This is a genomic window from Caldisericia bacterium (assembly GCA_030018355.1).
Lineage (GTDB): Bacteria > Caldisericota > Caldisericia > B22-G15 > B22-G15 > JAAYUH01.
Genome location: JASEFN010000005.1, coordinates 2,501 through 60,171, shown reverse-complemented (window position 1 = coordinate 60,171; position 57,671 = coordinate 2,501). Strand labels below are relative to the sequence as shown.

At 26.2% G+C, this 57,671-nt stretch carries 52 protein-coding genes and 9 tRNA genes (1 of these 61 cut by a window edge); 50 read left to right on the top strand and 11 right to left on the bottom strand.

Annotated elements, in window-relative coordinates:
- The 11 genes from fusA to QMD25_06220 all read left to right on the top strand — a co-directional run.
- Positions 1-113 carry the 3' end of an elongation factor G gene (gene fusA, locus QMD25_06270; protein MDI6861591.1) on the top strand. 1,963 nt of this gene lie to the left of the window's left edge, so only the last 113 of its 2,076 coding nucleotides appear in the window; its start codon lies off the left edge, out of view; it ends in the stop codon at positions 111-113.
- A 13-nt stretch (positions 114-126) separates the two neighbouring features.
- Positions 127-4,176: a DNA-directed RNA polymerase subunit beta' gene (gene rpoC, locus QMD25_06265; protein MDI6861590.1), complete on the top strand. Its 4,050-nt coding sequence runs from the start codon at positions 127-129 to the stop codon at positions 4,174-4,176.
- A 24-nt stretch (positions 4,177-4,200) separates the two neighbouring features.
- Complete coding sequence (locus QMD25_06260) at positions 4,201-4,875, top strand: DUF554 domain-containing protein (GenBank protein MDI6861589.1); 675 nt, start codon at positions 4,201-4,203, stop codon at positions 4,873-4,875.
- 46 nt (positions 4,876-4,921) lie between these two features.
- Positions 4,922-4,999, top strand: a tRNA-Pro gene (locus QMD25_06255).
- Positions 5,000-5,004: 5 nt separating this feature from the next.
- Positions 5,005-5,081 (top strand) — tRNA-Arg (locus QMD25_06250).
- A gap of 2 nt (positions 5,082-5,083) precedes the next feature.
- Positions 5,084-5,160: transfer RNA gene (locus QMD25_06245), tRNA-His, on the top strand.
- A gap of 4 nt (positions 5,161-5,164) precedes the next feature.
- Positions 5,165-5,241, top strand: a tRNA-Arg gene (locus tag QMD25_06240).
- Between the two features lie 28 nt (positions 5,242-5,269).
- Positions 5,270-5,345, top strand: a tRNA-Lys gene (locus QMD25_06235).
- Positions 5,346-5,352: 7 nt separating this feature from the next.
- Positions 5,353-5,439: transfer RNA gene (locus tag QMD25_06230), tRNA-Leu, on the top strand.
- Positions 5,440-5,445: 6 nt separating this feature from the next.
- Positions 5,446-6,408: a peptidylprolyl isomerase gene (locus tag QMD25_06225; GenBank protein MDI6861588.1), complete on the top strand. Its 963-nt coding sequence runs from the start codon at positions 5,446-5,448 to the stop codon at positions 6,406-6,408.
- Position 6,409: 1 nt separating this feature from the next.
- Positions 6,410-7,594 carry a trigger factor gene (locus QMD25_06220; GenBank protein MDI6861587.1) on the top strand — a complete coding sequence of 395 codons (1,185 nt, stop codon included), beginning with the start codon at positions 6,410-6,412 and terminating at the stop codon, positions 7,592-7,594.
- Here the strand turns inward: QMD25_06220 and QMD25_06215 are convergent.
- The 3 genes from QMD25_06215 to QMD25_06205 all read right to left on the bottom strand — a co-directional run bounded on the left by QMD25_06215 (position 7,573) and on the right by QMD25_06205 (position 8,361).
- A tRNA-Ala gene (locus QMD25_06215) sits at positions 7,573-7,647 on the bottom strand. The two genes, QMD25_06220 and QMD25_06215, sit on opposite strands and share 22 nt — an antisense overlap.
- Positions 7,648-7,691: 44 nt before the next feature.
- Positions 7,692-7,785: transfer RNA gene (locus tag QMD25_06210), tRNA-Ser, on the bottom strand.
- Positions 7,786-7,824: 39 nt separating this feature from the next.
- Positions 7,825-8,361, bottom strand: coding sequence for a CDP-alcohol phosphatidyltransferase family protein (locus QMD25_06205; protein ID MDI6861586.1), 537 nt, complete (start codon positions 8,359-8,361; stop codon positions 7,825-7,827).
- Positions 8,362-8,415: 54 nt separating this feature from the next.
- Here QMD25_06205 and gltX (QMD25_06200) point away from each other — a divergent pair, with 54 nt between their 5' ends.
- From gltX (QMD25_06200) to rlmB, 3 genes are read left to right on the top strand one after another with little or no spacing between them, the layout of a single operon-like run.
- On the top strand, positions 8,416-9,846 hold the full coding sequence (gene gltX, locus QMD25_06200) for a glutamate--tRNA ligase (GenBank protein MDI6861585.1): 1,431 nt from the start codon (positions 8,416-8,418) through the stop codon (positions 9,844-9,846).
- Positions 9,843-11,294, top strand: coding sequence for a cysteine--tRNA ligase (gene cysS, locus QMD25_06195; protein ID MDI6861584.1), 1,452 nt, complete (start codon positions 9,843-9,845; stop codon positions 11,292-11,294). The genes gltX (QMD25_06200) and cysS overlap by 4 nt, the downstream gene beginning before the upstream one ends.
- Positions 11,278-11,985 carry a 23S rRNA (guanosine(2251)-2'-O)-methyltransferase RlmB gene (rlmB, locus tag QMD25_06190; protein MDI6861583.1) on the top strand — a complete coding sequence of 236 codons (708 nt, stop codon included), beginning with the start codon at positions 11,278-11,280 and terminating at the stop codon, positions 11,983-11,985. Before cysS ends, rlmB begins: the two co-directional genes overlap by 17 nt.
- Here the strand turns inward: rlmB and QMD25_06185 are convergent.
- Together QMD25_06185 and QMD25_06180 are read right to left on the bottom strand one after the other, a co-directional pair.
- Positions 11,975-12,331, bottom strand: coding sequence for a YraN family protein (locus tag QMD25_06185; protein MDI6861582.1), 357 nt, complete (start codon positions 12,329-12,331; stop codon positions 11,975-11,977). The genes rlmB and QMD25_06185 overlap by 11 nt on opposite strands.
- A 49-nt stretch (positions 12,332-12,380) precedes the next feature.
- Positions 12,381-15,623, bottom strand: coding sequence for a stalk domain-containing protein (locus tag QMD25_06180; GenBank protein ID MDI6861581.1), 3,243 nt, complete (start codon positions 15,621-15,623; stop codon positions 12,381-12,383).
- Between the two features lie 96 nt (positions 15,624-15,719).
- Here QMD25_06180 and QMD25_06175 point away from each other — a divergent pair.
- From QMD25_06175 to QMD25_06145, 7 genes are all read left to right on the top strand, one after another.
- Positions 15,720-15,795: transfer RNA gene (locus QMD25_06175), tRNA-Ala, on the top strand.
- A gap of 20 nt (positions 15,796-15,815) precedes the next feature.
- Positions 15,816-18,305, top strand: coding sequence for a leucine--tRNA ligase (gene leuS / locus QMD25_06170; protein MDI6861580.1), 2,490 nt, complete (start codon positions 15,816-15,818; stop codon positions 18,303-18,305).
- Positions 18,302-19,435: a stalk domain-containing protein gene (locus QMD25_06165; GenBank protein ID MDI6861579.1), complete on the top strand. Its 1,134-nt coding sequence runs from the start codon at positions 18,302-18,304 to the stop codon at positions 19,433-19,435. The genes leuS and QMD25_06165 overlap by 4 nt, the downstream gene beginning before the upstream one ends.
- A gap of 24 nt (positions 19,436-19,459) precedes the next feature.
- Positions 19,460-19,648 (top strand): 50S ribosomal protein L32, encoded by a 189-nt coding sequence (gene rpmF / locus QMD25_06160; protein ID MDI6861578.1) that lies wholly within the window; start codon positions 19,460-19,462, stop codon positions 19,646-19,648.
- On the top strand, positions 19,645-20,625 hold the full coding sequence (gene plsX / locus QMD25_06155; GenBank protein ID MDI6861577.1) for a phosphate acyltransferase PlsX: 981 nt from the start codon (positions 19,645-19,647) through the stop codon (positions 20,623-20,625). Before rpmF ends, plsX begins: the two co-directional genes overlap by 4 nt.
- Positions 20,612-21,304: a ribonuclease III gene (rnc, locus tag QMD25_06150; protein MDI6861576.1), complete on the top strand. Its 693-nt coding sequence runs from the start codon at positions 20,612-20,614 to the stop codon at positions 21,302-21,304. Before plsX ends, rnc begins: the two co-directional genes overlap by 14 nt.
- Positions 21,288-23,462 carry a stalk domain-containing protein gene (locus tag QMD25_06145; GenBank protein ID MDI6861575.1) on the top strand — a complete coding sequence of 725 codons (2,175 nt, stop codon included), beginning with the start codon at positions 21,288-21,290 and terminating at the stop codon, positions 23,460-23,462. The genes rnc and QMD25_06145 overlap by 17 nt, the downstream gene beginning before the upstream one ends.
- Here QMD25_06145 and QMD25_06140 read toward each other — a convergent pair.
- Positions 23,440-23,811, bottom strand: coding sequence for a metal-dependent hydrolase (locus QMD25_06140; protein ID MDI6861574.1), 372 nt, complete (start codon positions 23,809-23,811; stop codon positions 23,440-23,442). The genes QMD25_06145 and QMD25_06140 overlap by 23 nt on opposite strands.
- 41 nt (positions 23,812-23,852) lie before the next feature.
- Between QMD25_06140 and lepA the strand changes: the two genes are divergently transcribed.
- From lepA to ispF, 28 genes are all read left to right on the top strand, one after another.
- A complete protein-coding gene (gene lepA / locus QMD25_06135; protein ID MDI6861573.1) occupies positions 23,853-25,631 on the top strand; it encodes a translation elongation factor 4 in 1,779 nt (592 codons plus the stop codon).
- The gene (gene hemW, locus QMD25_06130) at positions 25,628-26,755 is read left to right on the top strand and encodes a radical SAM family heme chaperone HemW (protein ID MDI6861572.1); all 1,128 of its coding nucleotides are present in this window, start codon (positions 25,628-25,630) and stop codon (positions 26,753-26,755) included. The genes lepA and hemW overlap by 4 nt, the downstream gene beginning before the upstream one ends.
- An 8-nt stretch (positions 26,756-26,763) precedes the next feature.
- Positions 26,764-27,780: a hypothetical protein gene (locus QMD25_06125; GenBank protein ID MDI6861571.1), complete on the top strand. Its 1,017-nt coding sequence runs from the start codon at positions 26,764-26,766 to the stop codon at positions 27,778-27,780.
- The gene (locus tag QMD25_06120) at positions 27,780-28,505 is read left to right on the top strand and encodes an RsmE family RNA methyltransferase (protein MDI6861570.1); all 726 of its coding nucleotides are present in this window, start codon (positions 27,780-27,782) and stop codon (positions 28,503-28,505) included. Before QMD25_06125 ends, QMD25_06120 begins: the two co-directional genes overlap by 1 nt.
- Complete coding sequence (mtaB, locus tag QMD25_06115) at positions 28,502-29,803, top strand: tRNA (N(6)-L-threonylcarbamoyladenosine(37)-C(2))-methylthiotransferase MtaB (GenBank protein MDI6861569.1); 1,302 nt, start codon at positions 28,502-28,504, stop codon at positions 29,801-29,803. Before QMD25_06120 ends, mtaB begins: the two co-directional genes overlap by 4 nt.
- The gene (rpsU, locus tag QMD25_06110) at positions 29,787-29,948 is read left to right on the top strand and encodes a 30S ribosomal protein S21 (protein MDI6861568.1); all 162 of its coding nucleotides are present in this window, start codon (positions 29,787-29,789) and stop codon (positions 29,946-29,948) included. The genes mtaB and rpsU overlap by 17 nt, the downstream gene beginning before the upstream one ends.
- A gap of 310 nt (positions 29,949-30,258) precedes the next feature.
- On the top strand, positions 30,259-30,960 hold the full coding sequence (locus tag QMD25_06105; protein MDI6861567.1) for a PhoH family protein: 702 nt from the start codon (positions 30,259-30,261) through the stop codon (positions 30,958-30,960).
- Entirely contained in the window at positions 30,920-32,956 is a 2,037-nt protein-coding gene (locus QMD25_06100; protein MDI6861566.1) for an HDIG domain-containing protein, read from the top strand. The genes QMD25_06105 and QMD25_06100 overlap by 41 nt, the downstream gene beginning before the upstream one ends.
- On the top strand, positions 32,919-33,332 hold the full coding sequence (ybeY, locus tag QMD25_06095) for an rRNA maturation RNase YbeY (GenBank protein ID MDI6861565.1): 414 nt from the start codon (positions 32,919-32,921) through the stop codon (positions 33,330-33,332). The genes QMD25_06100 and ybeY overlap by 38 nt, the downstream gene beginning before the upstream one ends.
- Positions 33,307-33,762 carry a diacylglycerol kinase family protein gene (locus QMD25_06090; protein ID MDI6861564.1) on the top strand — a complete coding sequence of 152 codons (456 nt, stop codon included), beginning with the start codon at positions 33,307-33,309 and terminating at the stop codon, positions 33,760-33,762. Before ybeY ends, QMD25_06090 begins: the two co-directional genes overlap by 26 nt.
- Positions 33,763-35,046 carry a hemolysin family protein gene (locus QMD25_06085; protein MDI6861563.1) on the top strand — a complete coding sequence of 428 codons (1,284 nt, stop codon included), beginning with the start codon at positions 33,763-33,765 and terminating at the stop codon, positions 35,044-35,046.
- The gene (gene cdd / locus QMD25_06080; protein ID MDI6861562.1) at positions 35,009-35,413 is read left to right on the top strand and encodes a cytidine deaminase; all 405 of its coding nucleotides are present in this window, start codon (positions 35,009-35,011) and stop codon (positions 35,411-35,413) included. Before QMD25_06085 ends, cdd begins: the two co-directional genes overlap by 38 nt.
- Positions 35,414-35,432: 19 nt before the next feature.
- Positions 35,433-36,203 carry a triose-phosphate isomerase gene (gene tpiA, locus QMD25_06075; protein ID MDI6861561.1) on the top strand — a complete coding sequence of 257 codons (771 nt, stop codon included), beginning with the start codon at positions 35,433-35,435 and terminating at the stop codon, positions 36,201-36,203.
- Positions 36,204-36,866 (top strand): deoxyribose-phosphate aldolase, encoded by a 663-nt coding sequence (gene deoC / locus QMD25_06070; protein ID MDI6861560.1) that lies wholly within the window; start codon positions 36,204-36,206, stop codon positions 36,864-36,866.
- A complete protein-coding gene (recO, locus tag QMD25_06065) occupies positions 36,853-37,575 on the top strand; it encodes a DNA repair protein RecO (GenBank protein ID MDI6861559.1) in 723 nt (240 codons plus the stop codon). The genes deoC and recO overlap by 14 nt, the downstream gene beginning before the upstream one ends.
- A gap of 35 nt (positions 37,576-37,610) precedes the next feature.
- Entirely contained in the window at positions 37,611-38,276 is a 666-nt protein-coding gene (locus QMD25_06060; GenBank protein ID MDI6861558.1) for a rhomboid family intramembrane serine protease, read from the top strand.
- Positions 38,266-39,672, top strand: a complete 1,407-nt coding sequence (pyk, locus tag QMD25_06055) for a pyruvate kinase (GenBank protein ID MDI6861557.1) — start codon at positions 38,266-38,268, stop codon at positions 39,670-39,672. The genes QMD25_06060 and pyk overlap by 11 nt, the downstream gene beginning before the upstream one ends.
- A gap of 2 nt (positions 39,673-39,674) precedes the next feature.
- Positions 39,675-39,971, top strand: coding sequence for a septum formation initiator family protein (locus QMD25_06050; protein ID MDI6861556.1), 297 nt, complete (start codon positions 39,675-39,677; stop codon positions 39,969-39,971).
- A gap of 34 nt (positions 39,972-40,005) precedes the next feature.
- A complete protein-coding gene (locus QMD25_06045; protein MDI6861555.1) occupies positions 40,006-42,471 on the top strand; it encodes a DNA polymerase I in 2,466 nt (821 codons plus the stop codon).
- Entirely contained in the window at positions 42,468-43,067 is a 600-nt protein-coding gene (coaE, locus tag QMD25_06040) for a dephospho-CoA kinase (GenBank protein ID MDI6861554.1), read from the top strand. The genes QMD25_06045 and coaE overlap by 4 nt, the downstream gene beginning before the upstream one ends.
- Positions 43,057-43,785 carry a PD-(D/E)XK nuclease family protein gene (locus tag QMD25_06035; protein MDI6861553.1) on the top strand — a complete coding sequence of 243 codons (729 nt, stop codon included), beginning with the start codon at positions 43,057-43,059 and terminating at the stop codon, positions 43,783-43,785. Before coaE ends, QMD25_06035 begins: the two co-directional genes overlap by 11 nt.
- Positions 43,773-45,173, top strand: a complete 1,401-nt coding sequence (gene gltX / locus QMD25_06030; protein ID MDI6861552.1) for a glutamate--tRNA ligase — start codon at positions 43,773-43,775, stop codon at positions 45,171-45,173. Before QMD25_06035 ends, gltX (QMD25_06030) begins: the two co-directional genes overlap by 13 nt.
- 23 nt (positions 45,174-45,196) lie before the next feature.
- Positions 45,197-45,715 carry a UvrB/UvrC motif-containing protein gene (locus QMD25_06025; protein MDI6861551.1) on the top strand — a complete coding sequence of 173 codons (519 nt, stop codon included), beginning with the start codon at positions 45,197-45,199 and terminating at the stop codon, positions 45,713-45,715.
- Complete coding sequence (locus QMD25_06020; protein MDI6861550.1) at positions 45,696-46,748, top strand: hypothetical protein; 1,053 nt, start codon at positions 45,696-45,698, stop codon at positions 46,746-46,748. The genes QMD25_06025 and QMD25_06020 overlap by 20 nt, the downstream gene beginning before the upstream one ends.
- The gene (radA, locus tag QMD25_06015) at positions 46,745-48,094 is read left to right on the top strand and encodes a DNA repair protein RadA (GenBank protein MDI6861549.1); all 1,350 of its coding nucleotides are present in this window, start codon (positions 46,745-46,747) and stop codon (positions 48,092-48,094) included. Before QMD25_06020 ends, radA begins: the two co-directional genes overlap by 4 nt.
- A complete protein-coding gene (locus QMD25_06010) occupies positions 48,094-49,191 on the top strand; it encodes a PIN domain-containing protein (GenBank protein ID MDI6861548.1) in 1,098 nt (365 codons plus the stop codon). Before radA ends, QMD25_06010 begins: the two co-directional genes overlap by 1 nt.
- Positions 49,160-49,843, top strand: a complete 684-nt coding sequence (locus QMD25_06005; protein MDI6861547.1) for an IspD/TarI family cytidylyltransferase — start codon at positions 49,160-49,162, stop codon at positions 49,841-49,843. The genes QMD25_06010 and QMD25_06005 overlap by 32 nt, the downstream gene beginning before the upstream one ends.
- A complete protein-coding gene (ispF, locus tag QMD25_06000; protein MDI6861546.1) occupies positions 49,821-50,288 on the top strand; it encodes a 2-C-methyl-D-erythritol 2,4-cyclodiphosphate synthase in 468 nt (155 codons plus the stop codon). The genes QMD25_06005 and ispF overlap by 23 nt, the downstream gene beginning before the upstream one ends.
- Here the strand turns inward: ispF and QMD25_05995 are convergent.
- The 4 genes from QMD25_05995 to pheS form a co-directional block, all read right to left on the bottom strand.
- On the bottom strand, positions 50,285-51,274 hold the full coding sequence (locus tag QMD25_05995; GenBank protein MDI6861545.1) for a PHP domain-containing protein: 990 nt from the start codon (positions 51,272-51,274) through the stop codon (positions 50,285-50,287). The two genes, ispF and QMD25_05995, sit on opposite strands and share 4 nt — an antisense overlap.
- Before the next feature lie 63 nt (positions 51,275-51,337).
- Entirely contained in the window at positions 51,338-51,979 is a 642-nt protein-coding gene (locus QMD25_05990; GenBank protein ID MDI6861544.1) for a hypothetical protein, read from the bottom strand.
- Entirely contained in the window at positions 51,972-54,395 is a 2,424-nt protein-coding gene (gene pheT / locus QMD25_05985) for a phenylalanine--tRNA ligase subunit beta (GenBank protein ID MDI6861543.1), read from the bottom strand. Before pheT ends, QMD25_05990 begins: the two co-directional genes overlap by 8 nt.
- Positions 54,396-54,406: 11 nt before the next feature.
- Positions 54,407-55,429, bottom strand: a complete 1,023-nt coding sequence (pheS, locus tag QMD25_05980; GenBank protein MDI6861542.1) for a phenylalanine--tRNA ligase subunit alpha — start codon at positions 55,427-55,429, stop codon at positions 54,407-54,409.
- A gap of 62 nt (positions 55,430-55,491) precedes the next feature.
- On the opposite strand from pheS, the gene QMD25_05975 reads away from it, so the two are divergent.
- Positions 55,492-56,532, top strand: a complete 1,041-nt coding sequence (locus QMD25_05975; GenBank protein MDI6861541.1) for a lysylphosphatidylglycerol synthase transmembrane domain-containing protein — start codon at positions 55,492-55,494, stop codon at positions 56,530-56,532.
- On the opposite strand, the gene mnmA is transcribed toward QMD25_05975, so the two are convergent.
- Positions 56,527-57,561, bottom strand: coding sequence for a tRNA 2-thiouridine(34) synthase MnmA (gene mnmA, locus QMD25_05970; protein MDI6861540.1), 1,035 nt, complete (start codon positions 57,559-57,561; stop codon positions 56,527-56,529). The genes QMD25_05975 and mnmA overlap by 6 nt on opposite strands.
- Positions 57,562-57,671: the final 110 nt, after the last annotated feature.

Genomic DNA, 57,671 nt, shown 5'->3' with positions numbered 1-57,671 from the left:
TAACTCAAGGAAGAGGATATTTTACTGCGAAATTTTATAAATATGACGAAGTTCCTCAAAAATTAGCAGAAGAAATTATTAAAAAAAGAAAAGAAGAGTTAGAAAAATCATAGGAGGTGAATATATTTGATTCAAAAGAAATTTAATGCCATTGAGATATCTTTAGCATCACCTGAAGAGATATTATCTTGGTCACATGGTGAAGTAAAAAAGGCCGAGACTATTAATTACAGAAACTTTAGACCTGAAATGGACGGCCTTTTTTGCGAAAGGATATTTGGACCAGTTAAAGATTATGAATGTCATTGTGGAAAACTAAAAGGAGTAAGGTATAGAGGGCTTGTTTGTGAAAGATGTGGAGTTGAGATAACAACATCTAAAGTAAGAAGAGAGAGGTTTGGTCATATTAATCTTGCGTCACCCGTTGTTCATATATGGTATTTTAGATCAACAAATATAATTCCTGTACTTCTTGATATGTCTAAAAATGATGTTGAAAAAATAGTTTATTATGCTTCATATGTTGTTTTAGATCCTGGAAATTCACCTCTTAAATATAAACAAGTTATTAATGAGGAAGAATATAGAGAGTATAAAGAAAGGGGATATAATTTTGTTGCTAAAAGAGGTGCAGAAGCAATTTTAGAACTTCTAAAGTCACTTGATCTTGAAAGTTTAAGAGAAGAATTAGTAGAAGAGATTAAAAAATCTTCAACAAAACAGAAAAAAACTTCAGCAATGAAAAGGCTTGATTATGTTGAAGCATTCTTGAAATCTGGTAATAAACCCGAATATATGGTGTTGACAGTTTTGCCAGTTATTCCTCCAGATTTAAGACCTCTTTTACCATTAGATGGAGGAAGATTTGCATCTGTTGATTTAAATGATTTATATAGAAGAGTTATAAACAGAAACAATAGATTGAAAAAACTAATTGATGTTAATGCTCCTGAAATAATGCTACAAAATGAAAAAAGAATGCTCCAAGAAGCAGTTGATGCATTATTAGACAATACTCATAAAATACATCCAATCATAGGTTCTCACAATAGACCACTTCATTCATTGTCTGATATTTTAAGAGGAAAACAAGGAAGATTTAGACAAAATTTACTTGGTAAAAGAGTTGATTATTCTGGAAGAAGCGTTATTGTTGTAGGACCTAAATTAAAATTGGATGAATGTGGTTTACCAAGAAATATGGCTTTAGAATTATTTAAACCTTTTTTAATGCATAATCTTGAAGAAACAGGAATTGCTTTAAATTTAAGAAGCGCTAAATGGATGATTGAACAGGCAGTAAAAGATCAAAATAGTCCAGTTTGGAAAGTTTTAGCAGAAACAGTTAAAGATTATGTAGTACTTTTAAATAGAGCACCAACTCTTCATAGAATGAGCATTCAAGCATTTAAGCCAATTTTAGTCGATGGTGAAGCGATTCAAATATCTCCGCTTGTCTGTCCTCCTTATAATGCTGATTTTGATGGAGATCAGATGGCTGTTCATCTTCCTTTATCAATTGCAGCACAAACTGAAGCAAAATATTTACTTTTATCAAAATATAATATAATTTCACCAGCACATGGTAAACCAATAACATTACCTGTTCAAGATGTTGTTGCTGGATGTTTTTATCTTACTAAAGAGAAAAAAGGCGAAAAAGGAGAAGGTTTAAAATTTTATACAATAGAAGATTTAAATGCCGCATTAGATGAAGGAAAAGTAACATATCATACAATTATTGATTTTTATTGGAATAAAAAGTGGATTAATAATACAACGGTTGGTAGAGTAATTTTTAACAATTTAATTAAAGAAACACTCGAAGATGAGAATTTCGAATTTTTTGATAAGGTTATTGACCAAAAAACGGTAAACGATTTATTCTTCCAAATATTTAAAAAATATGGATTTGAGAAAACTGCAAAACTTTTAGATGAAGTTCAAAAACTCGGTTTTGAAATTGTTACACTTTCAGGATTAACCATTGGAATGGATGATATGGTTATTCCAAAAAGAAGAGACGAAATAATAAGAGAAGCAGAAGAAAAAGAGAGGAAATTTAGAGAATTTTATGAAAAAGGTTTAATGTCAGACAATGAAAGATATAAGAAAACAATTGATGTTTGGCTAAAAGCCGGAGAAGAATTAGTAAATGAGATTTTTAATACATATGATCCATTTAATTTCCTTCTTTTAATGGCGATTTCAGGTGCAAGAGGTAAACCCGAACAAATTTTGCAGATGGTTGGAATGAGAGGTCTTATGTCTGATCCTTCAGGAAGAATTATTGAATTTCCAATCAAATCAAACTTAAAAGAAGGTCTATCTGTACTCGAATATTTTATTTCAACGCATGGTTCAAGGAAAGGTTTGGCAGACACAGCATTAAAAACATCAGACGCAGGTTATTTAACAAGAAGACTTGCTGATGTGGCTCATAAGGTATTTATCAAATATGAAGATTGTGAAGTTATTCCAGTAAAACCTATTATAATAGGTGATAAAGTTATAAAAAGTTTATATAGACAGATTGTTGGTAAAGTAGCTGCAAAAGATGTAGTTGATCCAGATACAGGTGAAGTTATAGTTCATGAAAATGAAGAGATAACAAGAGAAAAAGCTCTTGAAATAGAAAGCAAAAATATTGGAACAGTTTGGATCAGAAATTTCACAGATGGAATAGAAGTAGAAGAAGTTAGAGAAGGTCAAAGAATCATTGAAACTCTTGAAGAAAGAATTCTTGGAAGATATGCTGCTGAAGATATATATTCTCCTTCCGAGAAATTAGTTAAATATAATCTTGAGATTGAGAGACCAAAAGAAGGTTTTGTAGCAAAAGATATAGTTGATGAAAATTTACATGTTTTAGCAAAAGAAGGCGAGAAGATTACAGATGAATTAATTGATAAATTAATTAAACACAACATAAAAGAAATTTTAGTTAATGTTCCTATTAAAAGAGAGTTAATTGTTAGAAAAGGAGAAGAAATAGATGAGGTTGCAGTTAATAAAATAAAGGAGTATGGTATTAAAAAGGTTAAAATTAGGTCAGTATTAACATGTTCAGCTCCAAATGGTGTTTGTGCAAAATGTTATGGTAGAGATCTTGCAACTGGAAAACTTGTCAATTTAGGTGAGGCTGTTGGTATCATCGCGTCTCAATCTATTGGTGAACCTGGTACTCAATTAACTTTAAGAACATTCCATACTGGTGGTATCGCAGCAAAAGATATCACTTCTGGTTTACCAAGAGTTGAGGAGCTTTTTGAAGTAAGAAAGCCAAAAGGAAGTGCAATTATTTCTGATGTTTCTGGTTATGTAACTATAAAAGACGAAGAAGATGCAAGAAAAATTATAATTACTCCAAGAACCAGGGAAATTGCTATTAATTTATATGAAAGATTGATGGAAAAATTAAATAATTCCATTTCAGTTGATCCAAATACCTCAGTGTATGAATTGGAACTCGAAGATGATATATTAGAAGCATTAAATGAAGCAAAAATTGAAAAAGTTAAAGATATTTTAAGTTTAGATAAAGAGGAATTAGTTAAAAAACTAATTGGAAAAGAAACAGTCTATATAGTTCAATATGGTAAATCAATAAGAGTCCAAAATGGAGATTATGTGAATATTGGTGATAGATTAACAGAAGGTCCTTTAGATCCACACAAAATATTCCAAATAAAGGGTTTAAGAGAGACAGAACAATATCTATTACAGGAAATTCAAAAGGTTTATAAAAGTCAGGGAGTTTCTATAAATGATAAACACATAGAAATAATATTAAGAGAGTTAACAAGAAAAGCAATTATAATTAATCCAGGTGATACCAAATTTTATCCAGGTCAAGAAGTTGAAAGAAGTGAAGTTGAGGAAGAAAATAGAGTTGCAAAAGCTGAAAATAGAACACCAGCAACATATAAAATATTGCTTTTAAGATTAACAAAAGCTGCACTTTCTGCAGATTCGTTTTTATCTGCATCTTCTTTCCAAGAGACAACAAAAGTTCTTGCTGAAGCCGCAATTAGCGGTAAAATAGATACATTAGAAGGACTTAAAGAGGCCATTATTGTTGGTAGCATGATACCAGTGGGAACAGGTTTTTCAGAGTATGAGGGAATAAAAATTGTTGAGAAAAAAGAGTTAATTGAGGAGAGGGAGAGTGTTTAATTTCTCCCTCTCTAGTTGTGTAAAATGAAAGGCACTTTTTTTAACATTTTTACAGTAGTTATAGGTAGTTTAATTGGAATTTTAATTGGCTCAAGGTTTCCAGAGAGAATTAAAAAAATTGCTTTTGATGGAGTTGGTCTTTCTTCTTTGACACTTGGAATTATGCTCGCATTAAAAACAGATAACATTATAATAATGGTATTTTCTATTCTATTTGGTGGCATAATAGGAGAAATTTTAAAAATTGAAGAATTTTTAAATGGAGTAGGAGATAAATTAAAATCGAAAATTAAAACAGATTCTCCATTTACAGAAGGTTTTATTACTTCAACACTTGTTTTTTGTGTAGGTTCAATGGCTATAATTGGTTCAATAAATGAAGGTTTGACAGGGGATGCAACAATTTTATATACAAAATCAATTTTGGATGGAGTAACATCTATAGCCCTCTCATCTGCCTTAGGAATTGGAGTAATGTTTTCAATTTTTCCAATATTAATTTATCAAGGAGGAATAACTCTTCTATCAACATTAATTAAAGGATTATTCACAGAACATACAATAAATATGATTACTGGTGTTGGTGGTGTATTAATTATTGGTATTGGTTTAAATTTATTAGGTTTGAAAAAAATAAAATTATCAAATTTTCTTCCTGCATTAATTATTGCATTTATATTATCACTTTTTATTAAATAACCCTCTTGAATTTTTTTAAATTTCTAATATACTTTTTATTTGATGTCGGGGCGTGGCGCAATTTGGCTAGCGCGCATGTTTTGGGTACATGAGGTTGGAGGTTCGAATCCTCTCGCCCCGACCATTTTTGCGCCCATAGCTCAGTAGGATAGAGCAACGGACTTCTAATCCGTAGGTCGCAGGTTCGAATCCTGCTGGGCGCACCATGGTGGACGTAGCTCAATTGGTTAGAGCGTCGGACTGTGGATCCGATGGTTGCGAGTTCGAGTCTCGTCGTCCACCCCATTTAGCGCCTATAGCTCAAAAGGATAGAGCAGCGGAGTCCTAATCCGCAGGTTGCAGGTTCGATTCCTGCTAGGCGCACCAATGTTAAGTTAAGATGAAAATCAATGGTGGGTCGTTAGCTCAAATGGTAGAGCACCTGACTCTTAATCAGGGTGTTACAGGTTCGAGTCCTGTACGACCCACCAAAATTTTGCGAGGGTGGCGGAATTGGTAGACGCACTGGACTTAGGATCCAGTGGGCATTAGCCCATGCGGGTTCGAGTCCCGCCCTTCGCACCAATATAGATGAAAAAGAGATTTGATATAAAGTATAAAAAGAAAAAAATTTTAAGGTATTTTATTTTTTTTATTATTATTTTAATAGTTGTTTTATTATCATATTTTAAATTTATCAGTTGGTGGCAAAATGAATCTAAAATAGCAGCAAGAGTAGGAAATGATATTATTACATATGAGGATTTAGAAAATAGAATTTTATTAAATGTTGGATTAGAAAATATTTATTCACCAACTTTTCAAGAGAGATATGTAACAATAAAAAAGCAAGTTCTTGAGGAAATCATCGGAGATTCTTTAATTATGAAATATGCAATTGAAAAAGGTTATACAGCACCAACTAAAATTGAGGGTTTTGATGAATATACAGAAAGTGATAAGGTTAGAAAATATTATGTTTCTTTAATTGAAAATGAAATTATGAATGAAATTGTTAAAAACATTAAAGAAAATGAATTAATAGATTATTATAATAAAAATAAAATTGAATTTATAAAATTAAAGGCTCAAGTTATTTATATAAAATCAGATAAAGGCGATCCAGATTACAAAGAGAAAGAAAAAAGAATATATGAAGCATATGAAAAAATTTTAAATGGTGTTCCTTTTGAGAGAGTTGTTAGTGAATATTCTGATGAGAAAGAAAATAATGGAATAACTGATTACTTTGATATCTTTAAATATATTGGGCCAGTTAATGAAATTATTTTTAATTTAAAGGTTGGAGAAATATCAAAGCCAATCACGACAGTAAAGGGGTTTTATATATTTAAAATATTAGATAGAATTGAAGGTTATAATTTTTTCAAGGAAGAAGTTAAAAAAAGATATATTAAACATAGAGTTGAGATAGAGTTAGCAAATTTAAAAGAAAGTTTAAAATATGAAAATGAATCAATAATCCAATATGGTAATAAAGTTGAAAAATTAATTGAATGGTATAACAAAGTTTTATTAGGAAGAGGAGGTTAATTTGAACTTATCAATCAAAAATTCTGAAAAAAATAAAGTTTTATATGAAATTTCTTTTGATAAAGAAGAAATACAGAATGAATATAAAGAAGTTTTAAATTATTATGCAAAAAGAGTAAAAGTCCCTGGTTTTAGACCTGGCAAGGCTCCTTTAAATTTGATAAAAAATATAATTGGAACAGAGACTATTTTTGATGAAATAAAGAAAAGATTAAGAGATAAAACTATTGAAAAAGTTTTTAATGATGTTAAAAATCTATTTCCCTCAGTTGATGTAGATTTTAGTAATTTTAATTTTGATAATCCAATTTTTTATCTTACAACTTATTTAATACCAAATGTTAATAATATAGACTTAAATGAAATTGTAAGGGAATTAAGACAAGTAACAGATGAAGAGATTGAAAATAGAATCACTTTAATAAAAGAAGAAGCAAAAGAGTTTATTCCTAAAGAAGGAGCAATTGAAAAAGGAGATTATGTTATCTTAAAATATAAATTTGTAGAAAATGAAGAAGAAAAAGAAATATCTTTAATTGTGGGAGAGAATAAAAATTTACTTGAAGAATATGTTTATGGAATGAATGTTGGTGATAAAAAAGATATTGAAATTCAAGGAAAAAAAATTATAATTGAAATTATTGAGGTAAAAAAACCAAAATATCCTGAACTCGATGAAAACTTCTTTAATGATTTTGAAGTTTCAAATTTAGATGAATTTAAAGAAAAAGTTAAAAATACCATAATTAAAGAGAGATTTAATGAAGAGTTTATTGAATCATTTATAAATAAAAAATTAATTGAAATTAATGATTTTTATGTTCCTAAGACATACATTGATGATGAAACAACCCATAGAATTGAGCATCTTAAAGAAGAACTTCTAAAAAGTGGCATCTCTCTTGAGGAGTTTCTTAAAGCCAGAAATGAAACAATTGAGGATTTAAGAAAAAATTTTGATAAGAGCTCTCAAGAACAAATAAAACTCGATATTATTCTAAGTTTACTTTCAAAGGATATAGAAGTTAGTGATGATGATATTAAATTTTATTTCCCTGATAATTATCAATATATAATTCAAGATAATGAACAAAAAGAAAGAGTTGAATCATATATTAAAAAGTTAAAATTTATAAAAAATTTAATTGAAGAAATAAAGAAAAGTGGTGGAGCAGACGGGATTTGAACCCGCGACCTCATCCTTGCGAAGGATGCGCTCTCCCTCTGAGCCACTGCCCCAAAATATAAAATATTAATTTATTTTCTTTTAATTTTCTTATTTATGGCGGAGAGAGCGGGATTCGAACCCGCGAGGCGGGTTTTAACCCACCTACCCGCTTTCCAGGCGGGTGCCTTCGTCCACTCAGCCATCTCTCCTAAAGTTTATTATATTAAAAATTTTATTTATGTAAATATTTATTTTTTAGTCTTATGCCTATAATAATTTTCATTTTTATTAAGGTTATGACTTGGGATGCCCTCTATATATTCCTTAACTACTTTGATAAATCTCTTATAAAAGAGAAGAAGATTTATTAAAATCCAAAACAGAATTATTATTCTTAGATCTTTATAATATAAAATTGCAATTATAAATGGTGAAAAAGTAACTGGTGCTTGTATTGTCATTAAAAGAGTTTTGTTGTAGTAAAAAAACAAAATAAGAAAGAAAATAACATTATAAATTATAAAAATTTTTTCATTTATGTAATTTATTCTAAATAGATAAAAGAAAAAGGACCATTCAAAAAATAGATCAATTTGAAAATCATATTTACCAAGTTTACCCTCAATGTTTAGTAATCTTGCTAAATATCCATCTAAAATGTCTGTTGTCCATCCAAATAAAATTGTGTAAAAGTATAGATAAAAATTATTTATATTGAAAATAGAAAGATAAAGTATGAAAAATCCACTTAAAATTCTTAAAAATGTAAAAAAATCCGGTAACATATTCTTACCTCATTTTTATTGTATAATATATGAAAGATTTTAAAAGGAGGTTTTATGATTAGAGTAAGATTTCCACCTTCACCAACTGGTTTTATGCATATTGGGAATGTAAGAACAGCTCTTTTTAATTATCTTTTTGCCAGAAAAAACAATGGAAAATTTATTTTAAGAATAGAAGATACAGATAGAGAGAGATCCAAAAAAGAGTATGAAGACGATATAATTGAGGGATTAAAATGGTTAAATATAAATTGGGATGAGGGTCCTGATATAGGTGGACCATATGGACCGTATAGACAATCTGAGAGAATTGAGATTTATAAATTTTATATAAATAAACTTTTAGAAGAGGGTAAAGCCTATCTCTGTTTCTGTAGTGAGGATGAATTAGAAAAAGATAGAGAAGAGATGTTAAAGAAAGGTCTTATGCCTAAATATTCAAGAAAATGTAGAAATTTAAGTAAAGAACAAATTGAAGAGAAATTAAAAAAGAATCCAAATCCAGTTGTTAGATTTAAGACTCCTTTAAGTGGAGAAGTTATAGTTGAGGATGAGTTAAGAGGGAAACTTATATTTCCAATTGAAAACCTTGATGATTTTGTAATTATGCGTTCAGATGGAATGCCAACTTATAATTTTGCTGTTGTTATTGATGATGCTTTAATGAAAATAAATTTTGTCATAAGAGGTGAAGATCATCTTCATGGAAATACACCAAGACAAATTTTAATTTATAAAGCATTAGATTTTCCTTTACCAAAATTCATACATTTACCAATGATACTTGGAGAAGATCATACAAAACTCTCGAAAAGACATGGATCAGTTTCATTAAGAGACTATAGAAATGAAGGTTATCTTCCAGAAGCACTAGTTAATTATATGGCTCTTCTTGGGTTTTCACCCAAAACAAAAGAGAAGGAAATTTTTTCGCTTCAAGAACTTATAGAAGAATTTAGCATAGAAAACCTTTCTAAAAGCAATGCAATTTTTTCTCCCTCAAAATTAAGATGGATGAATCATAAATATATAGAGATGTTATCATTAGAAGAACTTTTTAAAAAAGTCAAAGAGTTTTATTTAAATAGAAATTTTGAAATTAAAGATGACGAGTGGCTAATGGAATTTTTAAGACTTATGAGAGATCATATTTTTGTTTTGAGCGATATTAAAAATCTGATAAATGATATTTATAAACCAGAAGAACTTTCAGAAGAAAAACTTTCTTATTTGAAAGAAAATAAAAATTTGATCTATGAATTTTATAATTCTATTAAAAATCTTCATAACTGGAATGAAAATAATATTTTAAATTTAATAAAAGATATAGGAAAAAAACTTTCTCTGAAAGGAAAAAGCCTCTATCATCCGTTAAGAGTTCTTATTACTCATAAAGACGAAGGTCCAGAAATTTACATATATATTTATTTACTTGGCAAAGAGGAAACTCTAAATAGAATAAAGGAGGTAATTAATAAAATATGATAAAAGTTTATAATACCTTAACAAGAAGAAAAGAAGAGTTTATTACAAGAGAAAAAGATAAAGTTTATATGTATGTTTGTGGTTTAACTCCAGATAATTATCCTCATATAGGACACGCAAGACCACTTGTTATATACGATACAATTAAAAGATATTTAAAATTTAAAGGTTATGATGTTAAGTATGTACAAAATTATACCGATATAGATGATAAGATAATCAAAAGAAGTTTAGAATGGGGTCTTACACCTAAAGAAATAGCAGAGACTTTTATAAATATGTATAAAAAGTATATAGAACTATTAAATATTGATACAGAGAATAATTTATATCCGAGAGTTACTGAACATATAGATGAAATTATTAAAATGGTAAAAGATCTTCAAGATAAAAGTTTTGCATATGAAACAGAAACTGGAGTTTACTTTGAAGTTAGTAAATTTAAAGATTATGGAAAACTTTCTAATAGAAAAGTCGATGAGTTAATTAAGGGTGTAAGAATAGAAATTGATGAGACAAAGAAAAGTCCTCTTGATTTTGCTTTATGGAAAAAAGTAAAAGAGGGAGAAGTATTCTGGGATTCTCCTTGGGGAAAAGGGAGACCTGGTTGGCATATTGAATGTTCAGTGATGTCAATAAAGTATCTTGATTTTGGTTTTGATATTCATGGTGGTGGTATAGATCTTATATTTCCACATCATGAAAATGAAATTGCTCAAGGTGAAGCATGGAAGGGCGATAAACCTGTTGTAAGATATTGGCTCCATAATGGACTAATAACAATTAATAAAGAGAAGATGTCTAAATCAGTTGGTAACATTTTAACAATTGAAGATATACTTAAAAAATATGAACCTGAGGTGTTAAGGTTATTTTTATTATCTTCAGATTATCACTCACCAATAGATTATACTGATGAAAAGATAGAAAAAACAAGGAATGAATATTATAAAATTAGAGAGTTTTATTCAATAGTTGAAGGTTTGTCCCAAAAAGGAGATTTAGAAGATGAGCCATCAAGAAATTTATTAAACTCACTTTTTAATGAATTTATAGAATTTATGGATGATGATTTTAACACTCAAGGAGCAATTGGAGTTATTTTTAAATTAATTAATAAGTTTAATTCTAATGAAATAAAAGGAGAATATAAATTTTTAAAAGAGATTCTGGATAAAATGTTAAATATTCTTGGAATTAAAATATCATTTAAAGTTGTAGAAAACTTAAAAAATGAATTAATAAAAATATTAAAAGATTATAATTTTTATCTACCAGAAGATGAAAAGTTAGAAGAAAGTGAATTGATTAAAAAAATTACTGAAGAGAGAAAAAAATTGAGAGAAAATAGAGAATTTAAAAAATCAGATGAAATAAGAAATAGATTAATTGAACTTGGATATGAGATAAGAGATGGGAGAAAAGAAACAATTGTATTTAGACGATAATTATAAGGTTTTTAATAAAAATGAAATTATTGAAGCAATTAAAGAAAATAAACTTATAAAAGTAATTTTTAAATTTGGTTATAAAAATAAAGAATTAGAAAATATATTGAAACAAAATAAAATACCCTTTACATACAAAGATGAAGAATTTTTTAGAAATTTTGATAAAAGTGTTAATTTTTTAGGGTTCATATCCCCAGTAGAAATTTATTCATTAAGTGAGATTGAAACAAACAAAGAAAGTTTTTATGTGTTGCCTTTAAATATTGAAGATCCACATAATCTTGGTGCAATAATAAGAAGTGCTGAAATTTTTGGTGCAAAAGGGGTAATATTACCTAAAAGAAGAAGTACACCTATAACTGAAACAGTTATAAAATCTTCAACTGGCGCAATTTTTCATTTAAAGATATATGAATTTAGTGGAACAGTAAATTCAATAAAAGAATTAAAGAAAAAAGGTTTTTGGATCATTTCGCTTGATATGAGTGGAGAAATTGAACTAAACAAATTTAATCCTCCTAAACCATTTATTTTAATAGTAGGTGGTGAAGATAAAGGAATAAATAAAAAAGTTCTTGAAGAAAGCGATTTTATAATAAAAATAAAGACATTTGGAAAAACAAAATCTTTGAACACATCAGTTGCTTTAGGAATTGCTTTATATGAATTAACAAAATCTAATCAATAAAATTTTCAATATGAGTTATTTGATAGTTTTTATTATTTTTATATTCAATTCCTAAGAATTCAAATTTTATCTCTTTATATTTTCTTTCTGATACTTCAAGATATTCAAGTGCTAATTTTTTATACTTTTCAATTTTCTTTTTAGTTATACTTTCTTCTGGTAGAATTGTACTTAAATCACTTTTTGTTCTAACTTCAATGAAAATTATAGAATCACCTTTTTCACATACTATATCAATTTCTCCAAATCTTGTTCTAAAATTCCTTGTAATTATTTTATACCCTTTGCTTTTTAGATAAGTAATTGCTAATTCTTCACCTAAATTTCCTAAATTTTTTTTATTCATTAAAAATAATAAGCCCCTCCATTTTGGAGGGGCAAAATTTTGTTAAGAGTTAATCCTTTGGGTATGTTATTATTACAGTTTTTGTAGTTGGATCCCAATCTACTTTACATCCTAAATTTTCTGCAACAAATCTTACTGGAAGCATGGTTCTACCAGAGATAATCATAGGAACCACCTTAGGATTATTTTGATCAATTGGCGTATTTATGCCATTAACTCTTGCAATGTTCTTTCCAATCCAAAGTTCAATTGTGATATCTTTAAGTGAAACTGTTACTTTCTTTTCATTTGGATCCCAACCAACATTTGCACCAAGAGGTTCTGCAACCCATCTAATTGGAAGAAGAGTCCTTCCTTCAATAATTTGTGGAGGAACATCTATCTCTTGTTCTCTGTCATTAACCAACATAATTTTATTTCCAATTGTAAGTTTTAATACAATTCTTTTTACATAATTAACATAATACTCCTTTGTTAATTTATTTCCACGTGTATCTTCAGCCTCAATTAAAATTTTATTCATTCCTTCAACAAGAGTTAACATATAAGTAAATGTACCATCTCCTTTTATTTGAATATCCTTTCCATTGACTTTAAGATATTTAATTCCACTTTCATCAGTAATTTTTCCACTAATCACTAAATCTGGTGTTTTTACTTCGCTTGGAAGTGTTAATGTTAAAATAGGTGGTTTTTTATCTGGTTCAACTATATTTACTTCACCAATTTCAATATTTGCTTTTATTTCATTAAGATCAGGATCTTTTAAGATTAGATTTGAAATTTTCAAATCAACCTTTCCTAATTTAAGTGCTTTAAATTTAAATTTTATCAAAACTCCTTCACCACTTACACCTTGAACTTTACCTGTTCTTGATACTCCAACAATAATTTCCCCCTTTTCTTCATTAACATTTTTTAAAAATAGAGTTGATACTCCGTCTTTTTTAAGGAATTCTCCTTCAATTACATCTTCAAAATCAAGAAACTCCTTATCATAAGTTAATGTAAATCCAAAACCATATAAATTTTCAACTTCTTGAATAAGAATTGGAATTTCAAATGATGAATCAAGATCTACATCAATTTTATTTATTAAAACCTTTGTTCTTGTAGCAAGTATAACCTTTAATGAAATTTTCTTTACAATAGTAGGGTCTCCTTTAGATTTAATTTCAAGTTCTACTATCATTTCATCACCTATTTTTGCAGAAGTGGGTGGTAAAACTTTTACTTCAAAACTTCCTTTCTCTTTTGAATTAACTGCTACTTCTTTTGGATATACAACTTTCCAATCGTATACATTAGAAACTAAATTAATTTCATAAGTATCTTGTTTTGCTCCTTTATTAGAAATTGTTAAGTTGAATGACACTTCTATTCCTGGTTTTGTAATTTTTTCAATTGCATCTGAAGTAATTGAAAACGAATAATCTTGTAATTTTTCACCAAATGGAGAGATAATTCTTACTACATTATGGAAAAGATCTGCAGCATAAATCATTCCATCTTGCCCAATAAAAAGATGAGCAAGTTCATAATATCCTCTTGGTGTTGAACCTAAAAATGTTCCGTCATCTTTAAACATTTGAATTCTTCCATTTTCTGTATCCCCAACATACACTACGCCATCTTTATCAACAGCAACACCAGTTGGGAACCAGAACTTTTCTAGTGCCCTTCCCCCGCCTTTTCCAATTTTTCTTAAGAGTTTTCCATTCTCATCATAAACATCTACATAATGATCAAATGTTGCGACATAAATATTATTATTTGAGTCAACTGCGATTGCGTTTGCTTCACCTTTAATTTGAAATTCTTTTAAAATTGTTCCATCTGTTGGTGAAATAGCATACACCATGAAATTTCTTGTAACAACCCAAATTCTACCCTTGTTATCAAATACCATTTGATATGGTTGAAGTATTGTGTCTTTACAATTTTCTAAAATTCTTAAGAAATTTCCCTGTAAATCAAAAACAGAAATTGGCGCTCCTTCTATTCCTGAAGATACATAAACTTCATTTTTTCCACATAAAACCCCACCAATTACTGCAAATGGTTTATCCTCAGAAATTCCAGTTATTTTCTTTAAAAATTTTCCATCACTATTAAAAATAACAATTTCACCAATATCAGCAAAGTTTGCCCAGTGTGCAACCCATATATTTCCTGAAGAATCAACTGATGCAGAAATAGGATTTATTAATCTCCCTTCAATTGAATAATCATAATCTATTTTTGTTTTAAAATTTCCATTTTTATCAAAAACTGTTAATCTTGTTGTTCTGGGCCATCCAAATGGATTTCCTGGTCCATAAAAGTAGCCTGCATCAAATGTATAAACATTTTCTTCATCATCAACAGCAACTCCTGCTGGTGTTAAGAATTCTCCAGGTTGAAGTGGTAACTTTGTACCTCTTTTACCAAATTTTAAGACAAAATTTCCATTTTTATCAAATTTTTTAATACACGGGTTTAAGGGTGTTCCTAATCCTCTATCTACAATATAAATATAATTTCCCTTTACTTCAATGTCAAAAGGATAAACAAATTGTGTATCTTGAGACCCTTTTCCTCCAAAAGAGAATAAAACATTCCCATCTAAGTCAAGTTTAAATATTTTACAACTTTTTGCATCAACAACCCAAAGATTATTTTCTTCATCAATCGTCATTCCTTCAGGATTAACAATATCATCAACTTTTATTGTTTTTAGAAATTCTCCTTTATCTGAAAAAACTTGAATTCTTGAATTCAATTGATCTGAAACAAAAATTTTTCCATCTTTTGATACGGCAATACCTGATGGACCATTGAATTTTCCTTCGTCAACTCCTTCTTCTCCAAATTGAAGAAGCACATCTCCAAGTGGGGAAAATTTGACAATATAATTATTAAAGAAATCTGCAACATAGATGTTACCCGTATCGTCAACATCTAAATCCGCTGGATATTGAAGTTTTCCATCTCCATATCCCAATTCTCCAAAAACTTTAACATGTTTTAGATTTTTATCAAATACATGAACCCTACCATAAGATGTATCAAGAACATAAAGATAACCATTTTTAAATTTCATTCCTTGCATTGGAAAAGAGAGTTCAGAATTAAAATCGCTTTCAACAGTATTTGCCCAGAGTAGCGTAAATGCTCCTACATAATCATCAGGCATAACACCAATAACTCCTACTTGTGCAATTTCTCTTTGTTGGGCAACCGAGGCTTTCAAAAATAAAATGCCTAAAAAAATTGTTAGAATAATAATTAAAAGTTTTTTAAAAGAAGTCATTAATTCCTCCTTTCATTTTTAACTTATAACTTACTTTTAAAATTATAAATCAACTTGACAGATTTTCAAATAAAAAATATAATGATTTAGATAAAAGGGGCAGTAGCTCAGTTGGGAGAGCGTCTCTATGGCATGGAGAAGGTCGCGGGTTCGAGTCCCGTCTGCTCCACCATGTTCCATGGAGGAGTATTAATGGAATATTATAATTTTTCTGAAATTGAAGAAAAGTGGATTAAAAGATGGGAAGAAGAAAGATTATATTCTAAATATGATTATAATAAACCAAAGTATTATGTATTAGAAATGTTTCCATATCCATCTGGTCCACTTCACATGGGACATGTAAGAAACTATACTCTAGGAGATGTGGTTGCTAGATACAAAAGAATGAGGGGTTATAATGTATTGCATCCTATGGGGTGGGATGCATTTGGACTTCCAGCTGAGAATGCAGCAATTCAAAGAGGAATTTCTCCAAAAGAATGGACTTATAAAAATATAAGTATAATGAAATCTCAATTAATAAAGCAAGGGAATTCATATGATTGGGATAGAGAAATAGCAACATGTGATCCCAATTATTATAAATTTACCCAATGGTTTTTCCTTGAACTTTATAATTCTGGACTTGCTTATAAAGACAAAGCATTTGTAAATTATTGTCCAAAATGTAAAACGGTTCTTGCTAATGAACAGGTTATAAGTGGAAAATGCTGGAGATGTGGTACACTTGTCGAAAAGAGAGAGTTAGAACAATGGTATTTTAAAATAACTCATTTTGCTGAAGAATTACTTAACGATTTAGATTTACTTGAAAATTGGCCTGAAAAAGTAAAAGTAATGCAGAGAAACTGGATTGGAAGAAGTGAAGGAGTAGACATATCATTTCCTGTATTAGATTTTGATGAAAAAATAGATATATTTACAACAAGACCAGATACAATTTATGGCACAACTTTTATGGCTTTAGCACCAGAACATCCACTTTCTGAAAAACTTGCTTTAAAAAATGATTTATATGAAGAATTTAAGAGATTTAAAGAAAATGTTTTAAAATTAAGTGAAATAGATAGAGTTTCAACTGAGTTAACAAAAGAGGGTTTATTTTTAAACAGTTATGCAATAAATCCTTTAAGTCATGAGAAAATTCCAATTTTTGTTGCAAACTATGTTGTCTATCAATATGGAAAAGGTGCAATAATGGGAGTTCCAGCTCATGATTCTAGAGATTTTGATTTTGCAAAAAAATATGGGCTCCCAATTAAAATTGTCATTCAAAATAAGGATTTTAGTTTAGACGAAAAAACTATGAATGAAGCCTATGAAGAAGAGGGAATTATTGTGAATTCAGATATCTTTTCAGGTATTCCATCAAATGAAGGAAAGAAAAGAATAAGTGAATATATAGAAGAAAAAGGATTGGGAAAACGAGTTATAAGATATAGATTAAGAGATTGGTTAATATCAAGACAAAGATATTGGGGTGCTCCAATTCCAATCATTAATTGTGAAAAATGTGGAGCAGTTCCAGTTCCATATGAAGATCTCCCAGTTTTACTACCAGATGAAAAAGATGTTAATTTTGGAATTGAGGGAAAAAATCCTCTTGAAACTGCTGAATCTTGGGTTAATACAACATGTCCAAAATGTGGAGGTAAAGCAAAAAGAGAAACTGAAACAATGGATACTTTTGTTTGCTCATCATGGTATTTTTTAAGATTTACAGCACCAAATAGTTTAAAAAATCCTCAAGATTTTCCATTTGATAAGAAATATGTTGATTATTGGATGCCAGTGGATCAATATATTGGTGGTGTTGAACATGCAATTTTGCATTTACTCTATTCGAGATTTTTTACAAAATTTCTTTATAGTAAAGGGTATATAAACTTCAAAGAACCTTTTAAAAATCTTTTTACTCAGGGAATGGTTCTATATAATGGTAGTGCAATGTCTAAATCTAAAGGGAATGTGGTTTCACCAGATGAAATTATAAAAAAATATGGAGTTGATGCTGAAAGATTATTTATTCTTTTTATTGCTCCTCCAGAACTTGATGCTGATTGGACAGATAGAGGTATTGAAGGTATGAGTAGATATGTAAATAGAGTGTGGAGACTTTTCAATAGATTTCTCGAACTTAGGGAGAAAAAAGAGAATAAGTTTGAAATAGATATTGAGATGGATAAAGAATTAGAAATTAAACTTAATGAGACAATTAAAAAAGTAACTGATAATATTGAGAATAATTTTAGATTTAACACAGCAATTGCAGCTTTAATGGAGTTAACAAACTCAATTCAAGACTATATGAACAATGAAAAAACAATAAATTTAACACTTTTAGAAAAAGTATTTAAAAACTTTATTTTAATGCTCTCTGTTTTTGCACCATTTATCTCAGAAGAAATGTGGGAAAAATTAGGTAATAAAGAGAGCGTGCATCTTCAACAATGGCCTTCATATGATGAAGAAATATTAAAAAGGGAAGTCGTTGAGATAGTGGTTGAAGTTGATGGTAAGGTTAGAGGAAGAATTAAAATAAATAGAGATCTTGATGAAAAAGAGGTAGAGAAAATAATAATGGATGATACTAAATTTAAAAAATATTTTGAAAATAAAAAAATTAAGAAAACTATTTATATAAAAAATAAAATTATTAACATAGTTACAGAACAATGAAAAAGTTAATTTTTTTATTTATAATATTAACATTTTTAAACATTTCATTTATTTCTCAAGAGACATTAATTTCTTTTGGAAATTCAAATTTAGAAATTTTAACAAACGAAGAAATAGTTATTCCTGTTAAAATTGAGAATGTAAAAAATTTATATGGATTTTCTATTTACATTGAATTTGAACCAGAAAATTTAAAAATATTAGAGGTTATTGAAGGCGAATTTTTAAAAAAAGATACTCAAACTCTCTTTTTATCTAAGATTGATTTAGAAAGAAGAGAAATAATTATTGGTGGTGCAAGAAGAGGAAATGTGTTAGGAATAAGTGGTAGTGGAGTACTTTTTTATATAAAATTTATTTTAAAGGAAAAAAACAAAACTTTTTTAAAATTTAAAGAAGTAGTTCTTAAAGATAATAATTTAAATAATATAAATTTTAAAACCCTTGACCTTAATATTTCGCCTAAACTCCAAGATGTCCCAATATTAAAATATGAACCTGAAGTTCTTATTTTCAAAAATAAAGATGAAGTTCTTGAAATAAAAATAACAAACATTGGCAAAGGAGTAATTAAAGGCAAAATATATACAAACGATGATTGGATAGTTTTAAAAAATACCAATTTTGAAGGAAATAATAATATAATTTATGTTGCAATAAAAAAAGAGAGTTTAGAAGAAGGAAAAATCTTTATTGAAAGCAATGGTGGAAATGGTGTAATTAGTGTAAAATTTGAAAAACCCTCAAATATAAAAATAGTACTACAAATTGGAAATCAAGTAGCCTATGTGAATGATAATCCATATCTTTTACCCTTCCCTCCTTTTATCGAGAAAGGAAGAACTATGGTTCCATTAAGATTTATTTCAGAACATAGAGGCGCTCAAGTTATTTGGGTAAAAGATGAAAGTAAGGCAATAATTATTTTCAATGATATTTATATAGAATTATGGGTTGACCAGAATAAAAATTATGTTAGAATGAATGGTGTTTTTTATTCAATAGATGTGGCACCTTACACTTTAAAGGGAAGAACAGTTGTTCCTGTAAGGTTTGTATCTGAATTTTTAGGAGGAAAGGTACTTTGGAATCCAGATACAAAAGTAGTCACCATTTTATTTGAAACTTAATTTAAAGCAAAGGAGGTAGTTTATATGGGAGTTCCAAAAAAGAAAAAAAGTAAGTCAAGAGTTAGAATGAGAAGGGCATACTTTTATAAACCACCAAATGTAAATTTAGTTGAGTGTCCACATTGTCATGAACTTATTGTTCCACATAGGGTATGTCCTTATTGTGGATATTATAAGGGAAGAGAGATTGTTGCAAAAGAGGTGGAGGAGTGAAAATTATTTTAGATGCAATGGGGGGAGATTATGCCCCCCATGAGATAATAGAGGGGGCGAAATTAGCAAAAGAAGAATTAAATATTGATATAGTTCTTGTTGGAAAAAAAAGCGAAATTGAAAAATATTTAATACAAGAAGAAGAAAAAAAATTTGAAATTATTCATGCAGAAGAAGTTGTCACTATGGAAGATAAACCAGTTATGGCATTTAGAAGAAAAAAAGATTCATCTATAAATAAAGGTATCACTCTTTTAAAAGAAGGATATGGTGATGCTTTTGTTTCTGCTGGAAATACTGGAGCAATTTTAACATCATCATATTTTATATTAGGAAAAATAAAAGATTTTATAAGACCAACTCAATCTGCTATAATACCAACTCTTAAAGGATTTTTAATTCTTGTTGATGCGGGTGCAAATGTTGATTCTGAACCACAACATCTTTTACATTGGGCACAAATGGGTAAAATTTTTTCGAAGTTAATTACTGGAAAAAAAGAGATTAAAATCGGACTATTAAATATTGGTGAAGAGGAAGAGAAAGGAAATAATTTTACAAAAGAAGTCTATAAATTATTAAAAGATCATTTTTCAGATGAATTCGTGGGGAACATGGAGGGAAAAGATTTTTTGTACGGTAATTTTGATGTATGTGTTACTGATGGATTTGTGGGAAATGTTGCTTTAAAAACTTTGGAGGGTGAAGCATCTCTTTTTCTTTCATTGATAAGAAATATTTTTAGTAAAAATTTAATAACAAAACTATCTTATTTACTTGTTAAAAATGAATTTAAAAATAATTTTGATAAATTTAACTATGAAAAGTATGGAGGTAGCCCAATTTTAGGTGTTAATGGAACTGTTCTTGTTTGCCATGGAAGATCAAAAAGAGTGGCTATTAAAAATGCTATAAAAATGGCTAAGAATCTTGTAGAATTAAGGCTTGTTGAGAAATTGAAAAGTGAGTTCAATTGATGATTTTATAAGTTTTATTGAAAATAATTATAAAATAAAAATAAAAAATAAACAACTTATCATAAGATCCCTTGTCCATACATCAAAAGAGAATTTTGAGCCTCCTATAAGTTTTGAAAGACTTGAATTTCTTGGTGATTCAATAATAAATTTTTTAATTACCGAAAGAGTTTTTAAAAAATATAGAAATGTTTCTGAAGGAGTACTTGCTAAATATAAAGCAATATTAATTAGCAAAGAAACACTTTCAAAATTTGCTAAAATATTAAAAATTAATGAATATATCACATTGGGAAAAGGAGAGGAGAAAAGCGGAGGAAGAGAAAAAGAAAATATTTTATGCGATGCTTTTGAATCATTTATTGGTGCTTTGTATCTTGATTCAGGTTTAAGAACACCAAGAAAAATAATAAATAAATTAATGAACTTTATTATAATTGAAAAAATTTCAGACAGTAAAACATATCTTCAAGAAATTACCCAAAAAAAATTTGAATTATTACCAAAATATTCTGTATTGGAAATAAAGGGATTGGAACATGACAAAACTTATGTAGTTGGAGTGTTTATCAACGATAAAATTATTGGAATTGGTGAGGGTAAAAGTAAAAAGGAGGCTGAAAAAAGAGCAGCAAATGAAGCTATTAAATATCTAACTCAAAATGAGAAAATTTACTAAAAATTTATTAATATTTATAATAATAATATTTATTTTTATCTCTTTATTTTTTCAAAACTTAACTATTTCTAAAAAATTGTATTTATTTAATAATTATGATTTTGGAAATGGAATTTGGATTCATATTAATACATTCAACAACTCTTCAGAAGAAGAAATATACAATTTATGTAAATTTCTTTTAAAAAGAGACATAAAAAATGTTTTTATACTAGCAAAAGATATCAATGGAGAACTTTTATATAAAAAATATGAAGCAACACTTTTAAAAATTTTAAAAATTTTTGAAAAGTTTGAAATCAAAATTCATTACTATATACCTATTGCTTATGATCCTAAATTTTTAAAAGATAATCCAAAAGAAGCCTCCTTTCTTTCACCAGATAAAAATAATCTTTACCCCTACCCTGATAAGGATCTAAAAGTTGTTAATTTAAGTAGCAATAAATATTTAAATTATATAAAAGTAATTGTCCAAGAATTAATTTATCATTATGATGCTCAAGGAATTCAATTAGATTATATAAGATATCCAAATATAAATTATGGATATGATGATAATTTAAAAAATATTTTTATATCCTATGGGGGAAATTGGGAAAGAATTCTTGATTTTTTTAGAAAAAATGTGGATATATTTACTCTTTATGATAATAAAGATAAAGATGTTATATTGTTATCAAAAGCACGAAGTGAAATTATAACAAAATTTGCCTCAGAAATAAGTGGATTTGTTAAATCAATTTCAAAAGATATCCTCTTTTCAGTTACATTAATTCAAAGTGGTTCATCTTTTTTATCTTATAAAGAAGGTGGAAAAGACTCTTTTCCTTATGGGTTTTTACATTTTGGACAAGATTATAAAAAATTATCAGAGATATCAGATTTTGTATCTCCATTAGCATATCATAAAAATTATGAAAAAAATTTAGATTGGGTAAGAGAAATTATAAAAAATACAAAGAAAAAAGTTTCATCAAAAATTTTATGTGGTATACAAGCAAATGATAATCATGAAAACCTTGAGAAATTAATAAAAATATGCAAAGAAGAAAATGTTAATTTTTCTTTATTTAGACTTGGAACATTTTTACCAGTTGAAATTAAAATAAATAGTATTGATGTTTTAAAATATGAAATCAATTTTATTTCACTTGATAAATTTTATGAATATACAAAGAATTTTAATTTTGAGATTATAATAAAAGAAATACCTATTACTAAAATGATAAATATAAAAGAGAAATTTATATTTTCAACAGATAAAAGTCAAATAACTATTTATTTAAAAGGCATTTCACTCTTATTAGATAAAGAGAGTTTAAGATTATTTAATACTATAAAATTCAAAATCGGAGAAAAGGAATATTTTATTGATGGAATTAAGAAAAATATGGACACCTCTCCATTTTTGTTAAATGGAAGAACAATGGTGCCAGTTAGAATTATAGCAGAAACACTTGGATATGAAGTTGTATGGAATAATGGAGAGATTATTTTAAAAAATAAAAACATAACTGTCAATTTATATGTGAATAAAAACAAACTTTTAGTTAATGGTTTTGAACATTTTATTGATTCATCTGTAGTTTTAAAAGATGGCAGAACATATCTTCCTGTTAGAATATTAAGTGAAGTTTTAAATTTTCTTGTTTCATGGATAGAAAAAAGCAAAGAAGTTATAATTGAGGGTTATATAAATGAAAATAATGAAAAGATAATTTTTTATAAAGATAACTTAAATAATTTGTTTAGAGACCTTATTTTTAATAAATCAAAATATCTTCTTTTTGATAAAAATGTAGATATTACTTATCTAACTAAATATGATAAAGAATTTATATTAAGAGGAATTAAAGTATATTTGATTTACGATGAAAAATTCATTCATTATAAAGATAAAATTGGTTCTTTTGATGGTTTTTTTGTAAATGATAAAGGAAATTACTATCTTTTAAAAGAAAATAAAATTTATAAAATTTATGATTCAACAAATTTTTTACCAAAGGATGCCCTTTTAAATTTTGCAGAATTTAGATTTAAAGAAAAATCAAATTATTACATTTTAATTTTAGATACTTTCTTTCTTGAGATTTTTAGACCTTATGTGGAAAAAGACCAAAATTTTTTAGGTTTCATTTTAAAAGAAAATAGTTAAGCAAAAAAAGAATTAAAAATAAAACTGTTAATAATTTATCAATTATACTTCCACTTTTAATCAATCTCAATGAGTATTTTCCTTTATATGGCCAAAGTAATGTTAAAGGGGTATAAGTGAAATAATCTAAAAAAATATGAGAGAAATATGGAATGAATATTAAATTATTTCTAAAAATTATTAAAATTAAAAAACAAAATAAAAAGGAATGTAAAAATCTTCGATGATCTTTTAATTTTATATCTAAATCTGGAAGCAAAGAGAATGTTGCGTATAAAAAAATTGAAGGATCTTTTTTAATTAAAGATAGAATAAAAATTGAAAATGTGTAATGTGTTGGCAAAATCATAAGTCATATTATACTATATTTTATGCTATAATTAATAAATTATGAACATAAGAAACTTTTCTGTAATAGCCCATATCGATCATGGTAAATCAACATTGTGTGATAGATTTCTTGAATTGTGTGGTTTAATGTCTCCGCTTTTAAAAGAAGGTCAAGCATTGGATCAAATGTCCTTAGAAAGAGAAAGAGGAATTACAATAAAAGCCCACCCTGTTAGACTTATTTATAAAAAAGGAGGCGAGGAATTTATTCTTAATTTAATAGATACTCCTGGACATGTAGATTTTAGTTACGAAGTATCAAGAAGTTTAGCTGCGTGTGAAGGAGCAATTCTTCTTGTTGATGCAACACAAGGAGTTGAGGCTCAAACTCTTTCTCACTATTATTTAGCAAAAGAAAATAATCTCAAAATAATTCCTGTTATCAATAAAATAGATTTACCAAATTCAAGAATTGAAGAAGTAAAAGAGGAAATTTTTAATCTAACAAATGAGAAAAACATTTCTCTTGTTAGTGCAAAAAGTGGGATTGGCGTTAAAGAGTTGCTTGATAGAGTAGTAAATGAAATACCCTCTCCTCTAATTAGAAAAGATTCTCCACTTAAAGCATTAATTTTTGATTCTCATTATGATAAATACAAAGGGGTTATTGTTCATATAAGAGTTTTTGAAGGAAAAATTAAAAAAGGAATGAAAATAATGCTATATTCAACTAAAAAAGTTTTTGAAGTAATTGAAGTTGGAATATTTGAATTAGATCTTAAAGAAACAAATGAGTTAAATTCAGGTGAAGTTGGTTATTTTGCAGCATTAATCAGAGATCCTAAAGATATAAGGGTTGGAGATACAGTTGTTGATTATAAATATCCAAATGTTGAACCTCTTCCTGGGTTTAAAGTTTTAAAACCTGTTGTTTTTGCATCAATTTATCCAACATTACCTCAAGGTTTTGAATCTTTGCGTAAATCAATTGAAAAATTATATTTAAATGATCCAGGTTTTGTTTTTGAACCAGAGGATTCATCTCAACTTGGTCCTGGTTTTAGATGTGGTTTTCTTGGATCTCTTCATTTAGAAATTGTTGAAGAGAGACTAGAAAGAGAATTTGGTGAAAGTATTGTTATAACTTATCCTTCAACAAAATATAAAATTATTTTAAAAGACGGTGAGGAGATAGAAATTACAAATCCATCAAAATTTCCAGAAGAGTCTAAAATAAAAGAGATTTTAGAACCAATTGCTTTAGTTAAGATAATTACACCAAAAGATTTTATTGGAGATGTTTTAAAATTAATTGAGATAAGGAGAGGTAAGTTTTTAAATATGATCTATATAGATCCTAATAGAGTAATTATAGAAGCAAAAATACCATTTTCAAAAATTATTTATAAATTCTTTGATGATTTAAAATCTGTTACAAAAGGATTTGGTACTTTTGACTACACTATTGACACTTGGGAGAAAGGCGATTTAACAAAAGTCGATATTGTCGTTAATGGTAAACTTGTTGATGCTCTCTCGTTCATTGCATATAAAGATGAAGCGTATAGAAAAGCAAAAGAGATATTGAATAAAATGAGGGGCTTTATACCTAAACAACTTTTTGAAGTTGTTTTACAAGCAAAAGTTCAAGGAAAAATAATTGCAAGAGAATCCATTGCTCCATTGAGAAAAGATGTTTTACAGAAGTGTTATGGTGGAGATGTTACTAGAAAAAAGAAACTACTTGAAAAACAAAAGGAGGGCAAAAAAAGAATGAAAATGATAGGAAATGTTGAAATACCTCAAGAGGCTTTTCTTTCAATAACGGAAGTTGAATGAAAGGCATTTCTTTATATTTTCACATACCTTTTTGTATAAAAAAATGTAATTATTGTAGTTTTTATTCAGTGAAATATAATGAACAAATTAAACAAAAGTTTATTAATTGTTTAATTAAAGAAATTTCTGTAAATCAAGATTTACTTAGTAATCGTAAAATAAATACCATATATTTTGGTGGTGGAACGCCATCCTTACTTGATGAAAACGATTTTAATTTAATTTTAGAATTCTTAAATAAAAATTTTAATACTGAAGAGATTAAAGAAATAACCTTAGAGGTTAATCCAGAGACAGTTACTCTTGAGAAATTCAAAAGTTTAATAAACATTGGAGTAAATAGAATTAGTGTTGGTGTGCAGACATTTAAAGAAGATTCTCTTAAAATTTTAGGAAGGACTCATAATAAAAAGAAAATTTTTGATTCTTATAAAATTTTAAGGGAAGTAGGCTTTAACAATATAAACATTGATTTAATTTTGGGTATACCAAATGAGAATTTAAAAGATTTAGAGGAAACCTTAAAAAATACTTTATTACTTAATCCAGAACATATCTCTTTATATTCTTTAGAATATCATGAAGATACAAGAATCTATTTTAATTTAATGAAAGGCGAAATTAAATCATGGAATAAAATTAAAGAGAAAAGAGGTTATTTAATGATTAAAAATTTCTTAGAGAGTAATGGTTATATACAGTATGAAATTTCAAATTTTGCAAAGAAAGGATTTGAATCAATTCATAATTTAAATTATTGGAATGGGGGAGAATATTTAGGTTTTGGACCAAAATCTTTTAGTTTTATAAAAAATTTTTATTTAAAAAATGGAGATCTATTTTTTTATTTCAAATCTTTAAGTTTTAATAAAAAACCATACACAAAAGTTTATTGTATTAATGAAGAAAAACTGAAAAATTTACTTTTTGTATTGTCATTAAGAAAAATAGAAGGAGTTAATTTAAAAAAGTTTGAAGATAAATTTGGAAAAATAAATGAAATTACTTATAAGAGATTATTAAATTTAGAAAAAAGTGGGCTTATTAAAAAATACAAAGAAAATATAAGATTAACAACTGAAGGAATATTAATCAGTAACGAAGTTTTTTCAAATTTGATATAATTTAATTGATGAAAGACTTAAAAGAAAAACTAATTAAAGATAAAAAAGAGACAATTTTATTATTAACAATTAAAGAGTATTTAGATACTGGTTTGCCAGTAGGTTCTAAAACTCTTGTTGAAAAATATTTTCTTGATATCTCTCCAGCGACTGTTAGAAATTATTTGAGTGAATTTGAAGAAGAAGGTTATCTTATCCACATACATACTTCATCTGGAAGAATTCCCACAGAAAAGGGCATCAAATTTTATATTGATAAAATTATAGAAAAAATGAATGTTATGAGTAACCTTAAAATTGAGAAAGATATTCAAAAGTCATTTGCAATTCTTGGTGAAGATTTTATAGATCTTTTCTTAAATAAACTATCAAATTTAACCAATTCAATATCTTTCTTTTTCTATTCAGTTCCAAAAGATGAAAAAATTTTAAATTTACATTTGATGAATTGTTCATATGGGAAAATATTGTTAATAATTGCACTTGAAGATAAAGTTGAAGAATATATTATTAAAACTGATACAGAAATTCCTGATGAAGAACTTTTTAACATTAAAAATAAAATATTAAAAGCAATTAGAGAAGATAATTATAAATATTTAGATAATATTAGAAGGGTTTATCCAGAATTAATTATTGAAATTGAAAGAATTTTAAAAGAAAGATTGAAAAAGAGAGAAATAGGTGATATTTATATAAAAGGTTTAAAATATATTTTATCTTATGAGGATATTAAAAAATCAAAAGATCTTGAGACTTTAATAGCATTTGTTGAAGAAAAAGAAAAGGCTTTATCTCTTGTTGACTTTTTAACAGAATTTAAAAATTTATTAATTCTAATTGGAAACGAAATAAAAGATTTAACATTAGAAAAAAGTGTATTAATTGATCTTCCTTATTTAAAAGAAGACAATGTTGAGGCTGGACTTGGCTTTATTACTCCAGAGAGATTTGACTTTGAATATCTTTTCAAAATATTGAAACAATATGCGAGAGAGATAAAAGAGAAGTTGGAGAAAATATAGTGCATGAATTTTTTGTTCCAAAAGATAGAGTTAAAAGAAATATTGCTATAATTGATAAAGATGATTTTCATCATCTTGTGAATGTTCTAAGAGCAAAAGAGGGAGATAAAGTTTTAGTAGTAGTTGATAGGGGTGAAAAATATATTTCAAGAATAATAGAAATAAAAGATAAAGTAGCAAAATTAATATTTGAAGAAAGAGTTGCAGATAGTTGTGAACCAAAAGTTAATATAATTTTTGCACAAGCCATTCCAAAAGGGAAAAAGTTTGAATCAATTTTAAAAACTGGAACAGAACTTGGTGTAAGATCTTTTTATCCACTAATAACAGAAAGAACTGAATTTATATTTAAAAATGAAAAATTAGTTAGATTTAAAAAAATTGTAAAAGAGGAGGCTCAGGTATCAAAAAGAGATAGAATTCCTGAAGTTTACGCTCCTATAAAATTTGAAGAGTTTTTGAATCTAAATTTTAAAACAAAAAATAAATTTATTTTTTGGGAACTTGAAGAGGAAAAGAGCGTTTATGATATAGAAATAAATGAGTGCGAAGATATTGTATTAATTGTTGGAAATGAAGGAGGTTTTAGTTTAAAAGAGATAGAAATGGCAAAGAAAAAAGATTTTATACCTTTAACTCTTGGTAAAAGAATTTTAAGAGCAGAAATTGCTCCAATTGTAATTCTTACACTTTTTCTCTTTAAACTTAGAGAGTTTAAAAAATGATTAAATTTTTTATTAAAACATTTGGGTGTAAAGTAAATCAATATGATTCACAACTAATAAAAGAAAATCTAATTATTGATAAAAATTTTATACCTGTTACAGATTATAAAAATGCAGATTTAATAATTATTAATAGTTGTATTGTTACAGAAAAAGCAGAAGAGGAAGTTTTAAAATATGCAAAAAAATTTAAAAATTATGGTGTAGTTATAATTACAGGTTGCTTTAAAGAAAATAAAAAATTAGAGGGTGTTTATTATTTGCCACTTAAAGATGAAATTGATATTAAAAATTTCATTTATGAAATTCTTAACATGGAAAAGGAAAAAAGCAAAACTAAACAAACAATTTCATTTTTTGAAGATAGAACCCGGGCATTTTTAAAAATTGAAGAAGGTTGTAATAAATTTTGTTCATATTGTATTGTTCCTTATTTAAGAGGCAGTGCAAGATCAAAGGATATTGATGTTATTAAAGAAGAATTTTTAAATTTATTAAAAAATGGTTATAAGGAAATTGTTTTATCTGGAACAGAACTTGGTTTTTACGGTATTGATATAAATAAAAACCTGATTAAATTATTACAAGAACTTTTAAGTTATCCTTATGATTTTAGAATAAGATTATCCTCAATAGATCCTGAATTTTTAAGTGATGAGTTAATTCAATTTTTTTGCCAAAATGAGAAATTATGTCCTCACATACATCTTCCTCTTCAAAGTGGAAGTAATAAAATTTTAAATTTAATGAGAAGAAGATATGACAAAAATTATTATTTAGATAGGGCATTTAAATTTAAAGAGAGTGTTAAAAATTCTACTATTACAACTGATATTATTGTTGGATTTCCAGATGAAAATGAAGATGATTTTTATGAAACTATAGATGTTATTAAAAAAGTTGAATTTTTGAAATGTCATATTTTTCCATATTCAGAAAGAGAGGGTACATTTGCTTCAAAATATTTGAGAGATAAGAAATTAAATGAAGAAATAATAAAAGAGAGAATAAAAATAATTAAAAAAATTGCAAAGGAAGTTTCCAATAAAGTATTAAATAGATTTGTAAATAAAGAACTTGTATTTTTAGGTGAGACAAAAAAAGAAGATAAACTTTTTGGTTTTACAGAAAATTACATCAGGGTTTTTATAGATAAGGAATTTGAAAAAAATAAATTCTATAAAATATATTTACAAAATTCAAAAAATTTTGTAGAATATGGTATAGTTATTTCTGAATTCTATTATGGAGTTCCAATAGAAAAGGAGGTGAGAACTAATAATGCCAGCAGTATATAGACGTGAAGGTGAGGATCTTGATAGTTTAATAAAGAGATTTAAGAAAGAATGTGAAAGAGAGGCAATACTTTCTGAAATTAAAAAGAGAGAATTTTTCATACCACCATCAGTTGAAAGAAGAAAAAGAAAAGGAAAAAAGAAATAATTTGAGGAGGTGTTAACTTATAGAATCCTCTGAATTAAAAGAAAAAGGTTTTTATCCTTTTATTAATGAAGAAGAGGCAGTAACCTTTTTAGGTTATTATACAGATTTAATAAAAGAACTTGAGAAGAATTTTAACTTAAGGATAAAAATAACAAGAGAGGGACTTAAATTATATTCATCTGAAAATATTCCCGATGATCTTGACCAATTTATAAAAGATATTTTTGATATTAAAAGGAACAAAAATATTCTACTTACAAAAGATGAACTAAGAAAAAGCATTAATTCAATTAAAGATAAAAGTTATAGAATAACGAGAGAATTCTTTGTTGATGTTGTTTTTGTATCAAGTAAAGGAAAGAAGGTAAAACCAAAAAGTGAAAATCAAAAAAAATATATTGAAATGATAAGAAAAAAAGATCTTGTTTTCTGTATTGGACCTGCTGGTTCTGGAAAAACATATCTCGCAATAGCCTCTGCATTGGCTTACCTTTTTGATAAAAAAGTTGAAAGAATAATTCTTACAAAACCTGTTGTGGAAGCAGGTGAAAAACTTGGTTTTCTTCCTGGAACTTTCCTTGAAAAAGTTGACCCACATTTTAGACCATTATATGATGCTCTTTATGATTTAATTGAGGTTGAGAAAGTTACAAGATTAATTGAAAATAACATAATTGAGATAGCGCCACTTGCTTATATGAGAGGTAGAACTTTAAATGATTCTTTTATTATTCTTGATGAAGCACAAAATACAACTTATTCCCAAATGAAAATGTTTCTTACAAGAATGGGATTTAATTCCAAAGTTGTTATTACTGGTGATATAACTCAAATAGATATAGAAAATCCAAAAGAATCCGGTTTAGTTAAAGCAATTAAAATTCTTAAAAATATTGAGGATATTGGAATTGTTGAATTAAATAAAGTTGATATTGTAAGAAATCCAATTGTACAAAAAATAGTTGAAGCATATGAAAATTTCGAAAATATTAAGAAAAAAAATAAATCTTAAATTTAAAAAAGAAGATTTTATTTTAAAATTAATCTTAACTTTAATTTTTTTTTCATTTCTATTTTATTCTTTTATACCACCGTATATATTCGTTAGAAAAGGTATTAAGTTAAATAAAGATTTAATTTCACCAAAAGATATAGAAGTTATTGATCAAGATGAAACAAATAAAGAGATTGAAAAGGCATTAGAAAGTGTTCCTATATATTATGAGTATAAACCAGAAGTTGATAAAGAAATATTTAATAACATAAAAAAAATTATTGAATTGCTTGAAAATTATAGAAATAATCAAAACGATTCTCTTGAAAATCTTTTTGAAAATTATGGAATAACATTAGATCTTGAAACTATTAAAGAGATTAAATCAATATCTGTTTCAGATTTTTCAAAATTTAAAGAAAATATCATTTTAATAACATCTAATTTACTTCAAACTGGTTTAAAAGAAAACGATTTAATAAATATCGAAAACAAAATTGATTTAATGGTTAAAGATAAAGAGATATCTTCTAATGAAAAAAAGATAATTTTAACAATTTTAAAGACAATTTTAAAACCAAATTTAATAGTAAATGAAGAGTTAACAAACAAAAAAAGGGAAGAAGTAATAAAAAATATTAAACCTATTAAAAAATTTATAAAGAAAGGTGATACAATTTTTTCAAAGGGAACCGTTATTACTGATAATGAAATAAAAATATTAAAAAATTATAACCTTTTATTTACATCGAAAGATTTTATAATTATTATTTTTATGCTTTTCCTATCAATAATATTATCAATTATTATTCATAATGTTCTTAATTTAAATAAATCTTTTGGATTAAAAGAAAAGATTTTTATAATTATAATACTTTTTGTATCAATGCTTCTTGGAAAGTTAATTAAAAATGTTAATATTTTACCAATTTATTTAATTTCTAATTTGACTATTTTATTCTTTGATCTTTTAACTTCAATAACAATACTTTTACCTGTGATTGCTTTTTATGTAATCAATTTTAATGATAAATTTCTTTTAATAACATTAATTTTGTTTGCATCAATAATTTTTTCATTAAAAACAAAGAAAATAATAAATATTACTGATTTCTTAAAAATTGGGTCTAATTTAAGTTTTGTGTTTTTATTAATTTATATATCAACTGAATTAATAAATAGAAATTTTGTAATTTCATCCTATTTGTTGAATTCTATTTATATTATTTTAAATCCAATAATTTCAATTTTGTTGCTATTGGTTCTTGTGCCATATTTAGAAAAAATTCTTTCAATACATACTCCAATCGGGCTTGTTGAACTCCTAAATATAAACAATCCTCTTTTAAAAGAATTTATAGAAAAAGCACCTGGAAGTTATCAACATTCATTAAATGTGAGCACTTTGGCTCAAATTGCAGCAGATGCGATTGGAGAAGATCCTCTACTTGCCAAAGTTTGTGCTTACTATCACGATATTGGAAAAATGGAAAGACCTGACTTTTTTATTGAAAACAACCCAAACTTTAACCCTCACGATTCAATTTCTCCTACTCTTTCAGCTTTAATTATTATCTCTCATGTTCGAGTTGGTGTAGAACTTTCAAAAAAATACAATTTACCAAAAATTGTTGTTGATGCTATAAAAGAACATCATGGAACAACTCTTGTTAGTTATTTTTATTCTAAAGCAAAACAAATTGATCCTAACACAAATGAATCAAGTTTTAGATACCCTGGTCCAATTCCATCCTCCAAAATAACTGGAATTATAATGTTAGCAGATGCAGTTGAGGCTTCTGTTAGAGGAGAAAAAATTGAGAGTGAAAATTTTTCAGACTTTGTTAATGATGTAATTGACTCAAAAATTTCTGATGGTCAACTTAATAATTCAAATCTATCATTTAAAGACATTTTAAAAATAAAAGAGGCTTTTATAAAAACATTAACATCGATGTATCATGAAAGGATAAGTTATGTATTCAAAGATAGAGATATACGAGAAAAAAAGTAAAATACCTATTAACAGAGAGTTTTTAAGAAGGTTAACAGAGGAGATTGTTAAAAAAGAGGGCTACAAAAAATTTGAAATTTCTCTTGCATATTTAAATAAAGAAGATCTGAGAGAATTAAATAAAAGATTTAGAAACCTTGATCGTACAACTAATGTTTTATCTTTTATTTATGAAAATTCCCCAATTCTTAAGGGTGAAATTATAATTTCAAACTATAATGTTGAAAAAAGAGGCGAGAGTTTTTTAAAACTCTATATACATGGACTTCTTCATCTTTTAGGTTTTGATCATATGAAAAGAAAAGAAAGAGAAATTATGAGAAAAAAAGAAGAGGAATATTTTAAATATTATGAAAAACAAAAATCTAATACATAGTTTCAGAAACGCCTTTAGAGGTTTAATTAATACATATTTAAGAGAAAGAAATTTTAGAATTCAAGTATCATTTGCAATTATTGTCATATATTTCTCTATAAAATTTAAAATTGATAAAATTTATCTTTTCTTTATTTTTTTAATAATAACACTTGTTCTTTACTCTGAACTTATAAATAGTGCTCTTGAAATTTTATGTGATAAAATAGAAAAAGATTACAATAAGAAAATAAAAGCAGTAAAAGATACAATTGCTGGAGGAGTTTTACTTTTTTCTATATTTTCTATAATTTTAGGATTAAGCTTATTTTTAAGGTATATTAAAAAAATTGATTTCTTCTCAATAATTTTTTCAATAGTAATTCTTATAATTCCTTTTCTAATCAAAGGTAACAATAATGATATAATTAAAAAAAGAGGTGATGTGTAGTTGGATAGTATTGATTTAGTTTATAATTTATTTATAATTTTTATTTTATTAATTATATCTTATATTTTCTCAGCATCAGAAATTTCATTTATAGGTTCAAATGAAATTAAATTAAGAAAAAGAGCAAATGAAAATGATAAAAGAGCAAAAATCATTCTAAAATTTAAAGAAAAACCAGAAGATTTTATAAGCACAATAACTATTGGAAATAATTTTGTAAATATTCTAGCTGCATCAATTGCAAATACTATTTTTTTGAAAAACATAAAATATGGTAGCACTGTATTTTCTTCAATAATAATGACAATAGTTATTGTTATATTTGCTGAACTTCTTCCTAAAACAATTTCAACTTATAACCCAGAATCATTTATATTGAAAGTACAGCCCTTTTTATTATTAGTATCTTATATTTTAAGACCATTTTCATTTATAATAAACACTATAATCTCAAAAATTTTAAAAATTTTTGGAAAAAATCTTAAAAAAAGTAAAACTTTTGATGAAGAGGAACTTAAAATATTTCTTTCAATGAGCAGTGAAAGTGGAACAATAGAGGAAGAAGAAAAAGAGTTAATAGAGAGTATTATTGAGTTCCAAGATAAACCTGTTTATGAGGTTATGATACCAAGAGTTGATGTTGTAGCCTTACATGTTGATACAAAAATTGAAGATATAATAGAAACAATTAACAAAACAGGACACTCAAGAATTCCAATATACGAAGGGAATATTGATAACATTATTGGAGTTCTACATGCAAAAGATTTATTAAAGGTTACATTCAATAAAAAAGATATAAACATTAAAGATTTATTGCATCCAACAATTTTTGTTCCTGATACTAAAAAAACATCAGAACTTTTTAAAGAGATGCAAAAGAAAAAAATACATATGGCAATTGTTGTTGATGAGTTTGGTGGTTTTGAGGGCATTGTAACAATGGAAGATTTATTAGAAGAAATTGTTGGAGAAATTCAAGATGAATATGATTTAGAAGAAGTTCCATTTAAAAAATTAAATGAGAAAGAGATAATTTTTGATGCTAAAATTTCAATTGAAGACGCGGAAGAAATTCTTGGAATAGAACTTCCTCATGAAGATTATGAAACACTTGGAGGTTTGTTTTTAGATTTAGTTGGCCATATTCCAGTAAAAGGAGAATCTATTGAATATAAATCTTTGAAATTTATTGCAATTGAAGTAAAAGGTAATAGAATTATTAAAATAAAGGTTGAGAAAAAAGATGAAACTAACAAAGAGATTGATTCAAAAAATGGTTAACATTGCAAAAGAGGCAAGTGAAAAAGCATATTCTCCATATTCTGGATATAAAGTAGGGGCTTCTCTTTTAACTAAAAACGGTAAAATATTCACTGGTTGTAATATTGAAAATGCAAGTTTTGGTGCAACAATTTGTGCGGAAAGAGTTGCAATTTTTAAAGCAATTTCTGAAGGGGAAAAAGATTTTGAAATTATAGCAGTCTATGTTAATGATAAAAAAAATATTCCATCTCCATGTGGTATATGTAGACAGGTTATGATGGAATTTTCTCCAGACCTGAAATTAATTCTTTCAAATGGAGATGAATATAAGATTTACAAATTAGAGGAACTTTTACCTTATCCATTTTCAAAAAACTTTCTTTAATTGATGAGGAGGTATTTTTATGCGTAGAGGTTGGATTGGTGGCAATTGGAAAATGAACAAACTCATGAATGATGCAAAAGAGACAATTGTCGCACTAAACAAAAGTGTTTCTCTTTTAAGGGGGAGTGATATTGTTATTTTTCCACCTTTTACTTTGCTCTATTTTTTAAAAGATTTTTTTGAATTACCTCATATGTATCTTGGGGCACAAAATATGCATTGGGAAGAGAGTGGTGCCTATACTGGCGAAATTTCACCAACAATGTTGAAAGAGATTGGAGTAGAATATGTTATTCTTGGTCATTCTGAAAGAAGAAAAATTTTTGGTGAAACAGATGAAATGATAAACAAAAAAGTTATTGCTGCAATTAAATATGGTTTAAAACCAGTACTCTGTTTAGGCGAAACTCTTGAAGAGAGAAAAAAAGGAATTGAAAAAGAGATAGTTGAAAATCAGTTTAAAAATGATCTTAAAAAAATACCACTTAACTCACTTGAAAATATTATAATTGCTTATGAACCTGTTTGGGCGATTGGCACTGGAGTAAATGCTACACCCAAAGAAGCAAGTGATATGCATAAATTTATTAGAGAATTAATTGAAAAGTATGGTGGTGGTGAAATTGCTCAAAAAATAAGAATTGTATATGGTGGAAGTGTAAGAATTGAAAATGTGGAGGAGCTTGCAAATGAAGATGAAATAGATGGATTCCTTGTTGGAGGCGCATCTTTAAGAGTTGATGCTTTTTCAAAAATTATTGAGATATTTAATGAAGTAAAGGGGTTTTAAATGACAAAAAAAGAGATTGTTAAATTTATAGACCATACTTTGTTGAAGCCAGAAGGAACAATTTTAGATATAAAAAGACTATGTGATGAAGCAATTAAATATGGGTTTTTTGCTGTATGTGTAGCACCAGTTTATGTTAGTTATGTAAAAGAAATTCTTAATGGATATGACATTAAAATTGCTACAGTTGTTGGTTTTCCATTAGGTAATTCCACTATTAAAACGAAAATTTTTGAAGCAAAAGAGGCTATTAAAAATGGAGCAGATGAAATAGATATGGTTATTAATATTGGATATCTAAAATCAAAAAATTATAAGTATATATATGATGAAATAAACACGATTAAAAATGAGATAGGAGATAAAATTCTTAAAGTTATTATAGAAACATCGCTTTTAAATATAGAAGAAAAAATAATTGCTTCTACAATCGTTAAAGCAGCAGGTGCAGATTTTGTAAAAACCTCAACAGGTTTCTCTCAAGGAGGAGCAACAAAAGAGGATGTTGAGTTAATAAGAAAAGTTGTTGGAGAAAATTTTGGAGTTAAAGCGTCAGGAGGCATAAGAACATTTGAGCAGGCTGTTGAATTAATTAAATCTGGTGCTAATAGAATTGGCACATCATCTTCAGTCAAAATAGTGGAAGAAAATGGAAATAGTTAGAACAAAATCTTTTATAATAAAAAAAATACCAATAAAAGAATATGATGCTTTAGTTTTTCTATTTACAGATACAATAGGAAAAGTTGTTGCAAGAGCAAAAAGTGGCTTTAAAAAAGATACAAAATGGACTTCTATTATAGAAACAATGAATCTAATTGATACATCTCTTTATAAGAAAAGAGATTATTATTATTTAACTGAAACAAAAGTTATAGAGTCGTTTTTAACTATAAAAAGAGATTTAAATAGGTCTCTTGTTGCCCTTCAAGTTTTAGATTTAATAGATAAAACACAGGTTGAAAATAATTCTAATAATAATCTTTTTAATGCACTTTTTGATTTTTTTAACAAATTAAAAACTTTCAACAACTATAACTCACTTTTTATTAATTTTATTTTTAATTTTATTAAAATTGAAGGTGTTCAATTTCCTTTTGATAAATGTATAAAATGTAGCGAAATGATAAAAGAAGAATATACATATGATTTTAATTTAAATGGTTTTGTTTGTTCAAGTCACAGAACAAAAAATTTTATAGAGTTAAATAAAAATTTATATGAAAAAATAATGATGATAAGTCTTAATTATGAAGAAAGTATTGTGTTTGAAAGGGATGAGTTAGAAATAATTTATTTGATACTTTCATCCTTTTTAGAGAACAATTTTGGATTTAAATTTAAAAACTATTTCAATAAAATTTTTGTATAATTTTATTAATAAATTTATTAATTTAAGGAGGATTTATGATACCTATTTCAGATATAAATCCAAGAAGAAAATTTCCACTCGTAGTTATATCTTTAATAGTTATTAATTTTCTAATTTTTATTTATCAAATTATGTTAAGAAATCCTATCCCTTTTATTTATAAATGGGCCTTAATTCCAAAAAACCTTTTTAAATTTGGGGGTTTTGAATATCTAAAACTTATAACTTCAACTTTTTTACATGGAAATTTTGCTCATATAATTGGAAATATGCTTTATCTTTGGGTTTTTGGTGATAATGTTGAAAATGAAGTTGGTTCAATTAAATTTTTAATTTTTTATTTTTTATGTGGTATTCTAGCAGGTCTTACACATTCTTTTATCTATTCAAACTCACCAATTCCTACAATTGGAGCATCTGGTGCAATTGCTGGTGTTTTGGGTGCATATTTTTATCTATATCCCAATGCTAAAGTTTTGGCACTGGTTCCACTATTTTGGTATTTTTCTGTTATACCTGTTCCAGCAATAATTTTTCTTGGTTTTTGGTTTATTCTTCAATTGATTCCAGGATTTGCTAGTTTGGGAACTGTTGCTTCAGGCGTTGCTTATTGGGCTCATATTGGAGGTTTTATTGCTGGGTTAATTTTAATAATCTTATTTGGTGGAAGAAGACAAAAATATAGGTATTATGAATTTTAAAAAGACAAAAATAATTGTAACTCTCGGTCCAGCCTCTGAAAAAAAAGAAATAATTAAGAAACTTTTTGAAAATGGAGCAGACATATTTAGATTAAATTTATCTCATGGAGATTATAATTATCATAGTAATTTAATAAAAAAAGTTAGAGATATTGATAAATTTATACCAATACTCTTTGATTTACAAGGACCAAAATTAAGAATAGGGAAATTTAAAAATAAAAAAATTTTATTGAAGAGTGGTGATAATTTTATTTTAACAACAAAAAAAGTTTTAGGTGACAAAAACTATGTTTCAATTTCATATGAAAGTTTGCCAAAATATCTTCAAAAAGGAGATACAATTCTCCTTGATGATGGAAGAATAAAACTTAGAGTTTTATCAACTGGGGAAGATTATATAGAAACTAAAGTAGTTGAAGGTGGAGAATTAAGTGATAATAAAGGAATTAATGTTCCAAAAGAATCTTTAGATATTCCTTCTTTAACAGAAAAGGATATTGAAGATATAAAATTTGGAATAAAAGAAAAAGTCGATTTTATTGCTTTATCTTTTGTCAAAAATGCAGATGATATTTTATTTTTAAAAGATTTCCTTAAAAAACATGGATATTATATTCCTGTAATTGCAAAAATTGAAAAGAGAGATGCTGTTAAAAATATAGATAAAATTATAGATGTTTCAGATGGTGTTATGGTTGCAAGAGGAGATTTGGGAATTGAAGTTAATCTTGAGGAAGTATCTATACTTCAGAAAAAAATATTGAATAAAACACTTTTTTCTGAAAAATTTTCTATTACTGCAACTCAAATTCTTGATTCAATGGTTGAAAAACCCTATCCAACAAGAGCAGAAGTTTCAGATATAACGAATGCAATCTTCGATGGAACTGATGCCTTAATGCTTTCTCAAGAGACAGCTATAGGCAAATATCCTGTTGATGCAGTAAAATTTATAAATAGAGTCGCAAAGAAGGTTGAAAATGAACTTCCATATGAGGCATGGCTATTAAATATGGAGTTGTATATTAAAAATGATCCTCTTTTATCAATATGCTACTCTGCAGTTTTATTAAGTTTAAAAGTTAGAGCAAAGGCAATAATTGTTACTACAGAAACTGGAAAAACCGCGATAAATATATCAAGATTTAGACCTAGTGCACCAGTTTTTGCATTAACTCCAAATGAAAATGCTGTCAAACAAATGAAAGTCTATTGGGGTATTATTCCAATTCTTGTTAAAAGATTTACAAGCGAAAGTGATATAATTAACACAATTGAATATGAGGCTAGAAAAATTAAATTTTTAAAAAGTGGAGATTATTATATTTCTGTTTCAGGTGTAATACCAGGAGTACCAGGTGGAACAAATATGATTAAGTTAAATAAGGTTTAAATATGAATAACAAATTAGTGTATAAAAGAAAAGAAATTGAAACAACAATTTTAGTTTTATTCATTTTAATTTTTATTTATATTATATCTTTTCCATTAGTTAAGTTTTTTAAATTAAAAAATGAGATTAAAAATTTAGAAAATGAAATTTCGGTATATAAAGATAAAATTGAAGAATTAAAACTGAAAATTGAATTCATAAAAAGTGACGAAGGAATAGAAAAGTGGATAAAGGAGAATTTTAAGTTAACAAGAGATGGAGAAAAAATTTACATAATTAAAGAGAAAAAAGTTGACTGAAATTTAAAAAATTAATATAATATTCAAAATGGTCATGAAAAAGATTTTTTTAATTGACGGAAGCTCTCTTCTTTTTAGAACTTATTATGCGCTACCTCCTTTGATTAATTCAAAAGGTGAACCAACTGGTGCTACATATGGTTTTGTTAGGATTTTACTAAATTTAATTGATGATGAAAATCCGGAATATATAGCAGTTTCTTTTGATAAGGGTGCCCCAACTTTTAGAATTGATATAATGCCTCAATATAAGGAAAATAGACCAAAAGCTCCACCTGAAATTAAGATCCAAAAAGAAAGAGTTAAGGAGATACTTAATAGTTTTGGAATTAAATCAATAGAGATAGAGGGGTATGAGGGAGATGATATTATTGGAACAATTAAAAATAAGGCTCAAGAGGAATCTTTTTATTCAATCATTATAACAGCCGATAGAGATCTACTTCAACTTCTTTCAGATAAAAGTGAAGTTAGACTAACAAAAAAAGGTATAACAGATATTGAAGTTTATACAAAAGAAAAATTTATAAATGAATTTGAGATAACCCCTGAAAGATTACCAGAACTTAAAGCATTAGTTGGTGATGCTTCAGATAATATACCTCGAGTACCAGCTCTTGGTCCAAAAAGTAGTATCAAATTATTAAAAGAATATAAATCACTTTTTGAATTATTGGAAAATCCACCAGGAGGTAAAATAGGAGAAATAATAAAAAACTATAGAGAACAAATTATATCATCATATGAAGTTGCAAAAATAAAAACAGATTTGGATATCCAAATTTCAATTTCGGATTTAAAAAGAGGCGAAATGAATATAAATAATATAATAAAAATATTTTCAGAACTTGAATTCCACTCTTTGATTGATAGATTTAAAATTGAAGAGAAAAAAGTTGATCTAAACTTTATTTCTAAAGAAACTCTTTTGGGTGAAGATAAAATATCTTTTTTAAAACACAATGATGAAATAATTTTTTATTGTAAAAAGGGATTTTATAGAGGAAAAAAGGATGATTTATTAGAATTAAATAACCAAAAAATTTTAATTACACACAACTTCAAAAACTTAATTTCAAGTCTTTATCCTTTGGAGTTTAAACAAAATATATTTGATACTGAACTTGCAAGTTATATATTAAACACAAATAAAAAAAATTATGATTTAAAAACTTTAATTCCATTATATTTAGGCGAAAGTGTTTCAGATGAAAATGTTGAAAATTTATTACCAAAATTATTGAAATTAGGAGAAATACTATTAAAAGAGATAGAAGATTGTAATTTAAAAAGACTTCTTTTTGATGTTGAACTTCCAATATCTTATGTATTAAGTGACATGGAATTTTATGGAATAAAAGTAGATAAAGAAAAGTTAATAAAAATAAGAGATGAATTAAGGAAAAAAATTGAAAAACTTACAATCGAAATTTCTGAAATAGCAGGTTTTCCAATTAATCCTCAATCACCAAAACAGGTTAGTTTTCTATTATATGAAAAATTAAATTTAAAAAATTTCTTAAAAAATAAAAAAAGTTTATCAACAGATCAGGATACATTAATTGAATTAATAAATCTCCACCCAGTCATTGAAAAAATATTAGAGTTTAGAGAATTGAATAAACTTCTTACTACTTATTTCAATGTTTTACCTGAACTTGTTGATAAAGATAATAGATTACATACCACTTTTATACAAACTGGAACGACTACAGGTAGAATTATTTCAAAAGAACCAAATTTACAAAATATTCCTATAAGAACTGATTTTGGAAAAAAAGTAAGAGAAGCATTTATTTCAGATGATGATTATTATTTAGCATCTTTTGATTATTCTCAAATTGAATTAAGGATTCTTGCTCATTTTTCATCAGATGAAAACCTTATAGAGGCTTTTAAAAACAATTTAGATATCCATACTGAAACAGCATCACAACTTTTTTCTATTCCAAAAGAGAAAATTAATGAAGAACATAGAAGAAAAGCAAAAACAATAAATTATGGAGTAATTTATGGAATGAGCCCTCATGGATTGGCAAGAGAGCTTAGAATTTCTGAAGAAGAAGCTGAAATTTACATAAATATGTATTTCAATAAATTTAAAGGAGTTAAAAAATTCATTGACAACATTATTAATGAGGCCAAAGAAAAGGGTTATGTAGAAACAATTCTTGGTAGAAGAAGATATATTCCTGAATTTAAATCAAAAAATATAAACCTTATTAAATTTGGAGAGAGAATTGCAATAAATACACCAATTCAAGGTTCAGGAGCAGATATAATAAAAGTTAGTATGGTTAATATATGGAATAAATTAAAAAACAAAAAGTCAAGAATAGTTTTACAGATACATGATGAATTGCTTTTGGAGATTCATAAGAATGAAGTTCAAGAAGTGGTTGAGATGGTGAAAAAAGAAATGGAGAATACAATAAAACTGTCAGTTCCGATAAAAGTTGAATATGGAATTGGTAAGAATTGGCTTGAGTGTAAAAAATGAAATTAATTGGACTTACAGGAAATATTGCATCTGGAAAATCAAAAATAAGCGAATATCTTAAAACTAAAGGGTTTAAAATAATAGATGCTGATTCAATTGGAAAGACAGTTTTAAGTTTGGAGAGTGTAAAAAATAAAGTAGTTAGAACATTTGGAAAAAATATTTTAAATGAAGATGGATCTATAAATCGAAGAGAACTTGGAAATATTGTTTTTTCTTCGAAAGAAAATCTTAAAAGATTAAATAGAATAACCCTACCTATATTAACAAAATTAATAAAGAAAAAAATAAATGAATTAAAAAGAAAAAAAACTAAATATGTAATTTTAGATGCTGCCATTTTAATAGAAGCTCGCTGGCATAAATTTGTTGATGAAGTTTGGGTTGTTTATACAGATCCTGAAACTCAACTTGAGAGATTAATTAAAAGAGAGAATTATAGTATTGAAGAAGCGAAAAATAGAATAGAGGCTCAATTAAATATTGAAGAAAAATTAAAATATGCAGATAGAGTTATAAACAATTCATATAATTGGGAAAATACAAAAGAACAGATTGATAACATTTTGAAGGAGATATTTAAGAATGAAACTTAGTTTTTCAAAAATTAGAACTTATCTTGAATGTCCTTTAAAATATTATTTTCTATATGAATTGAAATTAAAAGAAAAACCTAAACCTTATAAATCATTTGGAAAAACACTTCATTTGACCCTTTCAAAATTTCATACTTTACCAAAATATCCTTCATTTGAGAAATTAAAAGAAATATATGAGACTTACTGGATTGGAGAGGGGTTTAAAGATAGTGATGAAGAGAAAAAAGAATTTTTAAGAGGTCTCGAATTGTTAAAAAAATATTATTATAAAAACATTTTTAATTATGAGATGGCATATAAAGTAGAAACTGAGGTTAAGTTTAAGGTCAACGATTTTGAGATATTTGGGTTTATAGATAGAATTGATAAAATAAATGATGACTATGAAGTAATAGAATATAAAACTGGTAAATATAATGTTGATTTTAATGCAATTGGACTTATTGATGAGAGTGAGTTGCTTCAAATGTCAATTTACTACATTGCATTTGAAAATGAATTTAAGAAACCACCAAGATTTTTATCAATTTATTATTTATCTCTTGATTACGATAGTAAAAAGAGAATCAATTTAAAAGAAGAAAATTTGAAAGAGTCAATAGATTTAATAATTGATGTTGGTACAAAAATTAAAAATAAGAAATTTTATAAAAAGGAGAATAATTTTTGCAGATATTGTGATTTTAAAAAGGAGTGTTCAGAATGGAAAATGTAAGGGTAAGATTCGCTCCATCCCCTACGGGTCTTTTACATATAGGAAGCGTAAGAACAGCTTTTATTAATTTCTTATTTTCAAAAAAAGTAAAAGGTATTTTTATTTTGAGAATAGAAGATACTGATGTGGAGAGATCTACAAAAGAATCGACAGAGGCTATTTTAAATGGATTAAAATGGTTAAATATTATATGGGACGAAGGTCCATATTTTCAAAGCGAGAGATTAGATATTTATAAAAATTATCTTCAAATTCTTGTTAATAAAGGACTTGCCTATCCCTGTTTTTGTAAAAAAGAAGAAATTGAGAAAGAAAAAGAAGAATCCATAAGAAAAGGAAAAATTTATAAATATAGTGGAAAATGTAAAAATTTAACTTATGAAGAAATTAATAGAAGATTAAATTTAAATGAAGAACATGCATACAGATTTAAAGTACCAAAAGGAAAGGTTGTTTTTGATGATTTAATAAAAGGAAAGGTTGAGTTTAATAATGAAATTTTAGATGATTTTATAATTGTTAGAAGTGATGGTATGCCTGTTTACAATTTTTCCTGTGTTGTTGATGATATTGAGATGAAAATCTCTCATGTTATTAGAGGAGAAGATCATCTTTCAAATACCCATAAACAAATACTTTTATACAATGCATTCGGAGTTGAGCCTCCAAAATTTGGACATCTTCCTCTTATTCTTGGAAAAGATAGAGAAAAATTATCAAAAAGACACGGTTCAGTCTCTATAGAAGAGTTTATGAAAGAAGGCTATTTACCAGAAGCAATTTTAAACTATATATTTTTAATAGGATTTTCATTAAAGGAGTCAAAAGAGATTTTCTCATTAAATGAGATGATAGATTTGTTTTCATTTGATAAAATTTCTAAAAGTTCCCCAGTTTTTGATCATGATAAATTAAAGTGGATAAATTCTTATTATATAAGAAATTTAAATGAAGAATCACTTTTTGTTATAGCAGATAAATTTATTCCAGAAAAGTTAAAATTGAAAGGAAATGAATTGTTATACAAAATTTTAAAAGAAATAAAAGGAAATATCAAAATTTTAAGTGATATAGAATATCTTACAGAATATTTTTATAATGAACCATTATATGAGAATAATATAATAAATGAAATTAAAAATAATAAAATTTTTATTGAGTTTCTAAAAACTTTTTACTTAAAAATTAATAAGTTAGAGATTTTTGATAGTTTAAATATAGAAAATTGTGTTAAAAGTATATTAAATGAATTAAATATTAAATTAAAAGATATTGCACAATCTTTAAGGTATATACTAACTGGAAGATTTGCGTCTCCTGGTTTGTTTATTTTAATGGAACTTTTGGGCAAAGATGTAGTTCTAAAAAGAATTAAAAAATTTATATGATAAAATGATTTTAGAGGTAAAACATGATTTGTGATATTTGCAAAAAGAACGAAGCATCTATTTTTATAACAGAAATAATAAACAATGAAAAAAAAGAACTTCATATATGTTTTGAATGTGCTTCAAAATTAGGATTAAAGGGTATATTAAAAGAGTTAAATATTCCATATGATGAAAATATAATAAAGAAATTTTTAAGTTTAATGCCAGGTTTTATTGAAGAAGACAAAGAAGAAAAAGTTTGCAATGTATGTGGGACAAAATTTGAGGAATTTAAAAAAACCGGATTTTTAGGATGTAGCAAATGTTATGATAATTTCAAAGAAGAATTAAGGCCAATAATATTAAACTTACATGGTAGTATGAAACATGTTGGAAAAAGAAAAGGAGAAAAATTTACACCGAGAACATCAATAGATGAAAAAATTAAAAATTTAAAAAGAGAATTAGAATATGCAATTGAAGAAGAGAGATATGAAGATGCAGCAAAAATAAGAGATAAAATAAAAGAACTTTTAAATAATGTTAAAAACAATTCTTAAGAATTTACCCAATTGGATTAAAGTTTATGGTTCAAATGGAGATGTTATAATTAGCAGCAGAATCAAAGTTGCCAGAAATATAGAAGGTTTTAATTTTCCACAAAAATGTTTGCTTTCAGAGAAAAACGAAATAGTTAGAATTATCAGTGAAAAGATTGAAAAATCAAATTTTTACAAGAAATTTAATCTATTTGGGTTAAATATTCTTGATTTAAGCGATGTTGAAAGGTATGCTCTTGTGGAAATGCATTTAGTTTCGCCCTTATTCATTGAAAATCCTTATGGAAAATATTTATATTTAAGTGAAGATGGAACAGTAAGTATAATGATAAATGAGGAAGATCATTTAAGAATACAAATAATTAAAGAAGGTTTTACTCTTGATGATATCATTATAAATGTTTTTGAAATAGGAGATGAATTAGAAGATAATATTGAAATATCATACTCTAATAATCTTGGTTATTTAACATCTTGTCCAACTAATGTTGGTACAGGATTAAGAGCATCTCTTCTTGTTCATTTGCCAATTTTGACATTAACTGGTAAAATGAATGACATAATTGAGAATTCAACAAAATTCTCAATAACTATTAGAGGAACATTTGGTGAATGGAGCGAAACAGTTTCTTCTTTATTTCAAATTTCAAATTCAACATCGCTTGGTAAAAGTGAAGAGACTATAATTGATAGTGTTAAAAAAATAGGAAGAGAGATAATTAAATTAGAAAGAGAGGAAAGAGAAAAGTATGTTTTAAAAAATAAAAATTTTCTATTAGATGAGGTTAGAAAAGTAAAAAATAAATTAAAATATTCCTATAAAATCTCCTATAAAGATGTGAGTGAAACTCTTTCAATTTTGAGATTAGCATCTTTATTGAAAATTATCGATATACCTATTGAATTGATAAATGAACTCTTAATTAAAACAAGGTCTAATATCATGAAAATTGAATTTGAAACCCCTTTAGAAAGTATAATAGATAATTTAAGAGCAGAATATATTAAGAATATTTTAAAGGAATACCTATGAATAAAAAAAACAAAAAATATATTTGTAAAATTTGTGGATATGAATCTTTTATTAAACTTGGAAAATGTCCTTATTGTGGTTCTTGGGATTCTTTTGAAGAAGAATCTATAAATTCAAATGTCTCTTTAGAAGATGTTTCTTTTAAAAAAGAAGACTTTTCAAAAATAGAAACAAAAAGAATAAGTACAGGGTTTACAGAAATAGACGAATTATTAGGTGGAGGCTTTCTTGAGGGTTCATTTGTTCTAATTTCAGGTGAACCAGGAATAGGTAAATCCACTTTATTATTACAAATATGCCTAAATATATCCAAAGATAAAAAGGTTCTATATATTTCAGGTGAGGAATCAAGTTTACAAATATTTAGTAGATTAAAAAGATTAACCAATGAAATTCCAGAGAATTTATATATTATGTATGAAACAGAAATCAATACAATAATAGATACATTAGATAAAATTAAACCTACATTATTTATATTAGATTCAATTCAAGTTATAAGAGATGAGAATCTTGAATCTCTTTCAGGTTCACCATCGCAAGTAAGAAATGTGGCTGAAAAAATTGGTGAATTTATAAAGAAAAACATGGTCATTGGGATTGCTGTAGGCCATATTACCAAAGAAGGTGAAATTGCTGGACCAAAATTATTAGAACATATTGTCGATACAGTTTTATATTTAGAGGGCGAGAAATATCAATATTATAGAATATTAAGATGTAAAAAAAATAGATTTGGTTCAACTCAAGAAATAGTTATTTTATCAATGGAAGAGGAGGGATTAAAAGAGATAAAAAATCCATCTTCCTTATTTTTAACTAAAAGAGATAAAGAAGTTCCAGGAAGTACTATAGTGCCTGTTCTTGAATCTGGACAGAAACCCATTTTAGTTGAAGTTCAATCACTTTCTGTTCCAACCTATTATTCCCAACCCAAAAGGGTGAGTTTAGGAATTGATATTATTAGAGTATCAATAATGATTGCAATTATAGAAAAATTTTTTAAATTAAACCTATCAAAGTTTGACATTTTTATTAATGTGACTGGTGGTATAAAAATCGAAGAAAGATCTCCTGATTTACCACTTATAATTTCAATTTATTCATCTCTAACTAACATTCCAACTTCAAACATTGTATCTTTTGGAGAAGTGGGCTTAAGTGGAGAAATTAGACCAGTTTCATTCATAAAAAGGAGAATTTTAGAAAGTATAAAACTTGGTTTCAGAAATTTTATTGTTCCAAAATTTCATAATGATGATGTAAAATTAAATAAGGAGGTAAAGTTAATAGAGATATGTAACATTTATGAATTAAGAGATGTATTAAAAAAAGGAGTTTTATAATGAAAAGATTTTGGATTTTTTTTAGATATTTTTTTTCTTTTTTAGGTGGATTTATTGGATTATTTATATCTTATAAATTTATTGAATTTTTAAAAGGATTAACACATTTTAATATTTTTGTTATTTATTCTATTTTCTTTTTATTGTTTTTCTTTATATTTTATCTTTTCTGTCCGACTTTTTCTAAACTGCTTATTCTTATAGGAAACAATATAAATAAATTTTTCTCTTCATTGTCTTTGGCTGAATTATTTCTTGGTCTTTTTTCAGTTTTAATTGCACTATTAATATCATTTTTGTTATATTCATTAATATCGAAAATTCCCTTAATTGGTGTTTATCTTGGAGTAGCAACTGGTCTTTTTGTTTTTGGTGTCGTTGTTTGGGCTATTCTTTCAAGGAAAACAGAAATTATTGATTCATTTAAAAATTTAGGAAGAAGCAGTGAAGATAAAATACAAAAAGAAAAGAAATTTTTCACAAAATATATTTTAGATACTTCAGCAATAATTGATGGAAGAGTTTTAGAGTTAATTGAATTAAATTTTTTAGATGGAAGAATTTATATACCAATTTTTATATTAGAAGAATTACAGCTTGTTGCTGATTCAGAAGATCAGTCTAAGAGAATAAGAGGTAGAAGAGGACTTGAAATATTAGATAGATTAAAGGATGAATATCCTGATAAAGTAAAAATTCTTGAGGAAAGAGGCGAAATTTTACCGATTGATACTAAATTAATAGAACTTGCAAAGAAGTTAAAAGCAAAATTAATTACAACAGATTACAATTTAACTCAAGTTTGTAGAACAAGAGGTATTCCAGTTTTAAATATTAATGAACTTGCCTTTTCATTAAGAAAGGTAGTTTTACCAGGAGAAAAAATGGAGATAAAAATAATCAAGGAGGGAAAAGAAAGGAATCAAGGTGTTGGTTATTTAGATGACGGAACAATGGTTGTAGTTGAAGAAGGCAAATTTTACATTGGTAAAAAAGTTTTAATTGAAGTTACTTCCTTTTTACAAGGACCAACTGGAACAATGATATTTGGGGAGATTGTAAAAGATGGTGGGGACAGTAATAGTTGGAGGAGGTAAAAGCGAAAGATTTAATGATGATAAAATTTTTTACAATATTAATAGTTATCCACTAATTTTTTATACTTTAATACCTTTTATAAAATGTAATAAAGTTGAAAAGATTGTTTTAGTTTTATCAAAAGAGAAATCTCATGAGGGAGTAGAGTTATTTAAAAATTTTAATAAAATTGTTGCTATTGTTGAGGGTGGAAAAGAAAGAAAAGAGTCTGTTTTAAATGGTTTAAAATATTTTTATGAAAATGAAAAAATTGATTATGTATTGATTCACGATGGAGCAAGACCTAATATAAAAATTGAGTTAATTGAGAAAGTAATCCAAAATTTAGATGAGAATTCATGTGTTATTCCAGTTATATCAGTAACCGAAACAATTAAATATATTGAAAATAAAAATACTATAAAAACTCTTGATAGAGATAAACTTTTTATAACACAAACTCCTCAGGGATTTCCTTTTTTAAAATTATATAACTTGTTAAATAGATATTTATATGAGAAATTTTTTGATGAATCAACTCTTTTTGAAAAAGAAGGTTTACCAATAAAAATTATTGATGGAGATATTGAAAATATTAAAGTCACATATAAAAGTGATATTTTGAAAGTTTTAGATTTTATTAAAAAAAATGAGAGTCGGTATAGGTTTTGATTTTCATATAATAAAGAAAAACATTCCAATGTATATTGGAGGTGTTTTAGTTAATAAGAAATTTGGTTTTTTTAGTAACACAGATGGAGATATTTTAATTCATTCAATTGTCGATGCTATTCTTGGTGCAATTGGTGAGAAAGATATTGGTGAGATTTTTAATGAAGAATGGAAAGGTAAAAGAAGTATTGAAATTTTAGAAAATACAGTAAATATATTGAACATGAAAAATTATGAAATAGTAAATTTAGATGCAGTTATTATTCTTGAAAAACCAAAAATGTCTGAGTTTAAAGAAAAAATAATAGAGAATCTATCTCTAATAATGAAAATTAATAAAGAAAAAATTAATATTAAATTTAAAACAATGGAGAAAGTTGGCATTATAGGAAAAAGTAAAGGTGGTGCTTCATTTGCTGTTGTTTTAGTAAAGGAAAAATCTTAAGTTTCTCTTTTAATTTTTAATAATTTTTGTAATTCACTAAAATTATATGTATTTATAACTTTTTTCTCATCAATTAAAGCCCTTTTTGCTATATTTAATCCATATTCTCTTGAAAATTTTAGTTGGGGTGATATGTGGGCGTCTGAACTAATGGAGAAGTAAATGTTATATTTATTTGCTTCAAAAGCGAGAGAAGAAGATAAATCCAATCTATCTAAAGTTGAGTTTATCTCTATAAATGTTTTGGTTCTTTCTGCTTCAATAAAAAATTTTTTCCAATCTATGTTCATTTCTTTTCTTTCCCCAATTTTTCTTCCGCTGGGGTGTCCTATAATTGTTATATAAGGATTATTCATTGCATTTATATACCTCTTCATATTTACTTCTTTTGTCTCATTAAAGTTATAATGAATGGATCCTATTACATAATCAAGTTCTTTCAAAATATCTTCATCGATATCGATTGAACCATCAATTCTTATGTTTGCTTCTACCCCAAAGAGTATTTTTATATTTGGAAATAGTTTTTCAACTCTTTTAATTTCAAGTCTTTCTTCTAAAATTTTTTCTCTTCTCATTCCTTTTGCAACTTTTAAATCTTCAGTATGATCAGTTATACCTATATATTCATATCCTTGCTCTACAGCATATTTTACTAATTCATATATAGAAGATATTCCATCTGAAAAATTTGAATGTACATGTAAATCTCCTTTTAATAAATAATTAAAAGAGGAACTATTTTTTAGATTTAGATAAATATCCCAATTATCTCTATATTCAGGTTGAATATACGGTAATGATAAAAGATAAAAAATCTCTTTTTCATCTAAATCTTTTATCTTTAAAAACTCTTCTCTAAAAGTATCAATATTTATTTTTTTTGCCTTTTCTTTTAAAAATTTATTAAAACTTCTTGGCCCAGTAAAATAAATTAACGCTGAACCTAAATACACTTCTGGTACAAAATTTATAATAATTTCCAAATCTGAATAAATTGTTTTTATTTTTATAAAATTTACACCTTTTTCAATTATATTAAAATCACTTTACATTTTTAAAATATTAATAATATTTTCATAATATTTATCAACTACCACTATGTTAACATTCTTTATAATTTCTTTTTTTCTTCTTAAACTACCTACAAGGAAAAGTTCTTTTATTCCCGATTCTTCTAATTTATTTTTTATAAATTTAAAAACAGAGATTCCATAAGAATATGAAAATTCATTTTGTAATTTATTATACACACTTAAATTTTTATTTATAATCTCTTCGCCTTTTATTCCTATTTCTTTAATATTTCTTAATTTTTTCTCCTTTAAAGCAATTTTTAAATCATTAATATCAAGAATATTTAACTCTTTATAAAGAATATTAGCAAGACTTTTACCAATTCCAGGTATTCTTGTAAGTTTTATCAATGAATTTGGGGTTTCTTTTAATAATGTTTCAATTTCTTCACATTTTCCATTATAAATTAATTCTCTCAAGATCTTTCTTATATAATTTTTTTCAATAAAATATTTTTCAAAAAGGTTTAAGTTTTCTTTATTTAAATCAAATTCTAATGATTGAATTGTATCTGCAACAATTTTAAGTTCAGTAATTATTCTTTTATTTATATTTTTAAACTTTAAAACATCAATATAGTTTAAAATTTTATTTACTATTATAAAATTATTCAACCTTTTTCCTTATAAAGCCATTAAGTTCTTTTTCTATTCTATATTCAATTCTATTTATGATTGCTTGTATATCTTTATCTGTTAAAGTTTTTTCAATACTTGAAAATAATAAATTTATTGCATAACTTTTTTTATCTAAACCAATTTTTTCATCTTCATAAATATCAAATAAAGAAATTTTACTCAAAAGAGATCCTCCTTCCTCTTTTGCTATTTTTAATAATTTGTGAAATTTTTGTTCTTTTGGTAAAACAACTGATAGATCAAATGTTAAATTCGGAAATTTAGATATTTCTTTGAAATCTTTTTTCAAAGTTACAAATTTCTTTAATTTATCAAGTTCTATTCTTAAAACATAAACTTTTTGATTTATATTAATTTTTTTGCATATATCTTCATCAATTTCTCCTAACTCACCAACAATTTCGCTATTTATAGTTATTTTTCCATATCTTGTAGGATGAAATACATTTGTTTTATCATAATTTAAAACAATAAATTCATTTATATTTAACTCTTGAAATAATTTCTCAAGTATTCCCTTTAAATTATAAAAATTATAAACTTTGTCCTTTTCTCCCCAATATTTTTCAATAAATTTACCTGATATTCCAACTATTAATTCATCTTCTTCAATAAATTCCCCTTCTTTATCATAATAAATTTTTCCAATTTCGAAAATGCCAATATTTTTGTTTCCTACATTTATATTTTTTTCAATAACTTTTAAAAGACTCGGTAAAAGATAGGTTCTTAAGACATTTTGGTCTTGTCTTAATGGATTTAGTATCTCAATAGGTTTTCTATCAAAACCAAAACTTAACAAATATTCTTTTTCAATAATTGATAAAGTAACTATTTCATTTAAACCAAGGGATGTTAAAATTTGTGTGATTTTTTCTTTTAAATTCATATTAAAATTTTCAATATAAGGATCAATTTTAATAGATGGAATTGTTGGTTGTATTTTTTCAATTCCATAATACCTTACTATTTCTTCTATAAGGTCAATCTCGGTTTTAACATCGGGTCTATTATATTCTTTTATGAATATAGAATAATCATTACCTTTTTCTATTTCTTTAAAACCACTATTTCCTAAAATTTTTATAATGTCTTCATCTTTTATATTAAATCCAATTATTTTCCTTGCTTTATCATATCTCAATTTTATTTTTTCACTTACTATTGGTTTTGGATATACATCTATTGGTTTATAAATTTTTTTACCATTAAAAGTTAGTGCAGAATTGAAGCCAATTAATAAAGTTCTATTAACATCAACACCTTTTTCAAATCTTGAGGCTGCTTCGCTATCAATTTTAAGTTTCCTTTTTGTTGTAGATATAGAAATTGGATTAAAATAAGCAGATTCAAGTAAAACATTTTTTGTTTCTAAACCAACTTCTGTTTCTTTTCCGCCAATTATTCCTGCTATTGCAATTGGGTTTATTGCATCGCAAATAAGTAACATTCCTTCTTCAAGTTCTCTTTCCTTTCCATCTAATGTTAATATCTTTTCACCCTTTTTGGATTCTCTAACAATAATTTTTTGATTTATCTTATCTAAATCAAAGGCGTGAAGTGGTTGTCCATATTCGAACATAAAAACATTAGTTGAATCAACTATATTATTTACAGGTCTTTGTTCAATTGATAATAACTTTTTTAAATTTGAAATATTAGATTTTTTTACTTCAACTCCTTCAACAATTATTCCAACATAGCGTGGACACAGATTCTCATTTTCTATCTCAATTTCAAAGTTATAAAGAGGTAAATTTTCATAATTTGAGTTTAATTCCTTGTTTATTTTAAATTTTCCAAGACCATAACGTTCAAATTCTTTTGCCAAACCATAGAGAGAAAGAACATCGCCCCTATTTAGTGTTTTTATTTCAAATATATAGTCATTTAATCCTAAAACCTCAATTAAATTTTTATCTAATGGCGTATCTTCTGGTAAAACAAAAATTCCCTCTTTATATATATCAGATAATGAGGGTTCTTCTAAACCTATTTCATCATATGATAAAAGAAGAACTTCAGAGAGATAACCATCAAACTCAATGGGAGTTACATTAATTAATTCCCTCTTTTTTTCACCATTTTTTATACTATGTTTATAAACTACACCACCTGGTAAAGCAAAGGGTACAATGTCATTTACTTTTAAATTTTTTGCGCCAGTAACAGATTTTAATATTTGACCTTTATATTCTATAAAGCATTGCGATAGTTTATCATTTATTTTTTTAATATCTTTAACCTTGCCAGTGTAGCATTCTTTTAACGAACTTTCTTTTTTAAATATCTCTTCTATTTCAAGCCCTCTAAAGGTTGTAATCTCTTTTATTTTTTCGAGTTCCTCATTTAAATCAATAAATTCACAAAGCCAATTTAAAGATACTTTCATGTTTTATCTCCTTAAAATTCATTAAGAAATCTTAAGTCATTTTCATAGAAATATCTTATATCAGATATCCCATATTTTATCATCGCAACTCTTTCAATTCCAAGGCCAAAAGCGAAACCTTGCCAAATTTCAGGGTCAATTCCAACATTTTTTAAAACATCAGGATGAACCATTCCAGCGCCAAGAATTTCAACATATCCACTATATTTGCATACATTACAACCTTTTCCATTGCATAAACTGCAAGTTGCAGCAACTTCTATACCTGGTTCTACAAAAGGAAAGTAGGAAAGATAAAATTTTGTTTGTGTTTTTTCGCCAAACATTTTTTTAGCAAAAAGATTAATTATTCCCATTAAATCTGAAAGAGAAGTATCTTTATCTATCATTAATCCCTCTATTTGATGAAACACAGGAGAATGAGATGCATCAAATGGATCTCTTCTAAAACATCTACCAGGTGAAATTATTCTTAATGGAGGTTTAATTTTTTCCATTGTTCTTATTTGAACAGGTGATGTATGTGTTCTTAAAAGTAGTCCATTAGGTAAATAAAAAGTATCCCACATATCTCTTGAAGGGTGATATTTTGGTATATTTAATGCTTCAAAATTGTAGTATTCATTTTCAATTTCTGGACCAAAAGATAAATGAAAACCCATTCTCATAAAAATTTCAACTATTTCACTTTCAACTAATTTTAATATATGTCTTTTTCCAAAATTATATGGATATCCTGGTAGAGTTTCATCTATCCTTTCCTCCTCTATTTTTTTATCTTTTAATTTTTTAATCAAAACAACTTCACGATTTTTAATTTCATCTTCGATTTGTTCTTTTAAGGTATTAATTAGTTCTCCAAGTTTTTTTCTCTCTTCTTTCTCTTCTATAATTTTTAACCTTTCCATTAGATTTTTTATAATACCTTTTTTACCTAAATATTTAACCTTTACTTTTTCCAAATCTTCAATATTTTCTGTTTTATCTAAATCCAAAAAAAGTTCTTTTAATATTTCTTCTTTTTGTAAATCCATTGTAACATCTCCTTTAAATTGATATTTGCATTTATTATATCTAAAAGTGTATAATATTTTCAATGGAAGAGAATAAGATCAATTTTAGATCTATTGCAAAAAATATACTTATTTCTTTTATTTTAACAATTCTAGCAATTTTTGTAATTGTTATTTTAACTAAAGGTGAGGGATTTTTTGGAATATTCTTTGAAATTAAACCTTTTTATCTTGTTCTTGCTTTTCTAATGGTTGGTTTCTCTTGGATTTTAGAATCAGTAATAATTTTATTAAGTTTAAAATTAGTTAATAAAAAAATTTTATTGAGAGAAGCAATTAATCTTGCAATTATAGGTAATTTCTTTTCGGCAGTTACACCATTTCAAACAGGTGGACAACCCTTTCAAATGTATCTTTTAAACAAAAATTTTAATGTTGAATATGGAAAAAGTGCTTTAATATTTTTAATAAAAGAAGTTGTAGCATTTATTGTAAGAATAAGTCTTTTTGTAGCAATTCCAATATTTATTGCATTCTTTAAATTTGAATTTAATTTAAGTAAAGGAGTTAATTTAGCCTTAAATATTGGTCTCTTATTTTATTTTTTAATTTCTATATTAATTATTCTTGCAATTTTCAAAACAAAAAAATTGGCTTTATTGATAGAAAAAATTGTAATGAAAATATTTCCTCCAAAAACATCTGAAAAAATAATAGAAGAAATCGAAAAAAATATAAACATGTTTGAAGAAGGTAAAAAAAGCATAAATAGAAAAAATATAAAAGATCTTTTTGTTATCTTTATTTTAAGTTTACTTCAATGGCTTACATCTCTTTTTATACCTGTTATATTATTAAAGGGTTTAGGTTCTGATTCTCCTATTTTATCGATTATATTTGTTACTATTATTTTTCTTTTATCGATTGTCTATGTTCCTACTCCAGGAACATCTGGAGCGGCAGAAATTGGAATTGCCTTTTTGTTTTCTTCTTTTTTACCAAGGCAACCTTTGGTTACCTTTATCTTACTTTGGAGATTTTTCTATTACTATTTAACTATAATAGTTGGAGGAATTTTTTTATTAAAAGAATTTTTAAAAAAGAGAAAGATTAAAAAATCATAAAACTCTGTCTATTTCTCCCCCACCCAAGACCATATCTTCTTGATAGAAAACTGCTGACTGCCCAGGGGTTATTGCAAATTCTTTTTCTTTTAAATACACAATTACCATATCAGTTTTGATTTCTAATTTACAGTTAATTTCTTTGCTTTTATATCTTGTCTTTACTTTAATGTTTTCATCTTTTATATTATTTATGTCAACAAGCCAATTTAAATTTTTAACCACAAATTTATCTTTTAAAACGAATTCTCTTTCTCCAACATAAACGATATTTTTTTCACTATCAATATCCACAACATATAAGGGTTCTTTCCATGATATATTTAATCCACTTCTCTGTCCAATAGTATAAAAATAATAACCTTTATGTTCGCCTAACTCTTTACCATTTATATGTAATATTTTCCCCTTTTTTTCTTTAAACACTTCTTCTAAAAAAGAATTTTTATCTTTCTTTATAAAACATAAATCTTGACTCTCTTTTGGAAATATTTCATAAATATTTAATTTTTTCAATTCATATATAACCTCATGTTTAAAATATTCTCCAAGGGGTAAATGTATCTTTTCTAAATATTCTCTTTTTAATCTATAAAGCATATATGATTGATCTTTAATTTTATCAACACCTTTCATTAAATAAAAATTGTCACCATCTTTAATTATTCTTGCATAATGGCCTGTGGAGATTAAATCCCCTTCTTTTAATAAATTTTCAATTAATAATTTAAATTTAACTTTTTCATTACAAACAACACATGGATTTGGAGTTTTGCCTATTTTATGATAATTAATAAAGTAGTTTATAACTTCATTTTTAAATTCTTCTCTTGCATCTATTATTTTTAGAGGGACATCAAGTTTATTTGTTAATATTTTTACATTTTCAAGATTACAACATTTCAAAGGACATAAATTTTCATATGATTCAAATAAAATAAATACAGCACAAACTTTTTTAAATCTTTTTTTCAATAAATATAATGCAAAACTTGAATCAACTCCGCCAGATACTCCAACATATATCACAAATTAATTTTAAATTATCTCAATAAAATTTCAAATTAATATGATTAAATAATATTTTTTTGATACCTCTTGACAAATTTAAAGTTTTTGTTAAACTACAAAAATAGTGT

What these genes read in the sequence shown, in the direction of transcription:
- QMD25_06260 (MDI6861589.1), top strand. Translation starts at nt 4,201, where the DNA reads ATGAAAGGCACTTTTTTTAACATTTTTACAGTAGTTATAGGTAGTTTA.
- QMD25_06225 (MDI6861588.1), top strand. Translation starts at nt 5,446, where the DNA reads ATGAAAAAGAGATTTGATATAAAGTATAAAAAGAAAAAAATTTTAAGG.
- QMD25_06205 (MDI6861586.1), bottom strand. Translation starts at nt 8,361, where the DNA reads ATGTTACCGGATTTTTTTACATTTTTAAGAATTTTAAGTGGATTTTTC.
- gltX (MDI6861585.1), top strand. Translation starts at nt 8,416, where the DNA reads ATGATTAGAGTAAGATTTCCACCTTCACCAACTGGTTTTATGCATATT.
- cysS (MDI6861584.1), top strand. Translation starts at nt 9,843, where the DNA reads ATGATAAAAGTTTATAATACCTTAACAAGAAGAAAAGAAGAGTTTATT.
- QMD25_06185 (MDI6861582.1), bottom strand. Translation starts at nt 12,331, where the DNA reads ATGAATAAAAAAAATTTAGGAAATTTAGGTGAAGAATTAGCAATTACT.
- QMD25_06180 (MDI6861581.1), bottom strand. Translation starts at nt 15,623, where the DNA reads ATGACTTCTTTTAAAAAACTTTTAATTATTATTCTAACAATTTTTTTA.
- leuS (MDI6861580.1), top strand. Translation starts at nt 15,816, where the DNA reads ATGGAATATTATAATTTTTCTGAAATTGAAGAAAAGTGGATTAAAAGA.
- QMD25_06165 (MDI6861579.1), top strand. Translation starts at nt 18,302, where the DNA reads ATGAAAAAGTTAATTTTTTTATTTATAATATTAACATTTTTAAACATT.
- rpmF (MDI6861578.1), top strand. Translation starts at nt 19,460, where the DNA reads ATGGGAGTTCCAAAAAAGAAAAAAAGTAAGTCAAGAGTTAGAATGAGA.
- QMD25_06145 (MDI6861575.1), top strand. Translation starts at nt 21,288, where the DNA reads ATGAGAAAATTTACTAAAAATTTATTAATATTTATAATAATAATATTT.
- QMD25_06140 (MDI6861574.1), bottom strand. Translation starts at nt 23,811, where the DNA reads ATGATTTTGCCAACACATTACACATTTTCAATTTTTATTCTATCTTTA.
- lepA (MDI6861573.1), top strand. Translation starts at nt 23,853, where the DNA reads ATGAACATAAGAAACTTTTCTGTAATAGCCCATATCGATCATGGTAAA.
- hemW (MDI6861572.1), top strand. Translation starts at nt 25,628, where the DNA reads ATGAAAGGCATTTCTTTATATTTTCACATACCTTTTTGTATAAAAAAA.
- QMD25_06125 (MDI6861571.1), top strand. Translation starts at nt 26,764, where the DNA reads ATGAAAGACTTAAAAGAAAAACTAATTAAAGATAAAAAAGAGACAATT.
- mtaB (MDI6861569.1), top strand. Translation starts at nt 28,502, where the DNA reads ATGATTAAATTTTTTATTAAAACATTTGGGTGTAAAGTAAATCAATAT.
- rpsU (MDI6861568.1), top strand. Translation starts at nt 29,787, where the DNA reads ATGCCAGCAGTATATAGACGTGAAGGTGAGGATCTTGATAGTTTAATA.
- QMD25_06100 (MDI6861566.1), top strand. Translation starts at nt 30,920, where the DNA reads ATGAAAATTTCGAAAATATTAAGAAAAAAAATAAATCTTAAATTTAAA.
- ybeY (MDI6861565.1), top strand. Translation starts at nt 32,919, where the DNA reads ATGTATTCAAAGATAGAGATATACGAGAAAAAAAGTAAAATACCTATT.
- QMD25_06090 (MDI6861564.1), top strand. Translation starts at nt 33,307, where the DNA reads ATGAAAAACAAAAATCTAATACATAGTTTCAGAAACGCCTTTAGAGGT.
- cdd (MDI6861562.1), top strand. Translation starts at nt 35,009, where the DNA reads ATGAAACTAACAAAGAGATTGATTCAAAAAATGGTTAACATTGCAAAA.
- tpiA (MDI6861561.1), top strand. Translation starts at nt 35,433, where the DNA reads ATGCGTAGAGGTTGGATTGGTGGCAATTGGAAAATGAACAAACTCATG.
- deoC (MDI6861560.1), top strand. Translation starts at nt 36,204, where the DNA reads ATGACAAAAAAAGAGATTGTTAAATTTATAGACCATACTTTGTTGAAG.
- recO (MDI6861559.1), top strand. Translation starts at nt 36,853, where the DNA reads ATGGAAATAGTTAGAACAAAATCTTTTATAATAAAAAAAATACCAATA.
- QMD25_06060 (MDI6861558.1), top strand. Translation starts at nt 37,611, where the DNA reads ATGATACCTATTTCAGATATAAATCCAAGAAGAAAATTTCCACTCGTA.
- pyk (MDI6861557.1), top strand. Translation starts at nt 38,266, where the DNA reads ATGAATTTTAAAAAGACAAAAATAATTGTAACTCTCGGTCCAGCCTCT.
- QMD25_06050 (MDI6861556.1), top strand. Translation starts at nt 39,675, where the DNA reads ATGAATAACAAATTAGTGTATAAAAGAAAAGAAATTGAAACAACAATT.
- QMD25_06045 (MDI6861555.1), top strand. Translation starts at nt 40,006, where the DNA reads ATGAAAAAGATTTTTTTAATTGACGGAAGCTCTCTTCTTTTTAGAACT.
- coaE (MDI6861554.1), top strand. Translation starts at nt 42,468, where the DNA reads ATGAAATTAATTGGACTTACAGGAAATATTGCATCTGGAAAATCAAAA.
- QMD25_06035 (MDI6861553.1), top strand. Translation starts at nt 43,057, where the DNA reads ATGAAACTTAGTTTTTCAAAAATTAGAACTTATCTTGAATGTCCTTTA.
- gltX (MDI6861552.1), top strand. Translation starts at nt 43,773, where the DNA reads ATGGAAAATGTAAGGGTAAGATTCGCTCCATCCCCTACGGGTCTTTTA.
- QMD25_06025 (MDI6861551.1), top strand. Translation starts at nt 45,197, where the DNA reads ATGATTTGTGATATTTGCAAAAAGAACGAAGCATCTATTTTTATAACA.
- QMD25_06020 (MDI6861550.1), top strand. Translation starts at nt 45,696, where the DNA reads ATGTTAAAAACAATTCTTAAGAATTTACCCAATTGGATTAAAGTTTAT.
- radA (MDI6861549.1), top strand. Translation starts at nt 46,745, where the DNA reads ATGAATAAAAAAAACAAAAAATATATTTGTAAAATTTGTGGATATGAA.
- QMD25_06010 (MDI6861548.1), top strand. Translation starts at nt 48,094, where the DNA reads ATGAAAAGATTTTGGATTTTTTTTAGATATTTTTTTTCTTTTTTAGGT.
- QMD25_06005 (MDI6861547.1), top strand. Translation starts at nt 49,160, where the DNA reads ATGGTGGGGACAGTAATAGTTGGAGGAGGTAAAAGCGAAAGATTTAAT.
- ispF (MDI6861546.1), top strand. Translation starts at nt 49,821, where the DNA reads ATGAGAGTCGGTATAGGTTTTGATTTTCATATAATAAAGAAAAACATT.
- pheT (MDI6861543.1), bottom strand. Translation starts at nt 54,395, where the DNA reads ATGAAAGTATCTTTAAATTGGCTTTGTGAATTTATTGATTTAAATGAG.
- pheS (MDI6861542.1), bottom strand. Translation starts at nt 55,429, where the DNA reads ATGGATTTACAAAAAGAAGAAATATTAAAAGAACTTTTTTTGGATTTA.
- QMD25_05975 (MDI6861541.1), top strand. Translation starts at nt 55,492, where the DNA reads ATGGAAGAGAATAAGATCAATTTTAGATCTATTGCAAAAAATATACTT.